At 48.5% G+C, this 57671-nt stretch carries 40 protein-coding genes, 3 rRNA genes and 2 pseudogenes (2 of these 45 running past the window's edge); 29 read left to right on the top strand and 16 right to left on the bottom strand.

Translation table 11 applies throughout. The annotated features are described in order from the left end of the window. From pheS to ACIDITHRIX25_RS77675, 12 genes and pseudogenes are all read left to right on the top strand, one after another. Positions 1–454, top strand: the 3' end of a protein-coding gene (gene pheS / locus ACIDITHRIX25_RS77730; protein WP_082058720.1) for a phenylalanine--tRNA ligase subunit alpha. The gene continues 599 nt to the left of window position 1, outside the view; the window shows 454 of its 1053 coding nt (coding positions 600–1053); its start codon lies beyond the left edge, outside the window; the stop codon is at positions 452–454. Positions 455–642: 188 nt separating this feature from the next. Beyond that, the gene (gene pheT / locus ACIDITHRIX25_RS77725; protein WP_201733160.1) at positions 643–3078 is read left to right on the top strand and encodes a phenylalanine--tRNA ligase subunit beta; all 2436 of its coding nucleotides are present in this window, start codon (positions 643–645) and stop codon (positions 3076–3078) included. 49 nt (positions 3079–3127) lie between these two features. Beyond that, positions 3128–4216, top strand: coding sequence for an N-acetyl-gamma-glutamyl-phosphate reductase (argC, locus tag ACIDITHRIX25_RS77720; RefSeq protein ID WP_052606255.1), 1089 nt, complete (start codon positions 3128–3130; stop codon positions 4214–4216). Further along, a complete protein-coding gene (argJ, locus tag ACIDITHRIX25_RS77715; protein WP_052606254.1) occupies positions 4213–5385 on the top strand; it encodes a bifunctional glutamate N-acetyltransferase/amino-acid acetyltransferase ArgJ in 1173 nt (390 codons plus the stop codon). The genes argC and argJ overlap by 4 nt, the downstream gene beginning before the upstream one ends. 232 nt (positions 5386–5617) lie before the next feature. Further along, a complete protein-coding gene (gene argB / locus ACIDITHRIX25_RS77710) occupies positions 5618–6487 on the top strand; it encodes an acetylglutamate kinase (protein WP_201733159.1) in 870 nt (289 codons plus the stop codon). A gap of 91 nt (positions 6488–6578) precedes the next feature. Continuing rightward, positions 6579–7796 (top strand): aspartate aminotransferase family protein, encoded by a 1218-nt coding sequence (locus ACIDITHRIX25_RS77705; RefSeq protein WP_201733158.1) that lies wholly within the window; start codon positions 6579–6581, stop codon positions 7794–7796. 267 nt (positions 7797–8063) lie between these two features. Then, positions 8064–8969, top strand: coding sequence for an ornithine carbamoyltransferase (locus ACIDITHRIX25_RS77700; protein ID WP_201733157.1), 906 nt, complete (start codon positions 8064–8066; stop codon positions 8967–8969). A 2-nt stretch (positions 8970–8971) separates the two neighbouring features. Continuing rightward, the gene (locus ACIDITHRIX25_RS77695; RefSeq protein WP_283770428.1) at positions 8972–9097 is read left to right on the top strand and encodes a hypothetical protein; all 126 of its coding nucleotides are present in this window, start codon (positions 8972–8974) and stop codon (positions 9095–9097) included. After that, a complete protein-coding gene (gene argR, locus ACIDITHRIX25_RS77690) occupies positions 9098–9556 on the top strand; it encodes an arginine repressor (protein WP_052606250.1) in 459 nt (152 codons plus the stop codon). A gap of 495 nt (positions 9557–10051) precedes the next feature. After that, a pseudogene (locus tag ACIDITHRIX25_RS77685) lies at positions 10052–11240 on the top strand (argininosuccinate synthase). 118 nt (positions 11241–11358) lie between these two features. After that, positions 11359–12765: an argininosuccinate lyase gene (argH, locus tag ACIDITHRIX25_RS77680; RefSeq protein WP_201733156.1), complete on the top strand. Its 1407-nt coding sequence runs from the start codon at positions 11359–11361 to the stop codon at positions 12763–12765. Between the two features lie 400 nt (positions 12766–13165). Further along, positions 13166–13774 carry a DNA-3-methyladenine glycosylase gene (locus ACIDITHRIX25_RS77675; protein ID WP_201733155.1) on the top strand — a complete coding sequence of 203 codons (609 nt, stop codon included), beginning with the start codon at positions 13166–13168 and terminating at the stop codon, positions 13772–13774. A 69-nt stretch (positions 13775–13843) separates the two neighbouring features. Here the strand turns inward: ACIDITHRIX25_RS77675 and ACIDITHRIX25_RS77670 are convergent, their stop codons facing one another. From ACIDITHRIX25_RS77670 to ACIDITHRIX25_RS77650, 5 genes are all read right to left on the bottom strand, one after another. Next, positions 13844–14299: a MarR family winged helix-turn-helix transcriptional regulator gene (locus ACIDITHRIX25_RS77670; RefSeq protein ID WP_052606246.1), complete on the bottom strand. Its 456-nt coding sequence runs from the start codon at positions 14297–14299 to the stop codon at positions 13844–13846. 45 nt (positions 14300–14344) lie between these two features. Continuing rightward, entirely contained in the window at positions 14345–14725 is a 381-nt protein-coding gene (locus ACIDITHRIX25_RS77665) for a carboxymuconolactone decarboxylase family protein (RefSeq protein WP_201733154.1), read from the bottom strand. Between the two features lie 43 nt (positions 14726–14768). Continuing rightward, complete coding sequence (locus ACIDITHRIX25_RS77660) at positions 14769–15434, bottom strand: class II aldolase/adducin family protein (protein ID WP_201733153.1); 666 nt, start codon at positions 15432–15434, stop codon at positions 14769–14771. Positions 15435–16162: 728 nt separating this feature from the next. Continuing rightward, entirely contained in the window at positions 16163–18526 is a 2364-nt protein-coding gene (locus tag ACIDITHRIX25_RS77655) for a transglycosylase domain-containing protein (RefSeq protein ID WP_201733152.1), read from the bottom strand. A 494-nt stretch (positions 18527–19020) separates the two neighbouring features. Then, entirely contained in the window at positions 19021–20370 is a 1350-nt protein-coding gene (locus tag ACIDITHRIX25_RS77650) for an APC family permease (RefSeq protein WP_283770440.1), read from the bottom strand. A 1022-nt stretch (positions 20371–21392) separates the two neighbouring features. Between ACIDITHRIX25_RS77650 and ACIDITHRIX25_RS77645 the strand changes: the two genes are divergently transcribed. The 4 genes from ACIDITHRIX25_RS77645 to ACIDITHRIX25_RS77630 all read left to right on the top strand — a co-directional run bounded on the left by ACIDITHRIX25_RS77645 (position 21393) and on the right by ACIDITHRIX25_RS77630 (position 27455). Next, positions 21393–22910, top strand: a 16S ribosomal RNA gene (locus ACIDITHRIX25_RS77645). Between the two features lie 238 nt (positions 22911–23148). Beyond that, positions 23149–26153: ribosomal RNA gene (locus ACIDITHRIX25_RS77640) — 23S ribosomal RNA — on the top strand. A gap of 56 nt (positions 26154–26209) precedes the next feature. Continuing rightward, positions 26210–26326, top strand: a 5S ribosomal RNA gene (gene rrf / locus ACIDITHRIX25_RS77635). Together the 16S, 23S and 5S rRNA genes form the textbook arrangement of a ribosomal RNA operon. Positions 26327–26471: 145 nt before the next feature. After that, positions 26472–27455, top strand: a complete 984-nt coding sequence (locus ACIDITHRIX25_RS77630) for a hypothetical protein (RefSeq protein ID WP_201733151.1) — start codon at positions 26472–26474, stop codon at positions 27453–27455. 470 nt (positions 27456–27925) lie between these two features. On the opposite strand, the gene ACIDITHRIX25_RS77625 is transcribed toward ACIDITHRIX25_RS77630, so the two are convergent. Further along, positions 27926–28924, bottom strand: a complete 999-nt coding sequence (locus tag ACIDITHRIX25_RS77625) for a hypothetical protein (RefSeq protein WP_052607181.1) — start codon at positions 28922–28924, stop codon at positions 27926–27928. A 500-nt stretch (positions 28925–29424) separates the two neighbouring features. Further along, positions 29425–30348, bottom strand: coding sequence for a hypothetical protein (locus ACIDITHRIX25_RS77620; RefSeq protein ID WP_201733150.1), 924 nt, complete (start codon positions 30346–30348; stop codon positions 29425–29427). Positions 30349–30890: 542 nt separating this feature from the next. On the opposite strand from ACIDITHRIX25_RS77620, the gene ACIDITHRIX25_RS77615 reads away from it, so the two are divergent. From ACIDITHRIX25_RS77615 to ACIDITHRIX25_RS77580, 8 genes are all read left to right on the top strand, one after another. Then, the gene (locus ACIDITHRIX25_RS77615) at positions 30891–31841 is read left to right on the top strand and encodes a metal ABC transporter solute-binding protein, Zn/Mn family (protein WP_201733149.1); all 951 of its coding nucleotides are present in this window, start codon (positions 30891–30893) and stop codon (positions 31839–31841) included. Positions 31842–31850: 9 nt separating this feature from the next. Continuing rightward, positions 31851–32663: a metal ABC transporter ATP-binding protein gene (locus ACIDITHRIX25_RS77610; protein ID WP_052604281.1), complete on the top strand. Its 813-nt coding sequence runs from the start codon at positions 31851–31853 to the stop codon at positions 32661–32663. A gap of 82 nt (positions 32664–32745) precedes the next feature. Then, positions 32746–33546 carry a metal ABC transporter permease gene (locus ACIDITHRIX25_RS77605; RefSeq protein ID WP_201733148.1) on the top strand — a complete coding sequence of 267 codons (801 nt, stop codon included), beginning with the start codon at positions 32746–32748 and terminating at the stop codon, positions 33544–33546. A gap of 76 nt (positions 33547–33622) precedes the next feature. Then, the gene (locus ACIDITHRIX25_RS77600) at positions 33623–34093 is read left to right on the top strand and encodes a Fur family transcriptional regulator (protein WP_201733147.1); all 471 of its coding nucleotides are present in this window, start codon (positions 33623–33625) and stop codon (positions 34091–34093) included. A 536-nt stretch (positions 34094–34629) separates the two neighbouring features. Next, a complete protein-coding gene (locus ACIDITHRIX25_RS77595; protein WP_201733146.1) occupies positions 34630–36006 on the top strand; it encodes a hypothetical protein in 1377 nt (458 codons plus the stop codon). A 119-nt stretch (positions 36007–36125) separates the two neighbouring features. Continuing rightward, positions 36126–36830, top strand: a complete 705-nt coding sequence (locus ACIDITHRIX25_RS77590; protein WP_201733145.1) for a tetratricopeptide repeat protein — start codon at positions 36126–36128, stop codon at positions 36828–36830. Between the two features lie 42 nt (positions 36831–36872). After that, a complete protein-coding gene (locus ACIDITHRIX25_RS77585) occupies positions 36873–37958 on the top strand; it encodes a class I fructose-bisphosphate aldolase (RefSeq protein ID WP_052604277.1) in 1086 nt (361 codons plus the stop codon). A gap of 205 nt (positions 37959–38163) precedes the next feature. Further along, entirely contained in the window at positions 38164–38922 is a 759-nt protein-coding gene (locus ACIDITHRIX25_RS77580; protein ID WP_201733144.1) for a sulfite exporter TauE/SafE family protein, read from the top strand. 154 nt (positions 38923–39076) lie between these two features. On the opposite strand, the gene ACIDITHRIX25_RS77575 is transcribed toward ACIDITHRIX25_RS77580, so the two are convergent. Beyond that, complete coding sequence (locus tag ACIDITHRIX25_RS77575) at positions 39077–40309, bottom strand: DUF1015 family protein (protein WP_201733586.1); 1233 nt, start codon at positions 40307–40309, stop codon at positions 39077–39079. A 63-nt stretch (positions 40310–40372) separates the two neighbouring features. On the opposite strand from ACIDITHRIX25_RS77575, the gene ACIDITHRIX25_RS77570 reads away from it, so the two are divergent. Continuing rightward, complete coding sequence (locus tag ACIDITHRIX25_RS77570; RefSeq protein WP_201733143.1) at positions 40373–41128, top strand: HAD-IIA family hydrolase; 756 nt, start codon at positions 40373–40375, stop codon at positions 41126–41128. Between the two features lie 285 nt (positions 41129–41413). On the opposite strand, the gene speB is transcribed toward ACIDITHRIX25_RS77570, so the two are convergent. Next, the gene (gene speB / locus ACIDITHRIX25_RS77565; protein ID WP_349632172.1) at positions 41414–42391 is read right to left on the bottom strand and encodes an agmatinase; all 978 of its coding nucleotides are present in this window, start codon (positions 42389–42391) and stop codon (positions 41414–41416) included. A 958-nt stretch (positions 42392–43349) separates the two neighbouring features. On the opposite strand from speB, the gene ACIDITHRIX25_RS77560 reads away from it, so the two are divergent. Further along, on the top strand, positions 43350–44342 hold the full coding sequence (locus ACIDITHRIX25_RS77560; RefSeq protein WP_201733141.1) for an NADP-dependent oxidoreductase: 993 nt from the start codon (positions 43350–43352) through the stop codon (positions 44340–44342). Between the two features lie 33 nt (positions 44343–44375). Here the strand turns inward: ACIDITHRIX25_RS77560 and ACIDITHRIX25_RS77555 are convergent, their stop codons facing one another. The 3 genes from ACIDITHRIX25_RS77555 to ACIDITHRIX25_RS77545 all read right to left on the bottom strand — a co-directional run bounded on the left by ACIDITHRIX25_RS77555 (position 44376) and on the right by ACIDITHRIX25_RS77545 (position 48458). Beyond that, on the bottom strand, positions 44376–46142 hold the full coding sequence (locus ACIDITHRIX25_RS77555; RefSeq protein WP_201733140.1) for a pilus assembly PilX N-terminal domain-containing protein: 1767 nt from the start codon (positions 46140–46142) through the stop codon (positions 44376–44378). Positions 46143–46336: 194 nt separating this feature from the next. Then, entirely contained in the window at positions 46337–47026 is a 690-nt protein-coding gene (locus ACIDITHRIX25_RS77550; protein WP_201733139.1) for a PulJ/GspJ family protein, read from the bottom strand. Between the two features lie 52 nt (positions 47027–47078). Beyond that, positions 47079–48458 (bottom strand): type IV pilus modification PilV family protein, encoded by a 1380-nt coding sequence (locus tag ACIDITHRIX25_RS77545; protein WP_201733138.1) that lies wholly within the window; start codon positions 48456–48458, stop codon positions 47079–47081. Positions 48459–49844: 1386 nt separating this feature from the next. Here ACIDITHRIX25_RS77545 and ACIDITHRIX25_RS77540 point away from each other — a divergent pair. From ACIDITHRIX25_RS77540 to ACIDITHRIX25_RS77530, 3 genes are all read left to right on the top strand, one after another. After that, a complete protein-coding gene (locus tag ACIDITHRIX25_RS77540) occupies positions 49845–50519 on the top strand; it encodes a hypothetical protein (RefSeq protein ID WP_201733137.1) in 675 nt (224 codons plus the stop codon). A gap of 149 nt (positions 50520–50668) precedes the next feature. Beyond that, a complete protein-coding gene (locus ACIDITHRIX25_RS77535) occupies positions 50669–52108 on the top strand; it encodes a HAMP domain-containing sensor histidine kinase (protein WP_201733136.1) in 1440 nt (479 codons plus the stop codon). Between the two features lie 41 nt (positions 52109–52149). Next, positions 52150–52842, top strand: coding sequence for a response regulator transcription factor (locus ACIDITHRIX25_RS77530; protein ID WP_052605217.1), 693 nt, complete (start codon positions 52150–52152; stop codon positions 52840–52842). A gap of 258 nt (positions 52843–53100) precedes the next feature. Here the strand turns inward: ACIDITHRIX25_RS77530 and ACIDITHRIX25_RS77525 are convergent. The 4 genes and pseudogenes from ACIDITHRIX25_RS77525 to cofH all read right to left on the bottom strand — a co-directional run. Next, a pseudogene (locus ACIDITHRIX25_RS77525) lies at positions 53101–54185 on the bottom strand (ferritin-like domain-containing protein). Between the two features lie 96 nt (positions 54186–54281). Next, entirely contained in the window at positions 54282–54905 is a 624-nt protein-coding gene (locus tag ACIDITHRIX25_RS77520; RefSeq protein WP_201733134.1) for a hypothetical protein, read from the bottom strand. Positions 54906–54925: 20 nt separating this feature from the next. Then, on the bottom strand, positions 54926–56017 hold the full coding sequence (locus ACIDITHRIX25_RS77515) for an LOG family protein (protein WP_201733133.1): 1092 nt from the start codon (positions 56015–56017) through the stop codon (positions 54926–54928). Between the two features lie 56 nt (positions 56018–56073). After that, positions 56074–57671, bottom strand: the 3' portion of a protein-coding gene (gene cofH, locus ACIDITHRIX25_RS77510) for a 5-amino-6-(D-ribitylamino)uracil--L-tyrosine 4-hydroxyphenyl transferase CofH (RefSeq protein ID WP_052605221.1). It continues 700 nt past the right edge of the window; only the last 1598 of its 2298 coding nucleotides appear in the window; its start codon lies off the right edge, out of view; its stop codon occupies positions 56074–56076.

The following is a 57671-nucleotide window of genomic DNA, read 5'->3' as shown; positions in this document are numbered from 1 at the left end:
TATGCCAGGCAGGGTCTTTCGACGTGACACCGCTGATGCGCGACATACTGTTGGTTTCCACCAGATCGAGGGACTGGTTGTTGACAGGGGTATAAACTTTGGCCATCTCGCAGGCACGATTGAAGCCTTTACACAATCGTATTTTGGACCTGACATAAAATCTCGCCTTCGTCCGGCTTACTTTCCCTTTACAGAACCATCTGCTGAATTTGAGGTTACTTGTACGATCTGTCGCGGAAGTGGCTGTCGCACATGCTCGTCAACTGGCTGGATTGAGCTCGGGGGCTGTGGAATGGTTCATCCGAATGTGTTTTCAGCAGTAGGGATCGATTCGGAGGTCTATTCAGGTTTTGCCTTTGGCTTTGGGATTGATCGCTTAACCCAGATGCGATATGAGATTCCAGATATGAGAATCCTTACTGAGAATGACCTTCGCTACCTCTCGCGTGCTTGATTGGCGTTTGCATGGCCGCCATAAAGGACGCTATCGCGAAATTTTTATAAGCCACTGCCCCTAAAAGGGCGTAAATTTACCCCATTCCATATTTTTCTAGCCCTTTTGATGCCAACTGAGATTTAGAATTTCTCATTCGAATCGACGTTGGCCATATCTCTTCAATAATTAGTGAAAGATCAACTTAGATGCGTGTAGTACTTTCGTGGTTGAATGAATTCGCAGACTTCAACTCGCTTTCGAATTCTAGCGAGCAAGGTGACGTCGTTTCGATCATGGTGGAGGCGATGAACTCCCTTGGCCTGGTGGTAGAGGGCGTAGAGCGTAGCGGATTTAATTTAGATGGCGTTGTCGTTGCCAGAGTTCTTGAGGTTCATTCGATAGAGGGTGCTGATAGGATCCGGCGAATTGTAGTGGACGCCGGTCGAAGCGAAACCGAACAGATCGTCTGTGGAGCTTTTAACTTTGGCGTTGGTGATCAAGTTCCTCTAGCTCGTCCGGGCGTTGTGCTTCCTGGTGACTTTGCAATTTCGCCACGTAAGATGAAGGGCGTAGCCTCTAACGGGATGCTTTGCTCGGCCAAGGAGCTTGGCCTTGGTCTCGATCTAGATGGGTTGATGATCTTAGATCCTTCATTGGCACCTGGATTAGAAGTCACTCAAGCCTTGGGAATCACCCCAGAGGTGGTCTTTGATTTGGCGATCGAAGCCAATAGGCCAGACGCTAATTCTCACATTGGGGTAGCCCGAGAGCTAGCTTGTTATTTTGGCCTTGACTTTAGTGGGCCTGAGGTGGCCGACCTTAGCTCGGTTGAGGTCAAACCCCTTGATGATGGGGTACTTGGAGAAGGCGCTACCTCGTTGATTATTGCGAACTTCGAGGGGACTTCACTTTTGGAGGCACCACCATATGTAGCTCGTCGCCTTGAGCTTGCTGGGATGCGTTCGATCTCGCCCGTAGTCGACGTCTCCAACTATGTGATGTTGGAAGTTGGACAACCCACGCACCCATATGATTTGACTCTTTTGCCATCGTCGTCTTTAGTGGTTCGTTCAGCCAAGCCAAAAGAAGAGATTGTGACCCTTGACGGAGTGGTGCGGACTTTAGCTGAACCAAGACGAGGCTCAGAGGAGCCGCTTGACCTAGTGATTGCCGACTCAAATGACAGCGTCGTTGGAATCGCTGGAATCATGGGTGGTCACTCAAGTGAGATTGCCAGCACTACCGATGAGGTGATCTTAGAGATTGCTCACTTTAGGAGCGACTTGATTGCTAAGACATCCAAGCGCCTGGGTCTTAGAAGTGAGGCTTCGGCGCGCTTTGAAAGAGGCGTGGATCCACTCATTGGTCAATTGGCACTTGGGAGATTCTCCTTCCTATTAGGTACTAGTCCTACCTCAATTGCAATTGCTAGGGGCGAGTTTGTGGCTCCTGTTATTGAGGTGCGACCATCGAGGATCGTGGCTCTCCTTGGAAGTGATATTCCTATCTCGATCGTCGCAAAGAAGCTCGGGATAATGGGCTTTGAGATCGATGAGGCTAACGAGGCGACCCTTATGGTAACCCCGCCGTCGAATCGACCAGATGTCCGCATTGAAGCAGATGTGATTGAGGAGTTTGCTCGCCACTTTGGATATTCAAATATTCAACGCCACCAGTTGTTGGTCCCAAATGTTGGGGGACTCAGTCTGGTGCAAAGAAAGAGGCGGGAGCTGGTTGGATTTTGCGTGGCAAAGGGATTTTATGAAGCATGGAGTTCAACCCTTCTTGGCCCGGACGAACAGCGCCGCCTGGGCGATTACGGCCGTGAACTCTCTGTCTCCAACCCGATGGTCGCAGAAGAGTCAATTCTTAGACGCTCTATGCTTGCAGGCTTGCTCCGTGGTCTAATAGCCAATGTTCGACGTCGCGAGGAGACTGTAGCTCTCTTTGAAGTAGGCAAGGTCTTTTCTTACCCCAAATATGACCAAGCTCTGCCCGATGAAAGTGAACATGGAGCGTGGCTCTTTTATCGACAGAGTGGTTTGGGCATTTGGGGATATGATCTATACCTTGATTTGATCAGTCATTTCGGAGTGGAAGAAAATCTGAGCGTTGTTCGTCTCAGCGAGATAGAGGTGGCTCGCCAGTTGGAGGCTGGTTACTTCGGGATGCACCCAAACAATACCCTAGCGATCTTGCGAGATGGTGAGATGGTTGGGGTCTGTGGCGAGATAAACCCCTTTGTGGTTGAAGATATCCTTGGCGAGGCTTTGCCTAGTCCGGTTGTCTACATGGAGATGGACTTAGATAAGACGATCTTTGGTGAGGTTGCAACCCAAGTAGTTCCAGCTCCTTCACAATTTCCTTCGGCCGAGTTTGACCTCTCCTTTGGAGTGGAGCGAGCGGTCTTGGCAGACATGCTGGCTAAAGAGATTCAAAAGGGGCTAAAGAGCTACGCGAGTACCATCGAGCTGATTGACGCTTATGAAGGCCCTGCTCTTCGTGACTATGCGCGATCTCTTACCTATCGCATAAATGTTGCTTCTTTTGACCATACTTTGACCGATGCTGAGATCAGAGCTGTGCGAAATGGCCTAATTGACCAGGTAGAGCGTGCAGGACTTGGTAAATTGCGAGATTAGTTATGATACATCGCAGTGAATAATTCATAGCGATGTATATTTAACTCTTGTGAAAGCAGTTATTTTTGGAGCATCAGGATATGGTGGTGCAGAACTCATTAGATCCTTGGGGGTGCACCCCAGCTTTGAAGTGGTTGGTCTATCGGGTGGCGCAAATGCCGGTGCTACCCTAGGCGAGATCTATCCTCACCTTGAGACCTCAAGCTTTGGTGAGATGGTGCTCTTCGATACCGATGGTTTGTGTGACTTTATCGAACACAACCAAGTCGACCTCGCCTTTTTGGCACTACCAAATAATACTGCAACCAAGATCGTGCCTCGAATTATCGATAAGGTCTCCTGCGTCATCGACCTATCAGCTGACTTTCGCCTCAAAGATCCCTCGCTTTATGAGAGTTACTATGGCTATGTCCACCCGGAGCCTAAGCTACTTGAAGAAGCTGTCTATGGCCTTTGTGAATTAAATAGATCCCAGCTGATAGGGGCTAAGTTGATAGCGGCGCCGGGATGTTATGTAACTGCCTCGACTTTAGCCCTCTTTCCATTTTTGGATCAGTCGATCATCGATTCGAACAACGTCGTGATCTCAGCGGTGAGTGGCGTCTCGGGGGCGGGGCGAGGCTCATCGGTTGCGAATCTATTTAGTGAGATTGACTCAAATGTGATGGCCTATGGTCTTTTTGGCCATCGCCATCGCCCTGAGATTGAGCAAAACTTAGGATCTAGTGTTTTGTTCATACCCCATCTGGTCCCAATGACAAGGGGAATATTGGCGACTTGTTTTGGCGATTTATCGGGCGAAGTTGCGGGCGAGCTTGGCCTTTCCCACGTCAGCGACATTACTGCTAAGTCATCTCTTCTAAGTCGATATCTCAATGGTCTCCTTAGTGACTTCTATAGTGGAGATCAATTTGTCGAGGTATTGGCACCAGGAGTCTCCCCACGAACTAAATCCACATTAGGTACTAACAATGCCTTAGTCTCGGTCAGTTACGACGCTCAGACAAATAAGGTCATAGTTCTAGCTGCGATCGACAATATGGTTAAGGGCGCCGCTGGTCAGGCTATACAGGCGGCAAATATCGCCTTTGGTCTAGCCGAGGATGCCGGTTTATCGAAAGTGAGTTTTTATCCATGAGTGTTACATTTCCAGGTGGCTTTAGGGCATCAGGGGTCTCTGCTGGCATAAAAGAGTCCAATAAGGCTGACATGGCTCTTGTCGTAAGCGAAGACTGCCGTCCATATGTTTCCGCTGGCACCTTCACGACAAACTTATCTGCTGCGGCACCGGTCAAATTGTCGAAGGCAAATTTAGCTCTGAGCAAAGGCGAGATGGTTGGCGTCTTGCTAACCAGCGGAAATGCCAATGCTGCAACCGGCAAGCGGGGAGATGAAGCGGCTAAGCGGTCGCTCGAGCGCCTGGGTGAACTCTTGGGGGTTGATCCGACTTCTTTGATGGTGGCTTCTACCGGATTGATCGGAATTCAAATGCCGGTGGAAAAGCTAATTGGCGGTCTCGAAGGAGCGGTAGACAGCCTTGGTGCTACCCTTCAAGACGGAACCCTAGCGGCTGAGGCAATGATGACCACAGACACCTTCGCTAAGACCTCGACTTATGAGATAAATGGAGTTAAATTCGGAGGGATCGCTAAAGGTGCGGCGATGATCGCCCCTAATATGGCGACGATGCTTGCCATGGTTACGACTGATGCGCAAGTAAATCGCGATGACCTTGCCGAAGGTCTCTTTCGGGCTGTTGATGCTACTTTCAACCGAATCACCATAGATGGTTGTACCTCTACGAATGATTCCGTCTTTGTAATGGCCTCAGGAAAAAGCGGAAGATCACTAAGCGCAGGAGAGCTTTACCAAGGGTTATATTCGATCTGCTATGACCTAGCTCGCCAAATCGTCTTTGATGCCGAAGGTGCAACCAAACTTATTGAGGTGGCTGTAACTAAGGCAGCTAGCGTCGACGATGCCTTAGCTGTTGCTCGCAAGATAGCGGAATCGTCTTTGGTCAAGTGTTCGTTTTTTGGCGAGGATCCTTATTGGGGACGTATTATTAGCGAGGTTGGCACTGCTGGCGTGGACCTTGATATCGATCGAGTCACAATAAGATACGGCGGGATAATGCTCTATAGCGACGGTGAAGAGATTCTGGTTGATCCTTCTACTACGGCAGCGGTGATGGCCTTGCGCGAGATTCATCTTGAAGTGGACCTCTCATGTGGCATCGAGTCAGCTTCAATCATCACAGCTGACCTATCGCCAGCATACATAGCTGAAAACATGAGGACCTCCTAACGCCCACCGGTGGACGTGAACGCCTAACTTCAATTTTGACTGGCTTGACTAGATGCAATTTGGCCAGTGCTCTTTTATTTAGTTAGTTGCGATGCTTGGTACATAAAACAAGGCGGATGGCCAGGTCGACTTTGGTTCAAAGATGATTATTTGAGGTAGTTGGTCTCGGTGGTGAAGGAAGCGTCTTTCCTACTAGTTCTTTTATTGTTGGGTGGTTTTGAAATGAGTTCTCTTGGTTGAATTTAATGATGCACTTTTAAAATCTGGTGTTTTGATTGAGGCTCTGACCTATATAAGAAGGTTTCATGGTGCTACTTTTGTAATCAAATACGGCGGAAATGCGATCTCAGACTCAGATGAAAAGGATGCCCTGGTCTCCTTCGCCAAGGACGTCGTCACCCTATCGTCAGTTGGCATCAGAGTTGTTGTCGTCCATGGCGGAGGACCACAGATCGGTGAGATGTTAGGTCGATTGGGAATTGCGAGCCAATTCGTAGGGGGACTTCGGGTTACAGATTTAGCGACCCTCGAAGTTGCCAGAATGGTGCTTTTGGGAAAGATCAATCCAGAGATCGTGGGTGCAATCAATCAACTGGCCCCGGTTGCGGTGGGCCTAAGCGGTGGAGATGCCGGTCTGATCAATGTGAGCGCGGCTGGAGGTGACTTGGGTTTTGTGGGACAAGTTGAAAGTGTCGATCCACAGCTCCTATTGAAGCTCCTAAATGAGGGGCTGATACCGGTGGTAGCAACAGTTGCGCTAGATGACAGTGGCCAAGCCTACAACATCAATGCAGATACTGTAGCTGGTGCCATTGCTGGAGCTCTTAGAGCAGAAAAGCTGATCTATCTGACCAACGTTGAGGGGATATATTCCAACTACCCCGATCTATCTTCGCTGATCAGGCGTACCGACTCAGTTGAGTTGGCCAAGCTTCTGGGAAGTCCATCGATTGCCGATGGAATGATCCCAAAGCTAAAGAGCTGTTTAGGGGCGCTTGAGGTAGGAGTTGGATCAGCCCATATCTTAGATGGTCGCCTTGAACATTCACTGCTGCTTGAGATCTTCACCGACTATGGAATTGGAACAATGGTGGTGAAATAATCCTGCGGGAAAGTCGCAGGTGAAGCCGTCATTTAGAGATTGTCGAGACCAAATTAGCGATTGGTTAGACATGGACAGAAAAGAGATTTAATTGAGTGATTATGAAGAGCTTTTGGCCTTTTCTCAGACCATCGATGCGATGGAGGGGACTAAGAGCTATTTGATGGCAAACTACGGCGAACCGCGCGATGCCTTTGTTCGAGGTGAGGGTTCTTGGCTCTATCGTAGTGACGAGAGCGCAGTTCTGGACTTTCTAGGTGGAATTGCAGTCTGTTCGCTAGGTCACTGTCCTAGGAGCGTTAGCGATGCAATTGCAACGCAAGCACACAAGTTGATTCACACCTCGAACTTCTTCGCAAATGAAAACGGTCCTAAGGCTGCCTATCTTATCGATCGTCTAATTACCGGAGATGACGCCCAAGGTGGTCGTGTAATCTTTTCTAATTCAGGGGCTGAGGCCAACGAGGCAGCACTAAAGTTGGCTCGGCGATATGGTGGCCCACAAAGAACTGATATTGTGGCCCTAAATGGTAGCTTTCATGGTCGGACATATGGGGCACTTAGCGCAACGGGTCAAGTCTCCAAACAGATTCCCTTTATGCCCCTAGTCCCTGGTTTTTCCCATATCGAACCCGGTGACGTCGAACAACTCAGGGAGGCTCTTTCCAGGCCTACCGTGGCGGCGCTGATTATCGAGACGATTCAAGGCGAAGCAGGGGTGATCCCACTCCATCGTGACTATTTGGCGCTCTGTCGTGAACTTACTAGTCAATATGGAGTTCTATTGATTATCGATGAGGTTCAAAGCGGCTTTGGGCGTTGCGGAAACTGGTTTGATCACCATCGAGGCGGAATTTCCCCTGACATGGTAACCATGGCAAAGGCGATGGCCTCGGGCGTTGCAGTAGGTGCCCTTTGGGCGAGGAACGGTATTTGGGAGTCTTTCGCCCCTGGAGATCATGGGACAACATTTGGTGGGTCGCCATTAGCAATGGCTGGCGCCCTAGCGACTATTACCACCATGATCGAAGAAGATGTTGTGAGGCGTGCAATTGAGATGGGAAGCTACCTAAAGAAGGGTTTGAGTCGTATCGAAGGAATCTCTTTAGTACGAGGTGAAGGTCTTTTGATTGGGTTTGGCCTTAGAGATCAAAACGCCTCCAAGATGGCCAAGAGGTGCTTGGAACTTGGGTTGATTGTGAATCCAATTGGAGATAGCATCATTCGACTTGCTCCTTCTCTTTTGGTCACAGCTCAAGAGATAGATATTGCACTAGGGATAATTGCTAGCGCGATCGACTTTCTCTAAGGTATCAAAGGGCCCTCATCGCTCTTAATGGCTGCTGTGAATTACTGGCGCTAAGACGCTTATCTTTCAAGGCTCCAGATGGCGTGGTTGGAGACTTTGATGCTTTGGGTTTTAGTGCTCTGGGTTTTAGTGCTTAGGGCTTTAGCTGTGGCGTTAGTGAGTCTGTGGATGATTTGGTTGTATGTGGGCCGTCTTTGAAGCTTTTGCATTGGGTCGGCGTAGTGGATTTAGATGAGTTTTGTGGATTTTTTATAAAGGCGATGAAAAGTGAATTTTTTAGACTTTGACTCTTTTGATGGAGACCAAATAAAAGAGATCTTAGAGATGGCGAAGAAGGAAGATGCAAATCTCCTGCGAGGCAAAGGAGTAGCTTTGATCTTTGAAAAGCCATCTCTACGTACTCGAAACTCCGCCGAGATGGCCACCGTTGCCCTAGGGGGCCATCCGGTCTACATCCAAGCCGCCGAGGTAGGGATAGATGTTCGTGAGTCGGCCGAAGATATCGCTAGGACATTGATTGGATATCATAGTGTTATAGCGGCACGCGTCTTTGATCATCGGGTGCTCCAACGGATGGCTCGATCGATCTCTGATCTGGGTTCTTCGGTTCCCGTAATAAATCTTCTATCTGATAAGGCTCATCCATGCCAAGCAGTAGCAGATCTATTGACCATCACTGATTTATTTGATTCCAAGTTCAACCGTGAGCTACTTCGCATCGCTTATGTGGGTGATTCAAATAATGTTGCACTTTCTTTGGCCCAGGCTGCCCTCAAAATCGGCGCCTCGATCTCAATCGCATCTCCAGATGGGTACGACTTTGACGAGCAAACCAAGCGTTCCCTAATCGAACTGGGTCCGATAACCTTTTACGACGACCCAATTGATGCGGTGAGCGGATCCCATGTGGTCTATGGTGACACCTGGGTTTCGATGGGAGATGAAGCAAGGGCCCAAGAGATCAGGGCAGCCTTTGAGCCGCGTTTTAAGGTTGATGGTGCAATGATGGCCAAAGCGGATTCCGATGCGGTTTATATGCACTGTCTGCCTGCACATAGAGGCGAAGAGGTCACCAACGAAGTAATGGAGCGCTACGCGAAGGTAATCTTTAAACAAGCAGCCAATCGGATGGCTGCCTTCAAAGGGGTCCTTAGCATGACCCTGAGTAGGTAGTCGTGAAATTGAACGACCACGGTAATGGTAACTGGGTTTTTGTCGTCGATGGCTTTTTTGCAGCGACTTACCATTTCGAAGAGACCTATCGCGATCGCAGTGAGTGCTTTTTTGAGATGGAGTTTTAGGTGACTAAGAATAGACGACAATATCAGATTGCAAAGATCCTAGAAAATGAGTACGTCTCATCGCAAGCGCAATTGGTTGCAATCTTGGCTCGCTCTGGTTTAGATGCCACTCAAGCGACGGTCTCGCGAGATCTGGAAGAGCTCGGGGCGATCAAAGTGAAGGTTCCTGGCGGAGAACTTGTCTATGCGATTCCGTCGGGGTTGCGTGACAATGGCTTAGACACTGACCATCTTCGCAGGGTCCTTTCAGAGTGGGTTGTGGATATGATTGTCTCGGGTAACTTGGTCCTCATCAAGACGCCCCCGGGTTCTGCGCACGTTGTCGCATCTGCATTGGATCGAACGACAGTGGAGGGGCTACTGGGAACGGTTGCTGGTGATGATACTATTTTGCTGGTTACTGCCGAGGGTGGCGCCAGTGAGCTTCATCGACGCCTTAGCGGACTGGCTGGCCTCTGAGAGAGATGATTTGACCAGATATTTGCTCGTAGATTTTGCGAGTGCGATCACGCTATATGGTCCGATCGCACTAAACGGTCCGATCATGCTACATATAGATGGGTTGACCGTGACTCGAATAGGAGCACACAAAGATGAAAATCGGCGATAAAAGCTCTTACCGGTTGTACTTGCTTGTTTATTTCAGCTCCTTGATTTCAGCTAGGAAGGTTGCAGCTAGGAAGGGCTATCAAAAAGGTGGCTTTTCTAGGCCTTTGGTTAGTGGTCTTTTTTATGGGGTTGGCATGAGCTAGGTAGGCTTTAGCTAGGAGATGTCAGATTTGTCAATTGGGCCAGCCCCAAATAAGTTGTATGATCGCCTGAGGCAACGGAGTGACCTCGAGAACCAAAAGGTGATCTCTCTAGCTTTCATTTGTTCAATTGTTTTTTAGTCAGTAATCTAACTTTCACATCGGTGATAGTTGATAAGTAAATATAAGGAGATGGTAACTAGATATGAAAAAGCGTATTGTTCTTGCCTATTCTGGAGGTCTCGATACCTCTGTCGCAGTTAAATGGTTAGCCAAGGAACACGACTATGAAGTAGTAGCTATGGCGGTGGACGTCGGCCAAGGCGGTGACTTTGAAGTTATCCGCCATCGAGCAATTGCTGCTGGTGCAATCGCCGTCGAGGTTATAGATGCTCGAAGTCAATTTGCAAATGATTTTGTTCTGCCTACTCTATTTGCAAATGGAATGTATGAGAATAAATACCCACTCGTCTCTTCGTTGTCGCGACCTGTGATTGCGCACCATCTCGTGGAAACAGCAAAGAAGTACGATGCGGTAGCGGTAGCCCATGGTTGTACTGGCAAAGGAAACGATCAGGTCAGATTCGAAGTTGGAATACGCGCACTAAATCCAAAGCTAGAGATCGTGGCTCCCGTTCGAGTCTGGGGATTTTCACGTGCTGATTCGATCGATTATGCAGAGGCGAATTCGATACCCATCGTTGCTACGAAGGATAAGCCCTATTCGATCGATCAAAACCTTTGGGGCGAGCGATCGAATGTGGAGAGATGGAGGACCCATGGGCCCCACCTCCAAGTGATGTCTATGAGATGACCGTTCGTACAAAGAGTGAGCCAAGCGAAGTTGTCATCACCTTCGACAAGGGAAAGCCAACTGCGATCGATCATAAGCCAATGGATTTGGTGGATATCATCGATGAGTTGAATGTCACCTTTGGCTCCTATGGCTTTGGACGGATCGATATGGTCGAAAACCGCCGCGTGGGAATTAAAAGTCGAGAGGTCTATGAGGCCCCGGCGGCCCTTGGATTGATAATGGCACATGATGCTCTAGAGGACATAACTCTTGAGAGAGACCTAGCCATGAAAAGGCTAAATTGTCACATCGCTTTTCTGAGCTTCTCTACGACGGACTCTGGTACTCCCCATTGCGCGAAGGTCTAAGCAACTTCATGGAATATACACAGCAATATGTAAGCGGTGAGGTAAGACTAGGACTCGAACCGAATCGAGTCTTTGTCAGTGGACGTCGCTCGGAGTATTCGCTTTACGACTACGAATTAGCTACTTATGAAAAAGAAGATGCATTTAGACATAGTGATGCGGAAGGATTTGTAAGGATTTGGGGCTTAGGTGTCGAAACTTGGTCTAGAAAGCAAGTAAATCACGATTAGGTTTGAGTCCGCAATCGTTTGTTGGATTGTGCCCCGATGGTGCGCCATTGGGGACCAAAGGTTTTAGTCATGGAATATCTCAAATGAGCTGTGACATGCAAGGAGAAGTGGAAGACGTATGACCTTATGGCACGGGAGATTTAGCTCCGAACCGTCGGCGCTGCTTTGGGATTATACCGAATCGTTGTCGTTTGATCGCACCCTTGCGCTAGATGACATAGTGGGTTCAAAGGCGCATCTAGCAGGACTAGAGAAGGTTGGAATTCTAACTGCCACAGAGGCCGCAACTCTATATGATGCATTGGTCCTAATAGAGTCTGAGTTCGCCGGCGGTTCATTTTCATTTTCAGACCGGGATGAAGATATCCATACCGCAATCGAGAGGCGAATTACAGAGATTGCCGGTGACGTTGGTGCCAAGTTGCACACTGGGCGTTCTCGCAATGATCAAGTGGCTACCGATCTTCGCCTTTTTACTCGTCGAGAGTTGACGATAGTTGCCGAGCGCATCTTAGATCTCCAAATCGTCTTGGCGGAACTAGCTGATGACGCAAAGGATGCCTATCTTCCGGGTTATACCCATCTACAAAAGGCGCAACCAGTTCTCTTTGGGCACCACCTTTTGGCCCATGGGTGGGCACTATCGAGAGACTTCGATCGCATTATTGCCACACTGGGACGAATGGATGTGAGCCCGTTGGGTGCCGGAGCCCTTGGTGGCTCTACTTTGCCAATCGACCCCTCCTACACCGCGGCGGTCTTGAACTTCGCAGGACCGTTTGAAAACTCCCTAGATGCAGTATCAGATAGAGATTTCGTCGCCGAAGCACTGTTCGACCTCTCTCTGATTGGCGTACACCTTTCCAGGATTGGTGAAGAGATAGTACTTTGGTCAACTGAAGAGTTTGGATTTGTGCGACTAGATGACTCTTATTCGACAGGCTCCTCCATGTTGCCCCAGAAGAAGAACCCAGACATTGCTGAGTTGGCACGAGGTAAAGCTGGCCGACTGATTGGTCATCTAAGTGGTTTTCTCGCAACTCTCAAGGGGCTGCCACTCTCGTATAATCGTGATCTTCAAGAAGATAAAGAGCCTCTCTTTGACTCTTTGATCCAAGTTGGGCGAGCTCTGTTGGCGGTAAATGGGATGCTATCGACCGCTTTGTTTGACTTTGCTCGGATGAAAAAGGCTGCCGATTCACCTTATCTATGTGCTATTGATTTAGCAGAGTTTCTGGTAAAAAAGGGTATTCCATTTCGCAAGGCTCACTCAATAGTTGGCGGATTGGTGCGGGATTCCCTTGAGCGCCACGTTCCTTTGGAGGAGTTGGTTTCGGCGCATCCTTCTCTTGGTGATGAAGCTGCGGTACTGCTTCTGCCAGGTGAAAGCGTTAAGCGAAGGATCACTCGAGGAGGATCTGGTACCGAGGCTGTTGCACTTCAGCGGTCCATCTTTTCCGAGCGTTTGACTATCGATGCGAAGCGCTTGGATGAATTGTCGCATCTAAACATGCGCGAGTTATAGCGTCAGGGACCAGATGTGATTTGCCCAATGATGGGATCGCCTGTGGCACGGCAAATAATGGTGAATGCTAACAAGTGAGGGCCTAGATTTTTTTAGGCCTTGACATTGGTAGTCTTTATTTTAATTCTTGTCACATCAGCAAACTCAGATGATTGATCTAAATGGTTTGTAATTTGCTTTGTCGAGGCGCCCTTGTGCCTTTCTTTGCTAGATATCTTGGATAAGGATCTCGATGATTTTTGTCGCAGGGGCTGGCCTTTGCGGTGAGATAAGATCCAGCGATTTGATTGGGTTGTAGATCGTTCAAATCAAGTATCTCTGATTGACTATAAAATCGAGATTGATGTGCCTTTATTGGCTTTCTTTGTTTCTAGCTGGCAGATGGAGACCCACGATAGTCATGAATGAGATCTATTCGTTGAGGCAAATTTGCGACGAAGAGTTTTTTCAAAGAGACACATTGGAAGTCGCTAAAAGCCTGATTGGGATGGTGATACTCTATCGAGGTCGGGCTATTCGCGTGAGCGAGGTTGAGGCATATCGCGGTAAAGATGACCCTGCTTCGCATGGCTTTGGCGGTATTTCACCTCGCAATAAAACTATGTTTGGACCGCCAGGTCACATCTACGTCTATCTCAGTTACGGCATTCATCATTGTCTAAATATCGTCGCTGAGACGGCTGGGTCGCCCTCTGGAATCTTGGTCCGTGCTGGTGAGCCCTTGGAATATGACAAGGCAGGATCTAAAGTTCGCGTCATTGGCCCCTCCAAAGAGCGCGAGCCTTTGTCCAGTGTTGGACCTGGGCGCCTCGGACGCTACCTGAACGTCAAACTCAGTGATGACGGAATCAATATTTGCCGAAATGACCAAGGAATATCGTTATTTGCGGTCTTAGAAGCTGCGTCGAAAGTTATTAAAGCCACACCCCGAATTGGCATCACTAAAGGGACAGAATTAGAGTGGCGTTTCGTGGATAGTGATTCGACCTACCTCTCTAAGGGGCGCTAACCAAAAGGTGTTCGATCCCGCGCTGATTTCTAAGGTGGGATCGAACACTGAGTTTGTAATTGGATACTTCTATTCGTTGCTTATTCCGAAGTGTTCTTCCAGTGCGATTATTGAATCGATCAGAATTTTCCTTTGCTCTAGAGTCAGGACTCTTCTGAACTCCTCCTCTTGAGCTTGCACCTTTTCTTCAACTTGACGTGCTAGTGCAATTCCCGATTGTGTGAGCAAGATCCGCTTTCTCTGGCCCTTTGAAGCAGTGGCGGCTGATATTAGCCCGCGATCCTCAAGGGTGTCGGTCGTGCGTTTCACATTCATTGGATCTGCGCCAAGACGTCTTGCAATTTCCCTGATTCCGATCCCGACTTCATCTTCCTCGACAACGGTTCGTAGAATCGCTGCTTGGGGAGGTGAAATATCGAGTTCGGATAAGTTTTGAGCCCATTGCGAGCGCATATTGCGAGCTAGTCGACTAATACGAAAGCCGATGCCAGATTCAATTTTAGTTTTCGGCTCTGCCTCTACCAATGTATTTAACCTCCGAGAGGTCGTATCCCTCTTTTGTAGGATATTCTATTGCCTTGGTTGGGTTTCCTCCGAGATGATCTCTACGCCTAGGCTATAGGCGGGCATGCCGGAGGTTATTAAAGCTAATTCAACCACTCCAAGAAGTTCTGTCGTCGAGGCTCCGGCCTTGATTGCGGCACGCGCGTGAATTTTGGCGGGATCTCGCTCTCCTAGCACGACGAGCTGACCAAACTGAACCAATTGGCTAATTTTGTGGCCGAGTGGATTTTCGTTGATAACCACTTGACGAAGGTCTTCGATCGCTAGGACGGTATTGATTCGGTTGGTTGCTTTACAAAGTGCGATTCGAAGTTCGATTGAACTTGGGAGTGCTCCCGTAAGATCGATATAGCGATCTTGAATCTCTTTTAGTTTTTCTTCTTCCATTGTTTTTCTTCTTGTTAGTCTCCGGGAGTGATTTTGGATGGAGTTAGTGGACGCGGGCTATCGATTCAAGTACTTTTTTGAGTGCACCTTGAGGAAACGGTATTGCTCCACCTAATGCAATCGCGGCTAGTTCGCCTTGAGCTGCCTCTTCAAGGGCGACAAGTAAAGCTGCCGTTGCCCATGGCGTGGTTGAAAACACTAAAACTCCATGGTTAGCCAAAAGTACCGCATTGGTTTGTTCGTTTTCGATGACACAATTTATAATCGATGTGATTGACTCATCTGAACCACGAGGAGCCCATGGCGCAACTGGTACGTTCGATGCTTGGCCAAATCGCAAAAGGGCTTCGTATCTGATTGGTAGTTCCTTTGCCGCAAGTGCGAATGCAAGTAGGGATGGGGAGTGGGTATGAATGATCGCACCAACGTTGGGTCGGAGCTTATAGATTTCAGAGTGCATCCTTACGATCTCGGTATTTGTTGGGTCCAATAGATGGTCGACATCCACTCCCTCTAAGGTTACGCGAGCGATTCCGCTAGCGGTGAGATTGCGGACCTGTCCCTCGATGCTTAGAAGCATTTCGTTATCTTCGCTTCTCGCAGAGATATTTGCGTGACCGCTGTGAGACATCACTCCACTTCTAAATAGGTGCTCTGTAGCTTTTACAATCTCATCTTTGATCTGTGTATTTGATAGTGTGTTAGACATTGGCATTCCGTTTCATCGCGTATTTTTCCTAATACCTCTAACTGTAGTAGTTACTACACTATTCCGAAAGATGTAAAACTTTTTTGAGATGCCCTTTTGCTTGGACTGAGAGTCTTGTTTTTTAGGATTCGTCGTTATTTTTTTAGGATCCGATTTGGAATCTAAAAGTCCAGAGCTTTAACTGTCGGCCTCTTACCGATGAGATGATCCAAATGGGTGCGATTTCAAAATGGGCTTTGTCTTATTGCTTGGCGCAGCCCTGTGGATGGGCGCGGGCTCCAATATGGGCCTTTATCTAATTTGGTCGAGCGTAAGTGATGCGGTTCTTTAACTTGAGAGTCGATAGTTACCTTGTCTGTATCTTTTGAGCTATGCACCTCGCAAGAATAGATCTCCCTGAAGTCTAAAATAGGGTGGTATATGTTTTAGCTACCAGCAATACAGTATCGATCCTTGATCGCTTCAGCGTCTGCGAAGATGATCTAGGGGCCGAAGATAGTTTCGATGCTCTAGCTTTTTGTCAATCCGGTGGCGGCGCTGCTTTTATCTCGATGCCCATCTCGTATAGATCATAAGAATTGGAAAATAGTAGCTATGGTATGATCGTTTGAGAATTTAGCGGGTGACTCCGGCACCTCTATTGGTGGCTTTGACCTCTGTGATGGTGGCTTTGCCGAGGGAGTCCCCAGTTGTGTTGACCTGGCTGTATTGACTTGTTTGTATTGATTTTAGGGATTGTTATAGCAGGTAATGGTGGAGCCTAAGGGCACTTGGGTGCCTGGTATCGGCGACTGCTCCCAAACTGCTTGGGGAGTTTGGTTGGCGCCTGAAGTACCTGTCTGTTGGTTGGTGGTGCAGCTTCCCGACAGGGAGACACTTGATATGGTTTCATTTGCTTGACTAGCGGTTAGGCCTAGTAGGTTGGGCACCACCACTATCGAGGGATAGGTCAAGGTCCCCTTTGCTACCGTTAGATCGATTGTCGCATCCTTAACTAATGCAACCCCAGGGGATGGACTCTGTGAAATTGCATATCCAGGCGGGTATTCGCTAGATGGGGCAAAAGATAGTGAAACTTTAAAGCCTTGCCCTGACAACGTTGACTCAGCCAGACTGACTGGCATCCCGATGACATTGGTAAGGGCTGTGGATGGTGTGGTAACCGTTGTCGATACCTTTGGCGGGGAAGTCGTGGTTGGCACCGGTGGCGCGACTGCAAATGATGTGGGAGTCCTAAATTGCTCAATTGGAGATGCCGCAAGTGCTGAGGTCATATACTGCGCAAAGATCCTTGCTGGCCAGCTTCCTCCAGTTACGTAAATCGGCGTAGTTGGCGGAATCATTGGTACCTCGCCGCTTGGATATCCAACCCATACAACGGTAGCTAATTGTGGTACAAAACCTGCAAACCAAGCGTCTGCCCAGTTTTCTCCTGTTCCAGTCTTTCCAGCAGCCGGGCGATAGAGGGAGGCGTTGACGCCTGTTCCTTCTGTCATTACGTGCGTTAGTATCTGGATCTCTGTTGCCGCTATGGTTGGCGAGAGCACTTGCTTGGGGTGAAGCGCATGGGAGTAGATTAATTTTCCAGAGGAGTCGTAGATCGCCGAGATGCTATAGGGAGCGTTGTAGGTTCCGTAATCCGCCAAGGTTGCATTTACACTAGCCATGTCAAGCGGTGTGACAGGCTGGGCACCTAGTACGATCGAGTTATAGGGTAGCAGTGGGCTCTTGATTCCCATAGCATGAGCCATAGAGACTACATTAGCTGGGCCAATTTTGGTGATCAATTGTGCATATACGGTATTCACCGAAAGGGCAGTGGCTGTAAGAAGGGTCATATAGCCAGTGGGTTCCCCCTCGTAATTATGGACAACCCAAGCTGACTGATGATTTGCAGGTGCAACGTAAAGGACTTTTGGTGCATAAAAGACACTTTTAGCGGTAAAGCCTTGTGTAAGTGCCTCTGCTAGTGCTATCACCTTGAAGGTCGATCCCGATGGACGTTGTGCTTGGGTTGCCATGTTGAATTGAGAATAGGCCTTACCCGAATTGTACCCTGGGCCGCCCACCAATGCCTCAATGGCGCCATTGGCCGGATTGATCGAGACCAGTGCTCCGCTTGGCATGTTGGCAGAGTTCGGAATGCCATCTAAGACAGCTTTTTGTGCTTGTTTTTGTTGGGATTGGACCTCTGTAGTTACAATCTTCAGTCCCCCGTGCTCGATAAGATTTAGGCGCTGGGTAGGGGTCGATCCAAGCGCAGGTAGGGTTGCGGCTTCGTTTAGAACGGTCTCTGAGAAATACCCTAGTTTTGGATTTACTACGGTATTCGAAGGATTCAATTGAATTGGAGCCGATAGCGAAGAACTTAGCTGTTGTTTGGTGATCTGCTTATTCACATATAGAGCGTTCAGGACTTGGTTGCGCCTATATAGGGCAAGTGCTGGATGAAGAATTGGATCATAGGCAGATGGGGCATTGATCAATCCGGCCAATAATGCTGCCTGCACTAGATTTAACTGATTTGCGTTAAGGGAGAAATATCTAAGTGAGGCGGCTTGGATTCCAAATGTCCCTTCACCTAGGTAGACATCGTTTAGATATTTGTCCAAAACTATGCTTTTGGTGGTTCCGGCTAGAGAGCCGAGGGACAGTAGTATCTCGTGTGTCTTTTCGGCCAGGGTTCGCTTAGGAGTTCCAAGTTCTAGTTTCACTAGTTGTTCTTCGATGGTAGAACCACCCTGTACTACCGCTCCAGCCGAAAGATCAGCAAGCGCTGCACGAATTGTCGATTTTATGTCTATGGGACCCCGCTTCCAGTAGCGCCTGTCCTCTATTGCGACGACGGCTTTTGGAATTTCGCTTCCCATCTGACTGAGTGGAATTGGGATACGTACGATGTTGGTGGGTACTTGGGTTATGAGTGTGCCATTCGAAGCGTAAATAGAAGAGATCTGAGCGAAGGTATCTGGGTTGGTCGAAACGACTTTTGGAAGAGTACAGGCACTAAGAAGTAGCCCTATTGACGCGAGCGATAAAAAGAGCGAGATCATCTCTCGCCTTCTGGTTTTTGGCTTTAGATTATGGACCATCTTCTTTGCTTTGAGTTGGCGGCTCTTTTTGTCTATTTATTTAATCGTATTAAATGGGGGTGTGGTTTAGCTGCTTTGGAAAGTTGCACAGAAAACACAGGCAGTCTTTCTAAGAAAAGCTCTCCTACACCTCTTTTGGTATTTTATAGGAGAATCCCAACTTCATGCGGCCTTCATGTGGCAATGGCTACGCCTAACCAATCTATGGGATCATGGATCTGCCCTAAGCATCAGCGCGTTGGCTAGGTGAGAATGAGATGGGATGATCACGAGAGTGTTTGGCCATCGCTAGTGCTGCGCTGTTTCGCATGGGTCATCGAGCCTGTTGAAGCACATTTGATTGAGACGATATAGCTGCTGTGAGATGCAAAAAAATGGTGAATGTGGGTTATATATAGATTTTTGATCTTTAATTTGATGAAGATCTAGTTGATAAGAGATAGTTTGAAATGGAAGGCTCTAAATGAACTAGAGACAATTGTATTGCCATTTAGTCATCGCAATCTTGACTCTTGCAGCTTTGTATTTTTAAGGTTTTGTAGGTGAGTTCGTCTATAGAGGCCAACTCCAAGGCCGACGATAAGCAAGAGCCCTAGAATGTCCCCAAAATAGCCAAATGGTGCAGATTGGTTCGGTGAGACCAGTAGATAGATCGGATAGACCAAGGTGATTGAGGCGATTATTGGGATTACAAGATGTTTGACTTTAGAGTAGACCTCGGGCCTATAAATTCGAAAATAGATTGGTACGGCGAGATTGATCGTGAGATAAGCAATGATGGTAAGCAGGGCAGATAGCGTTGCAGCTTCGGAGAAGTACAGCAATGGATCACGACCAGATCCCAGAATAACCCCTATCACAGTTGCACCAACTATTAGGATGACGCCAGATTTGTGTGGAATGGGTTGAGAGTTTTTAGAGGTGATTCTTTTGGTAAAATAGCTTTGTAATCCACAGTAATTGATAATGTTAGCTTGGCTTGTTACAAGCGAAAACAGTGCGCTTATTAGCGACAGCAGTCCCAGAAAATAGGTAACTTTTACCAGGTATGGCGCTGTTGATTTTGCTGCTTCAACCAGTGGAGTGGGGCTTGCTATGATTTTGGAAAGATCAGATGCTAGACCAAGTGTGGTAGTAAAAGAGATGACTATTGCAATTAGTGCGGTTGCACCAATTGCTAAGTATATTTTGGTTGCTACTGACTTAGACCCACCTTTAAATTGTGGAGCAAGTGCCGAGATATTTTCCCAACCCAGGAAGATGAAAAAGGCGATTGGGACTGCACTCGTCCAAGATGTCCCTAGTTGGCCATGGATTGGTAGTGCGACATAGGAGCTGTTCCAGTTTTTGTAATATCGCGCAATTATGATTGCAGCAAGGGCCGCTAGGCCAACTATCTGGATTACAACAAGTCCAAGGTTGATGTTTAGGAGGCTTCTTGCCTTTCCGACGATGAAAGTCAAGACGATCAGCGCGATGAAAATCGAATAGACCTGCCAAGGTATCGAAGGTGCGCTGAATGATATTAATGTTTCTTGGAGCCACCATCCACTTGCAACGATCAGCCCCGAGATAATGGCAAAATAAGAGGTCGTTAGAAGATAGGCGAGCGGTGTTGATACCACTTCCCCGAAGGTCATTTGAGCCCAAGCTATTAGCGATCCGGAACTGGGCGCTACTCGCGCGAACTCCGAGATGCTGTTTGCCTGCAGGGCACTAATTAGAGCTCCGGCGAGGATGTAATAAAGGGTAGATATGCCCGCAGCTGCTACCAGTAGGGACAATGTTACGATAACTCCAACGAATGGTACAGTGCTCGAAATTGAAAGCGCGCCGGATTGCAGCAGTCCTATCTCTGTGGGTTCGCTATTGATCCATCGTTCAATGGCTGTCCAGCCTCTATCAATTGGGGTTCTTCGTGAATGTAAAATTTTGTAATCGATTCCTTGGCATCAGCGCTTTTGTCTATAAAAATCTAGTCCCATCAAGGTGATTGGCGTGATCTTTCCAAATCAGGATCTCAGACTTTAGGTCTTCGTGCTGCGTCCGCGGTGCAAGTAAAGCGCTGTAGACCGATTACCGCTAGAGGATGTGAAGGAGAACTAGTAGATGGCCTAAGAGGGGGACATTAGCTTTGAGTTGGTGCTCGGGCTGTGGGTTGCAGACCATCCCAAGCCAAAGTCTCCGTCAGGCCTTGCTGACCCCCCCCTCACCCCCCACAAACATTTTTCAAAAAATCCAAACAAAATTGCAGCAACTCACCATCAACCCTTATAGATTTATAAGTCCGCTTTGAAAGCCACGAAACATTCGTGAAACACAAATGCGAAGGAATTCTGAGATCATTTCTTATTCCACAAGGGAAAAGAGCTCTTGGGCTCCTTGAACTAAGGCATAAGAGATGATCCAACGGAAACACTTTTGTAGCGAAAGTGAAAGCTAGTAGTTAGCTAAGGCCTTAGATATGATTTATCTATCAAAAGGACAAGCTAACTTCTAAAAGCTAACACCTAGCTATATAAGGGCCGCTCCTTGACAACGAAATAGGATGAGAAGCATAGCTAAATGAGATTCATATAGCGTGCATTCGAATTACAGCCAGTTTTGGTCTGTTGAACGACTTTCATATCTACAGAGTCGTAACGACTCACTAGGTGAGTCAATGACAACTAACTGATAAGTATCAAATAACTTAGGTACTTACTAGCCAAAGCCAAAGACACATATCACCTCTTAGAGAAACGAAGACACCTGTTCTTATGAATTCGATCAACAACTTCTAAACAAGTACAGACCTAATCAATTCAAAAATTTTGAGAAACTCAAAAAAACAGTAATTAGCTTGAATTAAGCTTTTTCATCAATTTCGATGGAGAGTTTGATCCTGGCTCAGGACGAACGCTGGCGGCGTGCTTAACACATGCAAGTCGAACGGTTTATAAGGGCTTGCCCTTATAGATAGTGGCGAACGGGTGCGTAACACGTGAGCAACCTGCCCCAAAGTTTGGAATAACACCGGGAAACCGATGCTAATACCAAATATGCTCACACTATCACAAGATAGAGTGAGGAAAGTTTTTCGCTTTGGGAGGGGCTCGCGGCCTATCAGCTTGTTGGTGAGGTAACGGCTCACCAAGGCATCGACGGGTAGCTGGTCTGAGAGGACGATCAGCCACACTGGGACTGAGACACGGCCCAGACTCCTACGGGAGGCAGCAGTGGGGAATATTGCGCAATGGGCGAAAGCCTGACGCAGCAACGCCGCGTGGAGGATGAAGGCCTTAGGGTCGTAAACTCCTTTCAGCAGGAACGAAAATGACGGTACCTGCAGAAGAAGCTCCGGCCAACTACGTGCCAGCAGCCGCGGTAATACGTAGGGAGCAAGCGTTGTCCGGATTTATTGGGCGTAAAGAGCTCGTAGGCGGCTTGGCAAGTCGGATGTGAAACCCCCAGGCTTAACCTGGGGCCGCCATTCGATACTGCTATGGCTTGAGTTCGGTAGGGGATTGTGGAATTCCCGGTGTAGCGGTGAAATGCGCAGATATCGGGAGGAACACCAATGGCGAAGGCAGCAATCTGGGCCGACACTGACGCTGAGGAGCGAAAGCGTGGGGAGCAAACAGGATTAGATACCCTGGTAGTCCACGCCCTAAACGTTGGGCACTAGGTGTGGGACCTACTTCGACGGGTTCCGTGCCGTAGCTAACGCATTAAGTGCCCCGCCTGGGGAGTACGGCCGCAAGGCTAAAACTCAAAGGAATTGACGGGGGCCCGCACAAGCGGCGGAGCATGTGGCTTAATTCGATGCAACGCGAAGAACCTCACCTGGGCTTGACATGTTGGGAAAAGCCGTAGAGATACGGTGTCCATTAGGGCCCTTCACAGGTGGTGCATGGCTGTCGTCAGCTCGTGTCGTGAGATGTTGAGTTAAGTCCCGCAACGAGCGCAACCCTTGTCTTATGTTACCAGCGAGTAATGTCGGGGACTCATGAGAGACTGCCGGGGTCAACTCGGAGGAAGGTGGGGATGACGTCAAGTCATCATGCCCCTTATGTCCAGGGCTGCACACATGCTACAATGGCCGGTACAGAGGGTCGCAATCCCGCGAGGGGGAGCTAATCCCACAAAGCCGGTCTCAGTTCGGATCGCAGTCTGCAACTCGACTGCGTGAAGCCGGAGTCGCTAGTAATCCCGAATCAGCATTGTCGGGGTGAATACGTTCCCGGGCCTTGTACACACCGCCCGTCACACCACGAAAGTCGGCAACACCCGAAGCCGGTGGCCCAACCAGTAATGGAGGGAGCCGTCGAAGGTGGGGTCGGTGATTGGGGTGAAGTCGTAACAAGGTAGCCGTACCGGAAGGTGCGGCTGGATCACCTCCTTTCTAAGGAGCTGTCATAGCTAGGTCCATGACATATCAACTAGCAATAGTAGATAAAACGTTCGAAAACGGCAATTACGCCAAGTACAACGGTCATGGGTTCCTTAGATATGTCGAAGAACTGACTGTATATGAAAATGCATGCCATATGAGTCAAATTATGTGGACCATCCTATTTCGTTACCAAGGAGCGACCAATTCGCTCATTGAGAAACCTATAGCGAGCACGAGCAACTTTATTCTCCAAGTTATAAAGAGCCAACGGTGGATGCCTTGGCGCCTGATGCCGATGAAGGACGTGGATGGCTGCGAAAAGCCACGGGTAGCTGCCTATCTAGCTTTGATCCGTGGATATCCGAATGGGGAAACCCGCCATGAGTAGTCATGGCACTCTGGCCTGAATATATAGGGTCAGTAGAGGGAACCGGGGGAATTGAAACATCTAAGTACCCCGAGGAAGAAAAAACAACATGTGACTCCCTTAGTAGCGGCGAGCGAAAAGGGACCAAGCCTAAACCCAACTGGTGTGATAGCCTGACAGCGTTGCCAGTTGTGGGGTCGTGGGAACTATGACGTTTAGCTATGTCAGAAGCTAAGAAAGAGTTACAAAGTCGATACCTAGCAGAATCGTTATGGAAATCTTAGCCACAGAGGGTAATAGCCCCGTATGTTAAAGGTATTCGACCTCTTTTGTTTAGTCTCCCAAGTAGCGCCGGATCCGGGAAAGCCGGCGTGAATCTGCGAGGACCACCTCGTAAGGCTAAGTACATATCAGGCGACCGATAGTGAACTAGTACCGTGAGGGAAAGGTGAAAAGCACCCCGGGAGGGGAGTGAAATAGATCCTGAAACCGTTGGTTTACAATCAGTCAAAGCTAGGCAACTAGCGATGGCGTGCCTTTTGAAGAATGAGCCAGCGAGTTACGGTGTGTGGCGAGGTTAACCAGTGATGGGTAGCCGGAGCGAAAGCGAGTCTGAATGGGGCAATTTAGTCGCACGCTGTAGACCCGAAGCCGAGTGATCTATCCATGGGCAGGCTGAAGCGGGAGTAAGACCCCGTGAAGGGCCGAACCCACCATAGTTGAAAATATGGGGGATGACCTGTGGATAGGGGTGAAAGGCCAATCAAACTCGGTGATAGCTGGTTCTCCCCGAAATGCATTTAGGTGCAGCGTCAGATGATCAGCGTTGGAGGTAGAGCACTGGATGGGCGATGGGGCTTCACCGCCTACTGACCTCAACCAAACTCCGAATGCCAACGCTTCAACAGTCTGGCAGTGAGACCACGAGGGATGAGCTTCGTTGGTCGAAAGGGAAACAACCCAGACCGTCAGCTAAGGCCCCTAATTCTTGGCTAAGTGGTAAACGATGTGGGATCGCGAAAACAACCAGGAGGTTGGCTTAGAAGCAGCCACCCTTCAAAGAGTGCGTAATAGCTCACTGGTCGAGTGATCCCGCGCGGACAATTTAACGGGGCTCAAGCCAAGAGCCGAAGCTACGGACTTCCTATTTATAGGGAGTGGTAGGGGAGCGTCGAATCAAGCTGTGAAGCAGAGGTGGAAACCATTCTGTGGAGCTGATTCGAGTGAGAATGCTGGCATAAGTAGCGAGAGAGGAGTGAGAAACTCCTCCGCCGAAAACCCAAGGGTTCCTGGGCAAGGCTAATCCGCCCAGGGTGAGTCGGGAGCTAAGACGAGGCCGAGAGGCGTAGCCGATGCACAACTGGTTTATATTCCAGTACCACGACAGATGCGTTATTCAGCGATGGAGGGACGCAGGAGGATAGGTGATCCCGGGTGTTGGTTATCCCGGGGAAAGCGTGTAGGAGAGGGCCCAGGCAAATCCGGTCCCTATAAAACTCCAAGGCGTGATTCCGAGCCGATTCAGGCGAAGTCATTGATTCCAAGCTGCCAAGAAAAGCTTCTAGTGAGTATCTGTGGTGCCCGTACCCCAAACCGACACAGGTGGGTAGGTAGAAAATACTAAGGCGATCGGGAGAACTGTGGTTAAGGAACTCGGCAAAATACCTCCGTAACTTCGGGAGAAGGAGGGCCCATTAGGTGAGGAGATTTACTCTCCGTAGCTCAAGTGGGCCGCAGAGAATCGGGGGAAGCGACTGTTTACTAAAAACACAGCAGCGTGCAAAGTCAAAAGACGACGTATACGCTGTGACGCCTGCCCGGTGCCGGAAGGTTACGGGGAAGGGTTAGCCCTAAAAAGCGAAGCTCTGAACCTAAGCCCCGGTAAACGGCGGCCGTAACTATAACGGTCCTAAGGTAGCGAAATTCCTTGTCGGGTAAGTTCCGACCTGCACGAATGGCGTAACGACTTCCCTACTGTCTCAACCACAGACCCGGCGAAATTGAACTACGAGTAAAGATGCTCGTTAGCTGCATAAGGACGGAAAGACCCCGTGGACCTTTACTGTAGCTTGATGTTGATCTTTGGTACAGATTGTGTAGGATAGGTGGGAGCCTATGAAGCGAAAGCGCTAGCTTTTGTGGAGGCATCCTTGAAATACCACCCTGTTTGTATTGAGGTTCTAACCTAGATCCGTTATCCGGATCGGGAACAGCGTCAGGTAGGCAGTTTGACTGGGGCGGTCGCCTCCTAAAGTGTAACGGAGGCGCCCAAAGGTTCCCTCAGACTGGTTGGCAATCAGTCGTTGAGTGCAATGGCAAAAGGGAGCTTGACTGCGAGACTTACAAGTCGAGCAGATGCGAAAGCAGGGCATAGTGATCCGGCGGTAGCGTGTGGAAGCGCCGTCGCTCAACGGATAAAAGGTACCCCGGGGATAACAGGCTCATCTTCCCCAAGAGTCCATATCGACGGGAAGGTTTGGCACCTCGATGTCGGCTCGTCGCATCCTGGGGCTGTAGTAGGTCCCAAGGGTTGGGCTGTTCGCCCATTAAAGCGGTACGCGAGCTGGGTTTAGAACGTCGTGAGACAGTTCGGTCCCTATCCGATGCAGCCGCAGGAGACCTGAGGAAGGCTGTCCCTAGTACGAGAGGACCGGGACGGACGTAGCTCTTGTGTGCCAGTTGTCCCGCCAGGGGCATGGCTGGTTAGCAACCTACGGAAGGGATAAGCGCTGAAAGCATATAAGCGCGAAGCTCTTTCCAAGATGAGGTCTCCCACAGGGTTAACCTGGTAAGGCCCGTGGCAGACTACCACGTTGATAGGCCGGAAGTGTAAGTGTGGCAACACATTCAGCTGACCGGTACTAATCGGCCGAGGGCTTGGAGCTAAATATAAAGCTCGTGCTCGCTATAGGTAGCTCGATGATTCGAGCAACCAAGATATTCCGGTGGCCATAGCGGCGGGGAAACACCCGTTCCCATTCCGAACACGGAAGTAAAGACTGCCAGCGCCGATGGTACTTGGGGGGCAACTCCCTGGGAGAGTAGGACGCCGCCGGATATATATTTGATAAATGAGCGAAGCTACATTGGTAGCTTCGCTCATTATGGTTTAATTCGTTTTGGCAGTGGTGGTGCTTTTAGTTTTCACTTCCACTCGGTATATCCTTGATGGTGATTTGTATATCTATATTTTGGGGTGACGTTTGAGAGCGCGATCGCGTCGGTTCTTCTATCAAAGTTGGTTAGTCGGATTAGCTGTGTTGGCTGGTGCCTGCGGTAATACTGCTACGACCTTAGCGAAGGTTTCAACAGCGCCTAGGCCTGGTAGTGCGTCGTCTTCTACCGCGCTTTCAATTTCTGGGTCGCTCCCTGGTCAAGGTGGTGGAGGTACTACTTCGACTTCGCCTTCTTTTTCTCATGGGGTTAGTGGTTTGCTTGGTGGGCTGCATTGGATCATAGCGGCGAATGTAATTGGCCTCTTGGACAAGAACGGTAGTAATGCTTTGGCGCGGCGAGCCTTTGATAATTCGAATACCAATATATTGCTGAATGGTAATGTTCTGCCCCGACCACTTGCTAATTGGGGATCTACATTTACTTTCGATCTTCGGTCTGTTCTTGGGGTTAACGCTTCGCAGCTGAGTTCTTCGAAGAATGCCGGCTTTGGTTCTGTTCTTTATGATCCTGAGCATTGGAGCTTTACTCCGATTTCTGAGCAAGAGAATGTTTCGTTAGCGACTGAGAGTCTTGTGCGATTGGCTCAGCCGTCGAATCTTTCTGTTATTGTCGCTCCGGGTTTGGATCTCATGGCACTTTCGTCGCCGGGCGAGAATCGTGCAAGTGCCTTTTTGGCCTCTGGATTGATTCAATCTATCTCTAAGGTGGCCTTCGGAATAGTGATTCAGAGCCAATCCATGGAGACCTCCGTTGCGGTCTATTCAAGGTTCGTAAAACAGGCCGCTGAGCTGGCCCGGAGTGTGAATCCGACCATTTCGATCTATGCCGGTCTTTCGACGGGGCCAAATGGTCAAGTTGTGTCAAGTTCCCAGTTGGTGCGTGATGTGGCGGCTACACACTCCTTTGTCTTAGGTTATTGGCTGAATGTTCCGGGGCAGGGCCCGTCTTGTCCTAAATGCGCTGTTGCTAACCCAGAGGTTGCGGTTGGCCTCCTTGATGCGTTGGCGTAGTGGTACCGTCAGCCTTTGTGATAGTTTTTTTATGGTGATTATCGCAATTCTGGTAGTTCGACTCTTGAAATCTAGGTGTGACTTCCACAACAGGGGATTCGTGATTTGTTGATTCGACCAGACGGTAGCGCTAGGGTCAGTGGCGACTTTTACTCAGAAAAATTAGCTGGTCGTAAGGTTTGATTCCCAGTGCTCGCTTTATTTGTTATTTAGCGGTCGAAGGATTGAAGATCGTTGGATTTGAGGCTCCTTGTTGATGGGACTTAATTGTTGTCGATGAAGGATGGGTCCGTTATGGCCAAGATGTTCTCGTGGGATGAATCATGGATTTTGAGTTGGAAATTCCTATTAGGTGATTAGGACTCCCACCTAGGAGCCAAGGCAGCATTCCCTGGTTGTGATGGGGTAGGGCTTAGGCGCCTTTATTTTTGGTACATTTTGGTTGGTTGCCATGGTTATGATGGCGTTTTCTACTTGGGGGTCGGTGGTATCTGTGGCTTTCGCTTCTCTAGTGTTAGTAGCTCTTGGTTGAGTTCTTCGACTGCACTTGTTGGATCGTTGTGGTGCCAACCCTGTGCAATGATGATACTTTGTCGCACTCTGTTGTCTAGATGCGCTCCGTAAGCGATTGTCGTTGGTTTGACTCTGCTTGTAGATGAGATTGTGATGGTTCCTGCCTCTATAGTTGCTGCAATCATCTTTGAGAGTTCAGTAGTGGCGGTTTTTTGGGCCCCTATATAGATGAGGCGTTGTGAAGTAATATAAAAGTCTCCCTTATCTGTGGCTTCTGGGTAAGGAGTGCCCGAGACCACGTGACCCTTCGTCTTCCCGACGCGATACCGTATGGTTCGACCCCCGATCTTGGCAACTGGTACTGAGATTCCGCTCGATTTTCCTACGTATGTACTTGGTCCTTTTTTTATCTCTATGAGGCTGACGCTAGTTATTACCAAGAAGACTGTTTCCCCAGGGAGGAGGTTCAGATCATCGGGTCGTATTCCTTTTCCAGTCTTAGCCATCTCGATCGTATCTAGTAGGTCTTGGCGCTCTTCCTGCCAGATGTTGAGCTCTGCGTTGTATCGATTTAGAGCGCGTGCGAAGATCTTTTGGTCACGGATATCACTGATACGGTGGGCAATTTGACTAAATGAGGTTTGGCTTGTCTTGGGTTGTCTGCCTGCTTTAGATTTAGCTGGTGATCCTAGAGCGGTTGAATCTCCAGTTGGTTGGGCGATTTGACCAAATGAAGTTTGTGTAGAGGTAACTCTAGTTTTAACTATTACGTATACCAAAAGAATTGGCAGCGCGATAAGGGTCATTCCTAAGACGATATTAGCAATTATGAGTTTTGGCATCTTTTTGTAGTGGCGAAAGTGACCGACTATTGATGGCGACATGTAAATGGATAAGAGTATTAGCCACGCTATAAGTTGAGCGGCCAGTGGATTTGAAGCAGCTGCTAAAAGCAATTTATCTCCTTTTGGACCATCTCTTACAAAGTAAAAATCAGCTTTGTCTCGTTATCTTTGAAATCAGTGCAAAGTTTATCATAGTGGTGTATCAATTCGATTTTGGTTTTTTTATCGAGTGATCTATCGACGGGTTGCATCATGAGAGTTGTTTATAATTATTAGGTTTACAGCTGAGGTATTGGGCTTAGGTATTGGGCTTAGATGACGCTTGAATTATGTTTGGTTGGTTTTATTTCAATACTTATGGGGAGGGTAGCCTGAGATTTAGCTTTGTCTTTACCGTGGCCCTGCTTGGTGTCTAGGGCCGATTACAGCTGGATGTGACTTGGTTTAGTTGGACTCAGTCTCTGTCTCATCTTGTTCTCTGCAATTTTTCGACCGAGTCATCTCTAGGTTTCGGTTTTTTTGATTGAGATTTTGTATAGAAGTGGGGGATAATTCTTGGGACCCTCAAATGTGAATCGATTCCTTCGAGGTGGAGCTTGGTTTATAGAGATTTAGTGAATTGGTTTTCTCTGAAATTCAATTGTTTTGGTCAACCAGAATAGGCGTATCGAAAAGACCACTAGAAGTGCTTCTCCAACAAATAGTTTAAGTAGCGTTCGATGGTTTAGTCCCAGACCACTGAGGGCTATCGCGATGGTGGCCGCAATCAGAATGATAGTAATGCTCGCCAATGCCAAGCCAACTTTTATACGATCAGAGAGGCTAAAGGTTTGCGAGTCGTAGTTGACTTTTACTTTTTGTGAAGATGAATTTGGGTTGCCATAGTAGTTTTGGGCGGCGTCAGAGAGCATTCTTGTTTGGCGTGAGTAGCTGTAGCTCCAAAAGGGAATTCCTACAAGTGGCAATACCATGCAACTATAGGTGAGGATCATTTTGATCTTTTGCGCCCTGGTCGCGCTTTTGAACGATTTGAAGGTGACCCCAGCTAGTTCGGGTAGTTGCTTGATTGTGGCAAGGAGGCCGTAGATGCTGCGAGTTGTTTTTTCTTTTTCGGGTGGATTCAAGGCGAGTTCCACCCCGGAATGTGCACTGTCTATGTCCTTATATTTCCCGAGAAAATATAGAAGTTCTCCGACACGGGCGGGATCGTTTGGGTCGTGGCCATAGATTTGGGCTATCTCGAGCACGAGCGTAACTTGTGCGCAAATTGCCGATACAAACGCCCCAGGGAGTGCCGCATAGAGCGAGGTGCCTGAGATTGCACCGTCGATCCGTGCTCGACGAATCGCGCGAGCTGTTGATGCTTGCGCTGCTAGAGATGGCTCTTTTTTCAACTCTAGCTCTTTAGCGGCCGCTCTTTGGGCAGTTCCGGCCAGACTCGGTGTGAGAAAATACGCTATGACTTCATCTACCCGAGTTGGATTCTTCACGATTGTTTTGAGTGCGCTACTTTGATTATTGTTCAACTCAGACAAATTAGCTCGCTTTGTGATAGTTGGGCGGTCCATGGATTTTGGGTTAGCTGGCGCTTTGATCTGAGAGATCTTGGCAATTTTTATTTTAGTTGGAAAATGGCAGTTATGTCATATTATTTTGTCTTGCCAATAATTAATGATCACAAGCCAACAGGGGAGCCAACTTGATGGTTTTTTGTCCAATTTATCGATGGATGTGACTTTAGGAGCCGAGACTATCAAGCAGATAATTGATTTTTCAGCGATCATCTTGGCATCGAGACCACGAGCTAGGGCGAACTGGTTGATTAGTAACTCCCTCGATCTATAGATCAAGCATCGTCGGCTGCAGACGATCAAGGCTTCGTAGCACCATGGAACCCCATCGAATACGTTACTAGCAGGCAATTTGTCTGCCTCGTTGGATTCGTTGTCTCATGGAGTGGTTAATTTGGCCCGGAATTGATCTTTAAGCTTGTCCGTGCGGGACTTTTTTTTTATCGGTAACCGTTATCATTATGGATAGTGTTAATCGTAATGATTTCGGATAAGAGTGCTAAGTAATGGTGAAGACGTTCCGGCTCCAGTTAATTAGGGCGATCGTTATAATGCTGGCTGTTTTGATGGTTGCTAGCTGTGGAACCACCTCGACATCAGCTTTGACGCAGTCCAAGGGTAATTACATTACTGCTGTAGCTGCTGAGGATACGTGGGGAAGTCTCCTGTCGCAGCTTGGCGGCAGATATCTGCATGTTCTCAGTGTCATCACAGATCCAAATGCCGACCCTCACGCCTATGAAGTTTCGAACTCTGTAGCTAGAGCCTTTTCTTCCGCTTCGATAGTTGTGATCAATGGGGCTGGATACGATGATTGGGCTGCCAAGGTCTTAGGCGCCACACCGTCGAAGACTCGACAGGAGTTAAATGTGGCTGCAGTGCTAAAACAAGGTGTTGGAGCGAATCCACATTTCTGGTACAGCCCAACTTACGTGCGTCGAATCGTGGCTGTTATGGAAGGCGACTTGATAAAGGCCATGCCTACGCATAGGGCGTATTTTGAGGCGAATTTTCGCCTGGTCTCAAAGCGATTGGACGTGCTCTATCAAAGCCTAGCTAATTTATCTCGGCGCTATCACTCCATGGCTGTTGCATCCACGGAGGATATTTTTGTCTACTTTGCGCGGGCTTCGGGCCTCAATCTGATCTCACCTTTGAGCTTTATGGCTGCGATAGCCAATGGAAACGATCCTCCAATTTCGTCTGTTGTCACCTTTGAGGAGCAGCTACGTAGCCATAGCGCACGCCTTTTGATCTACAATACCCAAACAATCACTCCACTTACCAGTTCAATCAGGGCCATGGCCATCAGGAAAGGAATCGGTGTTGTGGGGATTTCTGAGATCATCGAGCCCGTAGGTGCGACATTTGAAGCGTGGATGGGATCTCAGATCGATCGTATCTCAAGTGCACTTGGTCGATCGATAACTACTAAAAACCAAGGCCAGAAGGGTTGATAGATCGATATGTCTAATGTGACGTCAAACGATTCAAAGATGGTTGTAGAGGCCAAGAACCTAGGAGTCGGATACGGCCAAGACCTATTGTGGTCCGGTGCCAATATCTGCGTTGGCCAAGGGGAGTTTGTGGCGATACTTGGCCCAAATGGTGCCGGAAAGACAACATTATTTCGTGCTTTGCTTGGGAATATTCAAATATTGGAGGGTGATCTTAAAGTCTTTGGAGGAGCTCCATCCAATGCGCGAAGTCAAATTGGCTATGTGCCCCAGAGGCGATTCATAGATTCTGAGATTCAGATTGACGTTAGAGAGTTTGCTATGTTGGCGCTACTTGGAGGTAACTTTGGTCCCGTCTCTCGCGCGAAGAAGGCTCGAGCAAGACAACTGGTAGAGGAATCCTTACGGCTGGTAGGCGCTGAGGAGTTCATAGGCAAACGGATTCACGAACTCTCTGGGGGTCAACTTCAACGGGTCTTTATGGCTCAAGCGATGGCTCGATCGCCTTCGATGCTCTTGCTCGATGAGCCCTTGGCAAATCTCGACATGAGAGCCGGGGCCAATTTAGCCCAAGCCATATCGGATTTGGTGAAGAGTCATAACGTTACTGCGCTTTTAGTCGCACATGATTTGAACCCTCTTTTGCCCTATCTGGATCGGGTTATTTACATCGCCAACCATAAGGTCGCTACGGGAACTCCAGATGAAGTCTTTACCTCGGAGAACCTCTCGAGGCTATATGGAATGTCGGTCGAGGTCTTTAGGGACGATCGGGGCAGAATTGCGATCTTTAGCGAGCTAGAAGGAGGTAACCACCATTAATATCTTTGGTTCTATTACGAGTGGCTCAACTTTTGGTATCAACTTGTTCTCTGATTTCTCATTTATGTGGACCTTTTCGTTCATGAGAAATGCATTTGAAACCGGAACGATTGTAGCCATTGTGGCAGGAGTAGTCGGTTATTTTGTCATTATCCGTAAGTCTGCCTTTGCAGCCCATGCACTCTCTCACGTGGGATTTGCTGGAGCAGCCGGCGCTGTCTATCTGGGTTTGAGTCCTATTGTGGGTCTGCTCTCCTTCACCATGGGTGGGGCGGTCTTCATGGGAGCATTAGGCAAGAAGGCAGCATCTAGAGATACTCAGATCGGGATAGTCTTGGCATTCATGCTGGGACTTGGAATTTTATTCATCTCTCTCTACCAGGGTTACTCTTCAGAGGCCTACTCCATTCTTTTCGGACAGATTTTAGGGATATCTTCTTCAGATGTAATTTTTACTGTTATTTCAGGTGTGGCGGTATTGGCGGTAGTGATCATTATCTACCATCCTTTGCTCTTTGCCTCTGTCGATGAAGAAGTCGCAAGTGCATCTGGTGCGAATGTGACTCTTATTTCGCTTGGTTTTATGATTTTGGTTGCCTTTACCGTCTCGATTGCGGTTCAGGTAATTGGCGTACTTTTGATCTTTGCGCTTTTGGTAACGCCTGCGGCTGCAGGAGTGCGACTGACTGGTCGTCCCCTGTTGGGTCTCGTCTACTCGATAGCTATTGGATTATTGATCACTTGGATTGGCCTATTTTTGGCCTTTTATTCGCCATATCCTGTCAGCTTTTTTATAACTGCTATAGGTTTCTTGGTCTACCTAGGTGTCCGAGGATTTTCATGGTTTCGTCATGATCGTTCTAGGATTGTCCGAGCGCTCTAGTTGATTTTGCCGTATTGTTGCATTATTGGGTAGCGAGCTGGGTCCAACAGACCCTATTTGATGATTGGATGGGGTGATGGAAGTTCAAAATTCAGGTGATGACCTTGGGGCAGATGCAAATTTAACTAGCGGTCAGGTTACTCAGGCAAGGGGGCGTGCGACCCGTCAAAAAAAGGCGCTCTCGGAGGTCTTGGAAGAGGCTTCAAACTTCTCAAGTGCCCAAGAATTGCACTCCAAATTGCGTGAGCGAGGTTATCGAGTTGGGCTGACTACGGTCTATTCGCAGCTTCGAGTTCTTGCGGAGGCGGGGAACATTGACTCTGTCCTCACTCCCTCAGGCGAGACGCTTTATAGACTTTGTTCCCTCTCCTCTCATCACCACCATCTAATCTGTCGAGATTGTGGAGATGCAATTGAGATCGAAGCTGCTTTAGTTGAGAGCTGGACTAATGAGGTTGCAAAACAGGCTGGATTCACCGATATCTCTCACACCATCGAGATTGAGGGAAGGTGTCAGCGGTGTAGCTTTGAGATTTCTCGGAGGTGAAATCTCAAACTTGCTCAACCTCAAGATCTACCATAAGATATCTTTTATCACTTTGGAAGCTGACTGATTGTCCGCTTTGGCGGCGCACTAGAGCTACTTATCTACCGGTTGGCCAATTGCGCTGGCTGGTTGCGCTAGTCAATTACACAGCTCACTTACACAGCTCACTTACACAGCTCAATTACACAGCTCAATTACACAGCTCAATTACACAGCTCAATTGCGCTGGCCGCTAGAGCCTTCTTGCTGGTCGATCCTACTTGAATAGTTCACTTTTGTATAAGCACTCGTAGCTTTAAATTGTTACTTAGATGCCAGGGCCGAAGGCCCCCTTGCGGTGTAATTTCCTTCGATCGGATTGCTTGTCGATGCGTTGTGGTAGGGGACTTGGCTTTTTGATGGTAGAATCTTTAACTTTGCCAACTTGGCATGGTCAGAGCCACTAGGTCGTCAAACATCGACCGTAAATCTGTCCCATCGTCCCTTGAAAGTCGTATAACGGAGAATCAGTGTGAGTAGTAATAAAGATTTTGAAAATGACAAGGGCGATGGTCGAGCTAGTAAGCGAAGCGGACCTGACGGCGAAGGGGGATCGAGCGATCCAGGAACAAAGCGGATCTTTCGATCAAGTTCTTCCGAGGGTGAAGGCGACTCGGGGAGAGGCTCCTTTGAACGTAAGCCTAGAGCCCCATATGTCCCAGGTGCTAACACCACATCAGACAGAGAGGGCCGGGGCGGTTACCAAGGTCGTGGCGGAGATCGTCCAGGCGGAGATCGTCCATTTAGATCCCGTGAAGATCGACCAGGTAGAGACAAGCCATTTGGAGACCGGGGAGACCGTGGTGGTTCCTTCCGTGAACGCGACGACCGTGGCGGATCCCGAGGTGGATTTGGTGGCGGCTCAGGTGGCGGCTCAGGTGGCGGTTACCAAGGTCGCGGCGGAGATCGTCCAGGCGGAGATCGTCCATTTAGATCCCGTGAAGATCGACCAGGTAGAGACAAGCCATTTGGAGACCGTGGAGACCGGGGAGACCGTGGTGGTTCCTTCCGTGAACGCGACGACCGTGGCGGATCCCGAGGTGGATTTGGTGGCGGCTCAGGTGGCGGTTACCAAGGTCGCGGCGGAGATCGTCCAGGCGGAGATCGTCCATTTAGATCCCGTGAAGATCGACCAGGTAGAGACAAGCCATTTGGAGACCGTGGAGACCGGGGAGACCGTGGTGGTTCCTTCCGTGAACGCGACGACCGTGGCGGATCCCGAGGTGGATTTGGTGGCGGCTCAGGTGGCGGCTCAGGTGGCGGTTACCAAGGTCGCGGCGGAGATCGTCCAGGCGGAGATCGTCCATTTAGATCCCGTGAAGATCGACCAGGTAGAGACAAGCCATTTGGAGACCGTGGAGACCGGGGAGACCGTGGTGGTTCCTTCCGTGAACGCGACGACCGTGGCGGATCCCGAGGTGGATTTGGTGGCGGCTCAGGTGGCGGTTACCAAGGTCGCGGCGGAGATCGTCCAGGCGGAGATCGTCCATTTAGATCCCGTGAAGATCGACCAGGTAGAGACAAGCCATTTGGAGACCGTGGTGGTTCCTTCCGTGAACGCGACGACCGTGGCGGATCCCGAGGTGGATTTGGTGGCGGCTCAGGTGGCGGTTACCAAGGTCGCGGCGGAGATCGTCCGTTTAGATCCCGTGAAGATCGACCAGGTAGAGACAAGCCATTTGGAGACCGTGGAGACCGGGGAGACCGGGGAGACCGTGGTGGTTCCTTCCGTGAACGCGACGACCGTGGCGGATCCCGAGGTGGATTTGGTGGCGGCTCAGGTGGCGGTTACCAAGGTCGTGGCGGAGATCGTCCAGGCGGAGATCGATCCTTTAGAGATAACGAGACTAAAGGTAAATCCTGGGGCGGAGTAGCCGAAAAGGGAGCTGCCCATGTAGCGCCTCGAGAAGATGAAAAGCTTCATTCAACTCGAGATCAAATCGACGAGAGCCAATACACTCAGCCGCAACCACTGCAAAAGTGGGAACCTCAGGTGGCACAAGAGCCTGAAGTTGAGGTTCCGGCTCAAAAGAGTCAGAGGCGCATTGTTGGTGGGATTGTTGGATACAACGTCGATGAGATTATTCTGCGCGAGTCTCCAAAGGGGCTCTCTACCTTCAAGGTTAATCAAATTCGACGTGATCTCGCAGAGGGTATCCGAGCCTATCAAGCAGATCGATACAAAGACGCTGAGCGAAACCTAGTAGCTGTTCTAGAGCATCTTCCTGTATCTCAGAGCATAAGAGAGGTGCTAGGTCTAACCTATTATCGCCAGGGCAAGTGGAAGCTTGCGATTGAGCAGCTTGAGGCATCTGCTTCAACGACTGGCTCTGTCGATCAAGGACCTGTGATAGCGGACTGCTATCGAGCAATGGGTCGCCACAATAAGGTGCGCGAGATCTATGAGGAAGTCGGCCTTGTCTCTCCTTCGGCTGAGGTTATGGCTGAAGCTAGGATTGTTTTGGCAGGATCTTTGTCGGATCAAAAGAAATATACCGAAGGTATAGCTCTGCTTTCTCGATTTGAGACCGTTCGGCGGGTAAAGCCACGACTGATCGATATTCGCCAGTGGTATGTGCTGGCTGATCTGTATGAAAAGGTCGGAGATCTAGAGCATGCCCGTAATCTGTTTCGTAAGATTACAACATGGGAGCCAGGAATATATGACGTCGCGGAGAGACTGGCTGACCTGCGCTAGCCTGTAGTCGCATTTATTTGATTCGCTAGGATATTGGCGAGGATGCCAAGAGCTGTTGAGGAGGAATTGACGTTGACGATAGACGTTGAATCATTGTTGGGTGACGATGCGAAAGATCTCCTTTCGCATCGATGTGTGGGAATTCCTAAGGAGAGTTTGACTCTTCCTGGAGCAAATGTTCTTGATGAGATCTTCGCGCTCTCAGATAGATCTCCCCAGGTATTGCGTTCGCTCGCTTCTCTCTATGGGAATGGTCGTCTGGCCAACACCGGCTACATCTCTATCCTTCCTGTTGACCAGGGGATTGAGCACTCGGGTGCCGCCTCATTTGCTAAGGCACCACAATATTTTGACCCAGCAGCCATATGTGACCTTGCTATCGAAGCAGGGTGCTCCGCAGTGACCACAACCTTGGGTGGATTGGGAATTGTTGCTCGTCGTTATTCGCATCGAATCCCAATGATCGTCAAGATCAACCACAATGAGCTTCTAACCTATCCAGCCAATCCTGATCAAGTGATGTTTGGACAAGTTCGCCAAGCGTGGGATCTAGGAGCGGCTGGCATTGGTGCCACTATCTACTTTGGCTCAGAGCAATCTACTCGTCAGATCCAGGAGGTCTCCCACGCCTTTGCGGAGGCTCATCGTTTGGGGATGTTTACTGTTTTGTGGTGCTATCTTCGAAATAATGCCTTCAAGGTGGACGGGGTTGACTATCACCTATCTGCTGACCTTTCTGGGCAGGCGAATCACCTGGGTGTGACTATCGAGGCTGATATCATCAAGCAAAAGTTACCGGAAAACAATGGCGGATACATCAAGGTCGGCTTTGGGAAGACGGACCCGTTGGTCTACAGTGACCTCACTACCGATCACCCAATCGATTTAACGCGTTGGCAAGTAGTCAATTGTTACAATGGTCGAATTGGCTTGATCAATTCCGGTGGGGAATCCAAAGGTGCTACCGATCTAGCCGAGGCAGTTAGAACGGCTGTTATCAACAAGCGCGCAGGTGGTAGTGGCTTGATAGTTGGCCGAAAGGCTTTTCAACGTCCGAGAAACCAAGGTGTTGAGCTCTTGAATGCAATCCAAGATGTCTATCTAGACACATCTATCGATGTTGCATAAGCCCTCAAAGTAGAGTCTTTTCTCACGCTTACGTCGGCGCCCCCTAATGCTGAGGGCGCCGACTTTTATTAGCAGACCCTATCTATCTCGATCTTTGTCGTTAATTTGGAACTTCCATTTTCGATGCCAAGTGAGATGCTTGGGTCTTCTTTTTGTAAAGAGCGGTAATTTTCGAATGCTATTTGGTGAACTCCAGGAAATTTAATTGAATATCGCACACCTTCTATTCTTGGTCGCTGCTGGTTTGGTTGCGGGTACCGTTAATTCGATTGCCGGTGGTGGATCGCTGATCTCCTTTCCAGCACTGCTTTTCGTCGGCCTGGGTCCGATAGTGGCCAATGTAACAAATTCTTTGGCCTCGCTTCCTGGATATATAAGTGGGACCATTGGATATCGCCGGGCCCTGCCTCATCAACGGCATCGTTTGATTCAAGCTTCGATTGCATGTGTCTTTGGATCTGTCGTTGGTACTGTGATACTGCTCACAACGCCGGTATCATACTTTCGCGCTGTGGTTCCATTTTTGATTTTAGGCGCGTGTGCGCTGTTAGTCTTTCAAGAGCGTATCTCTTTGTTCGTCTCTTTCTCAAAGGTGAGTTCAAAGAGCAAATGGGTCATGCCCTTGGCCATTGGTATCTCGGCGATCTATGGATCCTATTTTGGCGCAGGGTTAGGTATCATCCTTCTAGCCATTCTCTCCATCTTTTCGGATGAGACGTTGCAGAACAATAATGCTCTAAAGATCACGCTCTCGGTAGTGATAGCTTCAGTGGGCGATCTGATCTATGTTTTAGTCACCCACGTTGCATTCTTGGACGCTGGTGTGATGGCGATCGGCTTCATTTTGGGTGGATTCTTAGGCGCTAAGATCGCTAGTCGTCTCAGCGCGAGAGTTTTGCGTATCTCTATTGTTATTTTTGGTGTTTGCGTCAGTTCTATCTTGTTCTACCAGACCTACCTATGAGAAGGCACTGATCTATGAGAAGAAACTGGCCTTTTAGAGGAGACTGACCTTATAGAGGGGACAGGCCTTTTAGATGGGATCGACCCGGAGAAGGCACCGAGGATCTCCTTCGTCTAGGAAGTGGTTGTCTCCTCCTTGGAACTAGCTATTTTGACTATTGATTATCTGCCTCTTTGAGTATGAGAGCCGGAAGTGGTTTGGGGTAAAAGAGAGTCGATTTCGCTCTGAGTGGCCTGTGGTTGATTGCACTATCTACGATCTCTTCAATTGGAGTTTTAGGACAGATCATCGCTATCACCCCAGGTGCCGTTGCCTTTGAGATCGCATAGTCTTTGTCGCTTGAATATTCTATTTTTGCGCTTTCGTCTGCGCCAAGGCGTTCTTCGACAAGGCTAAGTGCAGTCGATATTGACGATGAAATTGGAAGTTTCATTTTTGTATTTGAAGTTATCAGTGTGACGTATGGCCCAGGTAGATCGATGGAGGCCCCAGTGAAGTGCTCTTTTAGCTCCAAAAGTGCTGATTCGATCTCATCGTTACTCCAAGATACTGAGAATATCCGATGAATTGGCCGGATGAGGTGGGAGGCTTGGTCTATCGCACAGACAAAGGCAATCATTTCAATAGCGGATCCGGCTGGTTGACTGGCTAGTTCGACCTTTGCTCTTTGGATGCGGTGATGGCCATCGGCTAGGATTATTTGGGAGGATTCGATCGCCTCTTTGATGAGTGCTTTAGCACTTGGCTGAGGTAGAACGAAGATTCTATGAGCGTATGAATCGTCATCTTGGGTTCGAGAGATTGGACCGATTTTCATGGGCGCTACCTCTTGGATTATCTCGCTGTCTATTAAGGCCCAGATAGGCCCAACTCCTTCTTTAGCTAGAGAAGGAGCGATAGTAAAGTTAGCTGTCGCCTCATCTAGAGTTTGTTCGTGGGTGAGGATCTCTGAAAATGGATCTGTTGATGAATAGAGAGCTTCATCTGTGATTATTTCGGTTTCGTAACCCTTTTGATCTGGGAGATTTGTCATCCTGAGTATTCCAACTACCCCCATAACCCTTAGTGGCTCACAGGTTTGTGACCATTTGGAGATCTCATAGAGGTAATAACTTGACTCTTCATCTTCGACAAGATCATCTGGTTCGAAGGCTTCATTTGAACTTAGCCGTGCAAAGGAGAGTTCCTCTGTGTTGGCGCGGATGGCACGAAAGTCGCGAAAGTTATGCAATAGTGTAGCTCCACTCTTTAAAAGGGCCATTTGCTTGGCTTTGGTGTCATGGTAACTATAGACTCTATAGCTTCTAGTTGCACTTGTTGGAGTGGTTGGAGTGGTTGTTGGTCTCCAAGGGCCATTTGCTCGGAATGGATCGCCTGCAACTTTTATTGAATTTTGTTGAGCTAGACCTAGTGGACGTAACGGATAGCAACTTTAGAAAGGCTCTAAGCGGTGACGGAAGAGAATTGGGTAATAGATCTTGATGGAGTGATTTGGCTATTGAATGATCCAATTCCAGGATCGATCGAGGCGGTCGCTCAGCTGGTAAGGGCCGGTATAACCGTTACCTTTGCTACAAATAATTCAACCCTGACCAAGGAACAATACTCTCAAAAGCTTGAACGTCTCGGAATTGACATTCAAGCGACAAATCTTGTTACCTCCGCAATGGCTGCTGCGTCTATGGTGGCCCCAGGGAGTCGGGCTTATGTGGTTGGAGCATTTGGAATCAACGACGCATTGGCCAATAGGGGCGTAGAGGTTGTAGATGACGATGATGTCGATGTGGTAGTTGTTGGCTTAGATCGAGAGATCTCATATGCTAAGTTGAGCCGGGCTGGAAATGCAATTCGAAATGGTGCAACCTTTATAGCTACTAACACCGACGCTACATTTCCAATCACTGGTGGTCTTTTGCCAGGTGCCGGATCGATGGTCGCAGCTGTAGCCACAGTTGGAGGAAAGGCTCCACTGGTTGCTGGAAAGCCAAGCGCGCCCATGGCGAAACTTATAAGGGATTTAGTTGGTCAGCCTACCCTCATGGTGGGAGATCGCTTTGAGACCGATGGCGCCTTTGCCAATGAGCTTGCCTGCGGCTTTGGATTGGTGCTTTCGGGCGTATCTAAAGGTGTTCCAGATGGAGAGTCCAAGCCGGCTTATATTGCCGCTAACTTTTCGGAATTGGTCAACGAGGCAATTGTCAGATGAGGCAGGTGAGATCAGTCGGCTATGTGGTTGATTGCTACGTGGTTGATCGACCTTGGAGCTGGCCATACGGTCTGTTCGAGGATAAGTCGCTCTTTGGCATGGCTATAGATCTTTTGGGTTTTAGACGACCTTAGAATTTGGGGTTGGGTAGTCGTGCTGATAGATCTCTGATTGGGCGCTTCTTTTTGGTTTGGGCTGTGGTTCGTTGGTTTGGCGCTCCAAGAACATTGTGCTCCAAGAACATTCCAGGAAGATAAGGAGCGCCAATTTATAAGGCGAATCTACCTATTTTTGGGTGGATCTTAGATCCTTACGGCGCATAGCGATACCAGCGATCGATTCAAGTGCGCATCGGTGAGCGTTGTTTATTGTGAGTTCGGCCCAGTCAAATGGGGGCGAGACCTCCACGATATCGATAGCGACCACGTTGACTTCCCTGGTGATGCGTCGAATTATTCGCAATAGATCAACTGGGGCCATTCCTCCTGGCTCAGGGGTTCCAGTTCCGGGAGCGAATCCAGGGTCAAGGACATCTATGTCGATTGAGAGGTATATTCCTTTGGGCGAAGCGCTTGCCTCCTCGATTGCATCTGTGATCACAGCATGGTGGCCGCGCTCAAAGACTTCATTCATGGTATGCCATCGCATACCTTGTTCGCCCATCCATTCGAAGGTCTCTGCTGGTGGCCAATAGCCTCGAAGGCCAACTTGGACAAAGTGGCGTCCTTGGACAGCACCTGATTCTATTAGGCGTCTCATGGGAGTGCCATGGCTCGCATAGTTGCCATCTATCTCAAGGGCAGTATCGGCATGGGCATCGAAGTGGATTATCCCGATCTCTCCCCATCCGTGAGCTCGTGCGACGGCCGTCGCGCTGGGCCACGTGATAGCGTGATCGCCTCCGATAACTATAGGTATTATTCCTCGAGATGCAACTTCATAGACGCGTTCTTCGATAGCACTTCTAGATGCCTCCCACATTCCATGCGAGCAGATAGCATCGCCGAAGTCGACCACTTCGAGCTCTTCAAAGATCTCGATCCCATAGTCCATGTGATATGTTCCGGGCCCATATGCAGCAGCACGCAGTGATCGTGGGCCAAATCGTGCGCCTGGGCGATTTGTAGTTGAGTCGTCCCAAGGTGCACCCACTATGGCGATATCTGGCTCCCACTCATCGAGCTCTGAGGGTTCTGTCAGCAGCGGTCTCTGGGCAAAGGTGGCAATACCCTGGTAAGACGCGGTATCGAGCTGGGAGGCCATTCCTGGTTTGAGCTCTCTCTTTGGCATTGTGTGATCCTTTTCGTCTTGTCACTAGTGAAAATCTACAGAAGGTGGACACCTAATATCTCCTAAGCGCGATTCTATGTCCCTTCGGAGCGGCTTTAGGTGTCAGATGTCAGAATGCTACGAGTGGCTTCTTGGTAAATCTTGACAGATAAGGGTGGTAGGTATTGTAGGTTTTCCAATTTATTTATTGAATATTCCAACGAACTGGCGCGCTATGAGCCCCAAGGCATGGTTTAGTTTGATGCCGAGAGCGACAGCTATGGTCCATCTTATGTTGAGATTTGACTACATTCTCCCAGCGCAATAAGGTCTGCTACCTCTTTTAGCAGAGAGAGTATTATGCAAACTTGGTTTTAATGGTTTGAGTAATTCGAGCATAGGGTGGATTTAGTCCCTCATCTCCCTCATCTCTGTCGCTTTTGCCTCTGTCGCTTTTGCCTCTGTCGCTTTTGCCTCTGTCGCTTTTGCCTCTGTCGCTTTTGCCTCTGTCGCTTTTGCCTCTGTCGCTTTTGCCTCTTTGGCATGGTGAAATCTATCTGGGTTCTATTGTTAGCAACTGATTGTCAAATTAGTACTTCTTACTCACTCGGAGATATCTAGGTAAGATGGCTTTACAACTTCGGGTTTGCATCCAAATACGCGGATGTCATCTAATTTTCGCTTGGGTATTTAAGAAATCACATGATGTCTTTGCCGCTACGTCTTTGATTTTATCGAAACCTTGCATTTGAAAAGATGAGCAAGGTTCAAACTTCGTAATGGAGATTTCGATCTCTAAAAGTTTTCGGGATTTCAATCTGAGCAATTTGGGGACAATTTAAGGACTATCGTTGTATTGGAAAAGTTGTGGTTGAGTGATTGAAGAAACTGCGTTAGCTCCAAAGCTTCGGCAGGACCTGAAATTACCCGATAAGGAAAGTTAGTTGAGATTATGAAAGCACATCAGATAATACTTAGTTCGCGCCCTAAAGGTCATCCAACTCTGGATAATTTTGGCCGTAGCGACGTTGAATTGCCTTCACTTGGTGAGGGTGAAGTGTTGGTAAAATCCCTCTTTTTGTCGGTTGATCCCTACATGCGCGGTCGTATGAATGATGCTAAGAGTTATGTACCTCCATTTGCTATCGATGCTCCACTAGCCGGAGGAGGAGTTGGTGAGGTCATAGAGTCAAATACACCAGGCTTTGCAGTCGGAGACTTGGTTACCGGAATGCTTGCCTGGCGTGACTATGACGTTGCCGAGGCTAAGCACCTGCTAAAGATTCCAACCTCGAGTATCCCGGCAAGTGCCTATTTAGGCATTTTGGGAATGCCTGGCATGACTGCGTATGTGGGATTGTTTGACTTAGGCAAGCCTAAGAAAGGTGAGACCGTCTTTGTTTCAGGTGCTGGTGGCGCTGTCGGATCGGCTGTGGGTCAGATGGCTAAGATTGCTGGGGCCAAAGTCATAGGAAGTGCCGGTGGTTCCAAGAAGTGCGCGCGTCTGATTGAAATGGGCTTCGACGTAGCTATCGACTATAAGGAAGCACCGATCATGAACCAACTTATGGAGGCCGCTACCGATGGCGTCGATGTCTATTTCGATAACGTAGGAGGAGATCACCTAGTTGCTGCTCTTGAAGCAACCAATGATTTTGCGAGACTGGTACTTTGCGGCGCTATCTCACAGTACAACAACGAGACCTATCAGCCTGGACCTGGAAATCTATTTCGGGCAATCCAGCGTCGATTGACCATTACCGGCTTCATAGTTAGTGATCACGGCAGTCGCAGAGATGAATTTTTGAAAGATGTCTCTAGCTGGATTAGCGATGGCAAGCTCACCTACGATGAGACCTTTGTGGATGGACTAGAAAATGCTCCTGAGGCCTTTATGGGCCTGTTTTCTGGTTTGAATACCGGCAAGATGGTAGTTCGCCTCTAGATAGTCCGAGATGACAATTTCATACTTTTATGTCTAGGGTATTGCTGGAAGTCCGCTTGGGTTGACGGTCTCCACCGAGGAGACCGTCTTCCAGGCAGAATTTACTGGTGACAAAAAGAAGGGCGGGGTGAGATACGCCAAACGAGGATCATAGGTATAGGTCGTGTTGTAGCCTGAAACCGTTGCGCCATTATTAAACGAACCTTCGATATCTGCGTATTTGCCAGCCAGAGATCCGTCAAGATATATTGTCCCGAGCACCCCTCTAGATGTGTCCCAAAAGTGTTGGACCTCGAAAGAATCGTTCAACGTTAGGATCGCGGCCATTATCACAGGGTTTGTGCTTGGTTGAGAAAAGCAATTGTCGGGCGTAATGTTGTCGTTTGCAAAATTCGAGGAGACTTTGACGAAGCTTTGCGCAACTAGACCGAGGACGTCATTCGATGAAGAACTCCCGCAGTTGGTATATTCGAGGTTTCCATCGATATAGATATTGTTGTAAGAGCCAACTGTGATCCCTCCGGTGATTGTACCTTGTACTGCAACTTCTCCCTGGCTGCAGTCGAATGAATTTCCTCCAACGGTGATTTGGGTATTTACTGGACAACTTTGACCGGATGGTAGCGAATTTACGTAAATGGCGCCATTAGCTGGTAATGGCAAATTGCCGCTGCCGGTGCATCCAGCGTTTGTTGCTGAGGATGATGTCTCAGGGCTATAGACGCTCATTGATGATCCTAAAAAGACAATCGAAGTTGGTCCATAGTAGATGCAACCGCCAGCTTTTGCTGCGTTCGCTAATGAACTGTTGTTGGTAGGAAAGACAAGTGCTGGTTGGTGACTGGGATCTCCAGGATGGATGAAGGTGGGGTTGTCGCTAGAGTTCATATCGAAATATGCATTTTGTGGATCGATCCAGTATGGGTGGGAAGAGTATCCACTAGTTGTTGTTGATCCAGAATAAACCCGAGCGTTGAATTGCGGGGTGCCGTATAGGTAGTACATGTCATTTGTCATCAACGGCCCATTGAAGATTTGTCCGGTACCGTAGTAATTGATGAGTCCATAGCATGTATACCGCTCTGGTCCGGTGGTATTTTGATCATAGGAATAACTGTCAGAGTCGGAATCAGCCGGCGATCCGGCGGCGTTATCATTGGGTTGTGAGAATTTGTATCCACATTCAGTGGTGGCAGCTTTAGCGCTGTTAAATGCACTATCGAAATTAGGAGCTAGCGAGGGATCTACCATCATAGTGTCCGTCATAAGGAGGTAGTCTAAGAAGCCGTTCGTCCGCAGAGCTACTTTAATTGTTCTTGTTTGTGTTTGGGCTCCGTGAAGGGCAATGCCTGTAGACGTAAGATAGACGATACCTGTTGAAGCCGTATTAGAGGCATCTGGAGTGTAGTGAAAGTACTCATTTGTTGACCCGGGTACCGCGACCCACCCGGTAAATGCGCCATTTCCATCAGGCGGTAGATTAGATGCAGAGTACTTCCAGTAGTTTCCAGCTTGATTTAGTGCTATCTGGTTCATCCTGTTGAGGTAGTCAGTAACGCCAGATTCTGCCGCTCCTAGAGCGCTTTGGTAGTCTTGTGATCCTCGCGTAAGGGGTAATTGATTTACGGTAGCAGCATAAGTGGCCAGCGGAATTGCACTCAGTAGGAGTACCGCCAATATCGCCACAATGATGGCCAAATCTCCTCGTTCGCTATTGGGAATGTGACGATTATTTTTGGATAAGTATCTCCCGCGGTAGGCCTGCTTCGTCATCCGATCTTTTCTGGAAGTGACCTTCATTATTCTTTCCCTTTTTTTATGACGGATCGTGGCTTCAAGTTTCTTAATTCTCTTTTTTAAACTTATGTGGCTGATCCGCAGATGTTTTATCGTTTCATTTGGGATACTGGGTCAATAAATTTGGTAAAAAGAGCGAGGTTTGGGGCCGTTTATTCGTGGTGTTAGTAACTTTCGGTTTGCGTTCTCTTTCGTCATCAGTTATCCGAGGATCCACTAGTTGTTGTAGTAGATTCGCTTTCTGATCCACTCGTAGTTGTTGTAGTGTCGATCGATTGATTTGATCCATAGCCAAAAACTCCAATAGTGCTGGTAATGGTGGATGATTGTGCTGTGGTGCCGACCGCTTCCACCAAAGTTATCGAGACTGAAGCTATCTGAGCGAGCGTACTGGCGCTAGTTGTTGATCCGGAGATCGCAAGAGATGAGATTGAGATCGAGGTTGGAGAGGTAATCGTCCCAAATGAAAAGATGGAGTCATTAGCTAGGTGCGTTGCCAACACTAAAGTCGTATTGGATGAGCCAGGATTGATGGTCTCCTGGGTTAAAGTGCATGGACACGAAGTTCCGGTTATGGGATTAGCGCTTATTATCATTTCGACGTCGGAATTAGTTGCTGAATCGTATGTATAGAAATCGATAGAATTGGCGGATGCCGAGACAAACGGACTGCTTTGGTTACTTGGGGTCTGCGCGTTCCTGATGCTACGGGTAACTTGATTCATCGCGGTCATCGCGGTCGCGCTTGACTTTGAACTGTTGGTGATCGAAGCTTGGGTTGACGCAAAGGTGTTTATGATTTGGAAAGTCATAACCGATACAATCCCAAAGAGAAATGTAGCAATAAGGATTTCTACCAAACCAAGGCCCGCGTCGTCAAAGCCCACACCTCCTTTTTGTGTGGTTGTTATTTTCTTGGTTCGCCATTGACTTCGTTTTTTAGTTTCCGATTGTGAAAGCAATTGGACCACCACCCAATATCGAAACGGGAGATGAGGGTGGAATGACCACAGTATTGTTAGAATCGACCGCCTGGAGGTCGAAATAGCCAAGAGGAAGATATGAAGTTACGCTTGAAGCTGTACTAGGTGAAGTTCCTATCTGCCCCAGTGAGATTGGCGTCGAAGTTCCACAAGGCGTACCGCTTGTATCTGCCACCGGAATTGCTTGAATTGTATCACCTGTGGCAGGTGAACCGTTGATGGTCGCGGTTATTGTCACGGTTGCATATGTCGGTGATATGGCGGTGGTTCCACCTGGGGTAACTGATATTATCGGTGTGCTTGAAAGCGCAGGGTAACGTGGAACTGCATTTAGAGTGTAGCAACTTCCCAGCCAAATTTGATAGCCTGAGGAAAAGGGAAAGAGAGGACCCCATAGGAGGTTGTTTGAGGGGTTGTTTGATTGCGTGACATTCGACGAGCCACCTACGGGCAGTTGTGAATTTGCAGCGGTTAGTCCAGATGCAACTGCTAGTTGCTCGCTGTTGGGATCGCCCAAGGAGAGATATGCACCCTTATCGTAGGCAAACTGTACCGACGTAGTATTTCCTAAGGTAACGGTGGCAGAGACAGAGGGATTCGGGTTGTTTGAGTTGTCGACATAACCAGGGTTGAGACTGGATGGAAGGCTAACGGTATAAGCGCCTGCCGTGAGAAATGGGAAAAAGGCACACCCATTGGCGTCAGTTGCGACGGTTTGAGTTTGTGTGGAGTTCGAAACTTGGACCCAAACTCCCGAGCTTGGTCCATTGGCCGCATTGGATATGTCGATGGAAAGATTACCGCTCGAAGGCGAATATGGACTAGTCGTGGTGGATGAACCTGATTGGGATGGTCCACCATAGGCCTGAGGAGGTGGAATGATAATTTCGTTTGCAATTTCAGGCGGGGTTGGTGGTGTGGCGACCCAAGAGATGGATACTGTGGCTTCAACTATCGGTTGATTGTATGTTTTGGAGGTACCTTGGACGGCGCATCCTTGCTCGGTAAGTGTTCCAGTCGACCAGGCTAGCTCTGTTTGAATTGTAAAAGTTGTAGGACCAACTTTTTGTGTGGTGATCTTGGTCCCTAGATTGGCATTGACGAAACCCGTGAAGTTCGAATTCGCTAGAAGTCTGATTGTTTCTAGTGACGAGTTGGCTAATCCAGCAGCTGCTACACGATCTCTGTTGTTCCCAGAGACTCCAATGGTGGCCTCTAATAGTTTGGTGGCTGGAATTAACGTGAGTAGCAAAATAGTGACAGCGATAACTATCCCTATTATGCTCAGTCCATCGTCGCTTTTTTTGTAGCGTGTCGAGGAAGTTTTGATTGCCATCCTTGTGCTCACCGGAGTGTTATCGGCGATATTTGCGTAAATCTTTACCTTATTGCGACTTGATGGGCTGGGCGATTCATATTAGAGCTGTTAGCAAAAGGTAAATCTCACTAGGGCAGGTCAGACCTGTAGCTCCTAGGAGTTTTTGGCTTGAGCGCCACGTTGAGCGCCATCTTGCATCGCTTCATAACCCAACCCCAAAGCAATGAGGGACTGTCGAGATTAACAGAGTCGCTGGTGTGTTCGCAAGATCTTGCTCTTGATAGGCGGAGTCGATTGGCCGCCATATTTAGGGGTGCTTTTATAGCTTTATTAGGGCGCTCGCTTGGCTCATAGGCGCGGAATTTTTAGACACATTTTCTAAATTGTAGTTTTGGAGTCGTGGTGTTGTATGTCGCGACAAATTATGGGGGTACTTCAGAGCCGAAGAAAGCTGAAGGTAGCCGAAGGTAGCCGATCTGGATTGGCTGGATGACCATCGCCTTTGATGGTCATATCTTTGAATAAGGTTAGCTCTTTTGGTACCTCAAAGAGTTTTAAGTGGATCTTGCCTCGGGAGCCTTGAATCTTGGTTCATCGATTGCCTATGTCCATGTGGTTCATTTGTGACAAATGGCATTCCTTCTGACTTGGGGTAATCTCTGACGCATGAGACAACTGGACAAATCCAGAGTCAGTTATTACATTTGGCGAAGGTAGATTCAGATGCTCTTTGTCGTGCCATGTTCGACCTTTGATGCGGCGTTAGAAATCTAAAAGTAGGTGTGTTGATGTCATCGAGGGTGGTAAATAATCCGATTGCGCCACTGTTTCCTAGGGAGTATTCCTTCACCGCTTGTCATGACAGCAAGAATCTTCTAATTCGATTGGTGTCATGATCGTAAAATGGGTTTTCGTGTTGGGCGAAATAGCTCTTTGGTCAAAATGACTGAGGGACTTTTAACTTAAAAAGTGTTTTATGTTTTGCCACCAGATGCGAAATCGCTTATACGAATGAGCTCAGGGCCCTTTGTGGATGAATTGGGTTGTTAATCTCTCCTTGGCGAAGCGGAAGGTCCAGCGCATCGATATGAAAGCGGACCGATTGCCGCTGTCTTTGCTCTTACTCTTTGAGCTCCTTGGGCTAAGATTGTCCAGGAAAGCCGTAGTGCACTATAGTCATGTTCATGCTGATCCAAAAGCCGTGTGAGTCTCGATCGCTTTAGGTGGCGGGTAGTTGATTAGAGAATTTTCATGAGCTATTAATCTTTTGCCGGGGATAGTCCCACCATAATTGTTATGAGGTTAGTGCTTTTTAATATTCACAGATCCCGTCTTGGCTGTGGTTGGCTAAGGCGCGTGGATTTTGTACCTTTGAGATATTTGTAGAATTGAGAAATGATCTAAATGGTCAGCGATGATAGGCCAGACTTTAGTCACAATAGGCCACAAAAGGGTAATTCATGGCCAATGGGGTTTCGAGCCTCGAAGTCACTTCGAATTGCCGGGTTTGTCGCGCCTATGATATTGGGTGCCAGCATCATAGCGGCCTATATGCACTTTGGAATCTTGGGTAGCGGACCTGGAGCGCTGCCGAGTGCAGTTTTGATAGCTCCAAGCACAATGACAATAACAACCACCTCTTCAACATCGCTAGTTACTACCTCGCCCTCGGTTACCTCGGGCACCGTTTTGGTTGGATCGTCTTCAACGACAACTCCCACAACGACTACATCGTTGATGGCTAACTCCCAGAACCTAGAGGTTGTCACCCCCACTGTCAAGGTTTACTCCTATGATTCGGCTGATTCGAAGCCATCATCGGTGGAGGATTCAAAGCCTGTCGCCCCTGTTGTCTCCACGCCGGCACCTCAGACTACACTGGCAACAGCCACTGCGCCTTCGACATCAATCGCAACCATCACAACTCAAGCATCGAGTGACTCAGCTGATTCTAATAAATCGACAACAACTACCTCTGCTACAGGGGATTCCAAGAGTTCGTCGGGTGGTGATTTGAGCTCGTCTTCGAGTTCGATATCGTCATCGCCTTCCACCTCAACGAAGAAGTCTGACTCTTGATAGCCAGAGTCTCTTACCTTTTTATTAGATGATTGAAGCCTGGTATGTCATGCGAGTAAATATGATTCACTTCTACCTGTGCCAACCTCTAAAGAATACTGGCGCTGTTGATTCCTCAAATCAATGCATTGAGTCTTTGTGGTTGTGCAATGGAAAATAGTTCACCTAAGACACGGCGTATAAAGAGAAGAATCGGCACGGTCCCACGTCTTGTTCTTGCCCTATTTATCGTGACCTCTGGTGTCTTAGGTCTGGTAGTGCTTCAGGTCTCTCAGACTTTTGGACAGCGTTCGGTCGCCCTTGTTCGACAAAACTTGGTTGACGAGGTCGCTGAATATGAAAGGGCGATTGGTACCTCTACGTCAAGCAATGTCTTTATCTACTCTAAAACATACCTGATTGAGCATCAGCTCAATAGTCAAAAAAGTATAGTTATAGCAATTGTTGGTCACCCTATTTTGGGTTCTACGGGATCTCAAGGAGTCCTTCCCGACGGCCCTATAAAGAATCTCGTCTATCATTTCCCTACGACTACCAAGGTGTTGACGTTCAGCGCGCTTGGCGTACCATATTTGGTTGTGGCCACTCCGATATTGATTAGCGGACGACCTTTTGGGGTTTTCATTGCAACTGCGGACCTATCTCAAGAGATAACTCAGATGCATCAGATGTTGGTTTTGGTGCTCTTCGAGGCGGCGATAGCACTTTTGTTTACTATGGGCAGTGGATACCTTCTTTTGCGACGTGTGATGAAGACCGTGGGCGGAATCACAAATGCAGCAATCGGAATCGCAGATGGAGACTTAAGCCGGCGAATCGATTACAGCGGGGCAACGGACGAAGTTGGTACTTTGGCCAAGACCTTTGATGAGATGCTGAATCGACTGGATGAGATGATGGAGGGACAGAAGAGACTTCTCTCGGATGTCTCACATCAACTCAAGACCCCGCTTACCATAATCAACGGGAACTTGGAGCTCATAGCGCGCTCTGGTCAAGTTTTATCGCAGGACAATATTGAGAGCTTTGAGGCGGCTAAGGAAGAGATAACCTTTATGAGCCATCTAATTGATCAGCTTCTGCTTTTGGGACGCACTATGGAGCGAGATTTTATTCTTCGAGGGCCAGTTGACTTTAGATCATTTATGGCGGATCTTTACTCGTCGTCAGTTGTGATTGCTGACCGTAATTGGCAATATCAAGAGCCTCCTGATCTAGTAGTTGAGTTTGATGCTGCAAAAGTTCGTGGCGCTCTTTTGAATTTGGTGGAAAATGCAGTCAAAGTGACCCAAATGAATGATGTAATAGAAATTAGTGCAACCACTCGGGGTTCGGTTTTGGAGATATCAGTTTCTGATAGCGGACCAGGGGTTCCAACTGGAATGGAAGATGCGATCTTTGCTCGCTTTGCTCGGGGCTCTCAACCCTATAAAAAGGGAGCAGGGTTAGGGCTGTCAATTGTCGATGCGGTTGCGAAGGCACATAAGGGGTGTGTGGTTCTTGAGGTCTCCCCCTATGGTGGAGCACGTTTTTCCATGCTCCTTCCGTTGGTAATGGCTGAAATACCAGATGACGACTATGAGCTATAGGCGGTTTTAATGAGCGAATTTCGAGATGTGAGGATGCAAGCGTGAATATTGTCATTGTAGAAGACGATCCAAAGATTGCGAGTTTTATCTCCAGAGGGCTTCGTGCTGAAGGTTACGCAACGACATTGATTCAAGATGGTGATTCGGCGATGTCCGTGGTTCCACTGATGCGCGACGACATCGATCTGGTACTGCTCGATCTTGGTTTGCCGGGCAAGGATGGCAAGGCTGTATTGGCGCATTGGCGGTCGGAGAAGTTTTCAAAGCCGGTAATTATTCTTACTGCTCGAGATGAGATTTCCGAGAAGGTGAAAGGCCTAAATGCTGGCGCGACTGATTACGTAACCAAACCGTTCTCCTTCGATGAACTTTTGGCTAGAATTCGCGCAGCTCTAAGAAACTTTGAGACGACCTCTCTTACAACTCTGGAGGTGGCCGATGTCAGCTTTGACCTAGTCTCCAAAGTTGCATTTAGAGGCGGACGTCGCATTGAATTGGCTCAACGCGAATGGGCGTTACTCGAGCTATTCATGCGAAATCCCAGTCAAGTGCTCTCTCGAATTCAGATTCTCAATCATGTTTGGGACTATTCATTTGATCCTGGGTCAAATATAGTGGACGTCTATGTCGGGTATTTGCGCAAGAAGATCAATATACCTCACCATGATTCTTTGATTCAGACAGTGCGAGGTGCGGGATATAGGTTTCTGCCGCCATCTTCGAGGTGGCAATGAATCTCGCATCTGGTAGATCTTTAGAGCTTTTGTTCCGGGAATAGACCGTGCAAGAGTTTATCGGGACTCCAAAGATTATTCATAGCTGACAGCGGCGCTAGAACTACAAGGCTAACTCGTTCTCTTAGTGGCCCTAAGTTCGTTGACAGTTCGTCGACTTTATGGCGCTAATGTAGGCCGTATCGGTGGTTTCTCATCTAGACCATGAGCCTTATGGGAGCCATAAGGCTCATGGTTACAATTGGTTATTGCCTTGAATTATAGGTCTTCCAGTGCGCCAAGGGCAACGGTCTTGTCGACGTCGGCGACCCTTGCCTTATCGATTTCGCTAGCTATTTGATCGTCTTCGTCCATAATTTGGTCGATGTCAACTTCGGCGAAGCCTAGAACCCCATCTTTTCAAAGGTGTCGCGCATCGTTTTACCGAAGAGTCCAATATCTTTTAGGATGGGTACGATTCTTGTAAAGAGCAAACTTCTAAATGCAATTTGCGACTCGGATTCATTTACCCATTGGACACATTCTTTGGTATCCAGACCTAGGTTTGACCAGACCTCATTGGCTAAGAATCGGTCGCGCATGGCTATACATGCCTCGGCGCAAAATTCTTCGCGCTCTTGACGTTCGGCCTCTGTTAGGTTTGGGTAGTAGTCGCGGAGTGCATTTCTCCCAAAGGCTACGTGGCGTGCCTCATCTTGCATAACATAGGCAGTCAGGTCTCGAGCAAGTTTATTACCTGTCATATTACGTATCATGCCAAAAGCTGCAAGGGCAAGGCCCTCGATTAGAACCTGCATGCCTAGGTAGGTCATATCCCAGCGAGAGTCGTTTAAAACATCATCAAGGATGGAGCGAAGGTTAGGGTTGATTGGATAGGCAATTCCTAATTTATTTAGGTAGGTTGAATAGACCTCAACGTGGCGTGCCTCATCCATCACCTGGGTAGCTGCGTAGTATTTCGAATCCATGTCCGGCACATTTTGAACGATCTTAGAAGCGCATATGAGAGCCCCTTGTTCGCCGTGGAGAAATTGTGAGAATTGCCATGATGCCAGGTGCAACTTCAGCTCGCCTAGACCTTTTGCATCTAGTTTGTCAAACATTGGCGAACCCCAAATGGGTACGAAGTGGTCCTCTGTGCCCAAGGGATTGTCTATGTCGATCGTCTCTGACCAGTCAATTCTAATTTGGGCGTCCCACTGGCGTCGCTTACCCTTGTCGTATAAGTTGAGCATCTTTTCGCGCCCGCTGTCATAGTCCCAACTGAAATGAACTTCTCCGGTGTCGTCTTTGGTCTTCCAGCCTGTCAATTCGACTGGAAGGACATAGCGTTTAGTAGTCATTTTTGCTCCCCCTGATGCCTAATAATTAAGATATCACAGGGAATCGTTAGGCACGAAACATTTTGGTGGAGATGTGCAAAGATTTCAAGTTCATTGCTAGTTGTCGTCGGAGGCTGATCCCTCAAGGTTCTCATCTGAGTCAAGGCAAAGGTGATCTATATCCGTCAAGTCACACTTTTTGGCTGAGATCTTGGCGAGCATCAGACTAAAGACGATGGCGAAGAATTCAAGGGGCTTCCAGTCGTAATGGGTTCCAGTTAGGAGCGCATCCATTCCCGAAAGAGGAAATCCCGGGCGGGGAGATGCCAGCCCTACAACGTCACCTTGGCGATTTACTATATGGAATCCGGTAGGACCATCGCCATGAATTACCAGGCAGGTCTTTACATCGTCGTTTACAACCGCTAGGAATCGAGATGATTCACCTGTCGATGGATCGGGTATTCTAACAATTACGGTTGAGACCCGCTGTAGATCCTTATCTAGAAGTGCTACTGTATATTTGCTATCACGTCTAATGGCCAGCATCGAGATCTGAGGTTTCGCACCAGGTCCGGCTGATATCCTCCATATGCCATCTTCTATCCTTGCCTCAGCGAGGGTTGTGGTCGCTGTTCTCCAAAGGAAGGTCGTAGGTGATGGCGAAAGTTCATAGGCACTCGGTGAGTCATAGAACTGCCCACAGTATGCACAGCTAGATGATCCGTCGGGAGCTGGCATCCCACAAGCAACACAAGATTTCACCTAGTCTGTATCGGAAGATTTATCTCTAGGCTTGACAGACCGTTGAGAGCATTGACTAAGTTTCGCAACTCGCCATGGGAGCTTTTGTCAAAACGAAGTGCCACTCTTGCCAGATCAAGGCCGTCTTTTTCGCCTTTTTCCGTTCCAGTGATTGGTATGGATTCTATGGTCCCAGATTGGCAGATGTGCCCAAAGTCACGATTAATGGCCTTCATTTCACTCTTGGATGGGGCAGACCTCATCCGTAAAATAAGCAAGTTTCCCACCCAGCGCATCGAATGATAGTTGCGATAAAAGCTGACTATCTCATCAACGGCCTTTTCGTGTGAGTCGGTGATGAGATAGAGGGCTGAATCTTGGGGCGAGACCATTCCTCGCTCAAAGAGCTGCTTATTTACGTAGTCGAGCCAATGGTTCCAGTAGTTTCCGCCTTTGGCTTCATAAAAGACAATCGGTGCCAGAGGCGACTTGCCCGTTTGAACGAGAGTGAGAAGCTCGAATGCTTCGTCTAGAGTCCCAAATCCTCCTGGAAGGATTAAAAAGGCATGCGACTCTTTCATGAAGATAAGTTTTCGGGTGAAGAAGTACTTCATCTCTACGAGTTTTGGGTCTTGAGCGATAAATAGGTTCGCCCCGCCCTCAAAGGGCAGCTTGATATTTACTCCAAAGGAGTTTTCACGTCCTGCTCCTTCGATTCCAGCTTCCATGATACCGGGGCCAGCACCGGTAATTATCATCCAACCATTTTCGACCATTGCTTGAGCTAGATCATGGGCTGCGCGATAATCGGCGTCGTCCTTTGTGGTTCGAGCCGAACCGAAGATCGTCAATTTGTGCTGATTGCGATAGGCCCTAAAGGTTGAAAATGCATTACTCAATTCTGCAAGAGCACTTGAGGCAATCTTAATATCCAGACGATCAGTCTCTTCGTCAGCGAAGTTAACACAGACGCTGAGAAGCTGAAAGATAAGATCGCGATTTTTTTTGGGTCCTAACTTATCAATAAGGGCCACGATTTCATCGTGGAGCAGTGTCGATTGGTGCATGGAGTTTTTAAATCGCGAATCTTGCGTCAATGTCGTATTCAATCGTCTCGTAAAAGTTTTTTGGAAGTTCTTAGCCAATAAGTCTATGCGAATCCAACCTAGCTAAATTGCGCTATTTCCTTATAGAGTGTGCTTCGCTGTGCTAATCTTCGCCCCAGTGGGTTGACGATCTCTTTGAAGCCTTCAAGGTCGAGGAGTTGTCCATGAGAAGCCCCGGCTGCTCTGGAGATGTTTTCTTCCATCAGAGTGCCGCCAAGGTCATTGGCTCCTGATCGAAGGAGTGTCCTTGCCCCTTCGATACCCATCTTTACCCATGATGCCTGAATGTTATCGATCCAGCCGTGATATGCCAATCGAGCAACACTATGCATTAACAGCGATTCCCTAAAAGTTGGGCCACGCCTCGCCTTTTGCTGAAGGTAGATTGGTGACGCCATATGGACGAATGGAAGAGGTACGAATTCGGTAAAGCCGCCTGTCTCTTTTTGAAGGTCACGTGTCAGTACAAAGTGTTTTGCCCATGACTTTGGTCTTTCGAAGGTTCCAAACATGATGGTTATATTCGAGCGCAGACCAACACCATGAGCTGCTCGATGCACGTCAAGCCACTGGCGGGTATTTATCTTGTCCGGGCATAACCTAGCTCTGATATCGTCGTCTAGGATCTCAGCAGCAGTTCCAGGTAGTGTCTTGAGTCCGGCATCTTTTAACATTTGAAGATATTCGCTGAGTTCGATCCCAAGGCGACGTGCACCTTCATGGACCTCTAAGGCGCTAAAACCGTGAATATGCATCTCCGGAACGGCACTTCGAACCGTTTTGGCTACCTCAATGTAATAGTTACCATCAAAAGAAGGGTGGATACCGCCTTGGAGACATACCTCGGTTGCTCCTAGCTCGCTTGCTTCTACTACCCTTTGGGCAAGTTGATCCATGTCCAACAGATATGGCGTTCCTCTTAGGTTTAATGAGAGAGGGCCCTTGGAAAAGGCGCAAAAGCGACATTTGAAGGTGCAGATGTTTGTGTAGTTTATGTTGCGATTTCTCACGAAGGTTACAGTGTCGCCAACGCTTTTAGCGCGAAGTTCGTCTGCGACTGCTGCGATTTTACGAACTTTTGAGCCTCTAGCTCCAAATAGAACCTCTATCTCATGTTCATTTATCTCATGGCCAATCAAGATACCATCAATTATCTCGTCGATCTCGTTTCGGTTTGAGTTATGTGGATCTGGCGAAAATAGGGCGAGTCCACTCTTTTTCAAGATGGGCTCCAAGATCTCTGGTGGGGGAGTATCACCGCCTGAGACCCAGTCGTCTTCTCGTCCATAACCAAGCGAGTCGCTGTGGTCCATTACATAAAAGCGCGACTCAGGCCGTAGCCACTTTTCTTCATCGCGGGCAAATTCAGGATATATTGGAAGGCGCGGAATTAGATCATAACCTTCGTTTCTGACCTCTTTGGCAAGCACTTCGAGGTGTGGCCAAGGACGTTCGGGATTCACATGGTCGATTGTGACTGGCGATATTCCACCAAAGTCGTCTATCCCAGCGCCAATGAGTGCTCTTATGTTATCGCTAAGATTGGGAGGTGCTTGGAGATGGATCGAGGTAGGAAGGATTATTCTTGCCAGCGCGATGCTGCGCAGAAAGGTTTCATCGTCGCATTTTTCCATAGCAAATAGGCGGGTCTGATCCT

Source organism: Acidithrix sp. C25, assembly GCF_904848545.2.
The sequence above is the reverse complement of the archived record's forward strand: the minus strand, read 5'-3'. Positions and strand labels throughout refer to the sequence as shown.

Bases quoted from the DNA above. Each gene is read 5' to 3' on its own strand.
- ACIDITHRIX25_RS77520 (WP_201733134.1), bottom strand. From the start codon at position 54,905: ATGCCAGCTCCCGACGGATCATCTAGCTGTGCATACTGTGGGCAGTTC.
- ACIDITHRIX25_RS77610 (WP_052604281.1), top strand. From the start codon at position 31,851: ATGTCTAATGTGACGTCAAACGATTCAAAGATGGTTGTAGAGGCCAAG.
- ACIDITHRIX25_RS77595 (WP_201733146.1), top strand. From the start codon at position 34,630: ATGACAAGGGCGATGGTCGAGCTAGTAAGCGAAGCGGACCTGACGGCG.
- argH (WP_201733156.1), top strand. From the start codon at position 11,359: ATGACCTTATGGCACGGGAGATTTAGCTCCGAACCGTCGGCGCTGCTT.
- ACIDITHRIX25_RS77535 (WP_201733136.1), top strand. From the start codon at position 50,669: ATGGAAAATAGTTCACCTAAGACACGGCGTATAAAGAGAAGAATCGGC.
- ACIDITHRIX25_RS77665 (WP_201733154.1), bottom strand. From the start codon at position 14,725: ATGGAAGAAGAAAAACTAAAAGAGATTCAAGATCGCTATATCGATCTT.
- ACIDITHRIX25_RS77675 (WP_201733155.1), top strand. From the start codon at position 13,166: ATGAATGAGATCTATTCGTTGAGGCAAATTTGCGACGAAGAGTTTTTT.
- ACIDITHRIX25_RS77585 (WP_052604277.1), top strand. From the start codon at position 36,873: ATGCCAAGAGCTGTTGAGGAGGAATTGACGTTGACGATAGACGTTGAA.
- pheT (WP_201733160.1), top strand. From the start codon at position 643: ATGCGTGTAGTACTTTCGTGGTTGAATGAATTCGCAGACTTCAACTCG.
- ACIDITHRIX25_RS77655 (WP_201733152.1), bottom strand. From the start codon at position 18,526: ATGGTCCATAATCTAAAGCCAAAAACCAGAAGGCGAGAGATGATCTCG.
- ACIDITHRIX25_RS77540 (WP_201733137.1), top strand. From the start codon at position 49,845: ATGGTCAGCGATGATAGGCCAGACTTTAGTCACAATAGGCCACAAAAG.
- ACIDITHRIX25_RS77545 (WP_201733138.1), bottom strand. From the start codon at position 48,458: ATGGCAATCAAAACTTCCTCGACACGCTACAAAAAAAGCGACGATGGA.
- ACIDITHRIX25_RS77560 (WP_201733141.1), top strand. From the start codon at position 43,350: ATGAAAGCACATCAGATAATACTTAGTTCGCGCCCTAAAGGTCATCCA.
- speB (WP_349632172.1), bottom strand. From the start codon at position 42,391: ATGGCCTCCCAGCTCGATACCGCGTCTTACCAGGGTATTGCCACCTTT.
- ACIDITHRIX25_RS77660 (WP_201733153.1), bottom strand. From the start codon at position 15,434: ATGTCTAACACACTATCAAATACACAGATCAAAGATGAGATTGTAAAA.
- ACIDITHRIX25_RS77605 (WP_201733148.1), top strand. From the start codon at position 32,746: ATGAGAAATGCATTTGAAACCGGAACGATTGTAGCCATTGTGGCAGGA.
- ACIDITHRIX25_RS77555 (WP_201733140.1), bottom strand. From the start codon at position 46,142: ATGAAGGTCACTTCCAGAAAAGATCGGATGACGAAGCAGGCCTACCGC.
- ACIDITHRIX25_RS77615 (WP_201733149.1), top strand. From the start codon at position 30,891: ATGGTGAAGACGTTCCGGCTCCAGTTAATTAGGGCGATCGTTATAATG.
- argJ (WP_052606254.1), top strand. From the start codon at position 4,213: ATGAGTGTTACATTTCCAGGTGGCTTTAGGGCATCAGGGGTCTCTGCT.
- ACIDITHRIX25_RS77600 (WP_201733147.1), top strand. From the start codon at position 33,623: ATGGAAGTTCAAAATTCAGGTGATGACCTTGGGGCAGATGCAAATTTA.